Here is a 54,872-nt window from a genome sequence, read left to right as displayed (position 1 = left end):
CGCAGTGACGCCGGGATACGGCCCGAAATAGCGCCCGGGAATGGCACGCGGGCCGCGATGCAGCGCGATGCGCGGCCAGTCCTCACGGGTCAGCAGCACATGCGGATAGGTCTTGTCGTCGCGCAGCGAGACGTTGTAACGCGGCGACAGCGACTTGATCAGCTGGTTTTCCAGCAGCAGCGCTTCGGCTTCCGAACGCGTGACGGTCACGTCCATGCGCACGATCTGCGAGATCATCGACATGATCCGTGCATTCTTCGGGCTGCCGTTGAAATAGCTGCCAACACGGTTGCGCAGCGCACGCGCCTTGCCGACATACAGCAGGGTGTCGTCGGCAGCGTACATGCGGTACACACCGGGGGCGGTACTGAGCTGGGCCGCGAAGGCCTTGCCGTCGAAGGCCGGGGCGGGAACGTCGGTCATTCGCTGATCGGCACTTCGCTGAGCACGCCGCTTTCGGGGTCGAATCGCAGTATGGCGTGGGCATCGGTCTCGGCGATCCACACCGCACCGGCACCCACGGCCAGACCGGCCGGGCCATGCAGGCGGCGCGGCAGCGGCTGGGTCGTCAGTTCGCCACCGCCCAGGCGCAGCGTGCGCAGGCGGCCATTGCCGGTATCGGCAATCCACAGCAGCGGCGCATCCGGACTCAGCGCGATCGCCTGTGGGAACTGCAGGCTGGCCTGCGCGCGCGGGCCATCTTCATCACCGAAACGCCAGGGGCCCTGCCCGACCAGCGTCTGCACCAGATCCCCGCGCAGCTGCAGTGCACGGATCGAGGAGCCCAGCGCATCGGCCACGTACAGCACCTGCTGCACCACGGCCAGTGCGGTCGGCTGTGCGAACGCGGCCAGGTGGCCGCTGCCATCACGCTCGTCGATGGCACCGCTGCCGGCGCGCCACTGCAGGCTGCGCTGCCCGAGGTGGTAGCTCCAGATGCGGTTGTCGCCGGCCATGGCGATGTGCAGCTGGTTGTCGGCGATGGCCAGGCCGACCGGGTGGTCCAGCGAGACCTGCCGCGCCTGCGCTACCGGGCCCTCCGCCGGCGCACCGGGGCGGCCATTGCCGCACAGCGTGTCGACGATGCCGGTCAGCAGGTTGATGCGGCGCACGGCATGGTTGCCGGTATCGGCCACGTACAGCGCGTCGCGCTCCAGCACCAGCGCCTGCGGACGATGGAACGCCGCTTCGGCAAGGTTGCCGTCCATGAAATCGGCCGTCCCCAACCCGAACTGGCGCAGGATGCGCCCGCCATGGCTGCATTCGAGGATGCGGTGATGGCCACTGTCGGCGATGTACAGGCGTTCGGTGCTGACCGCCAGGCCCAGCGGAAAACGCAGGGCCTGCCGCGGCTCCGGATGCAGTTCGGTACCGCCACGCGGCGGCGCCGACGGCGCGCCGTGGCACAGCGCATTCAACGCACGCTCAAGGTCTCCCGGGGCACCCAGCCCGACCAGCCGTTGCTGTTCGCGCCCCTGCGCGTCCAGCAGCACCACGGTCGGCCACGATGTGATGCCGAAGCGACGCCAGCCATCCCAGTCGGCATCGAGCAGGACTGGCATTGACAGCCCTTGGCGCCGCAGCAGTTTCAGTGCGGCGCCGGCGTCACGCTCGAAATCGAAGCGCGGTACCTGCAACACCAGCGGCTGCAGCATGCCGGGGTGACGCGACAGCCACTGACCGAACTCGGCCAGGCGCTGCGCGCTCCAGGCAGACGCGGCGTTGACGAACAACAGCGCCACCGGCCGACCACGCAGTTCGGTCAGGGTGCAGGGGGCGGCATTGAGCCAGGTGGCGAACTCGGGCAGGTCCGGGACGGGCTGGACGTTCATGGCCCGATTATGCCGGAGTCGGCGTCATGCAACAGTCGTGCCACTGCACGTTTTGCAGCATTGTCGACCAGCGTCCAGACCTGTTCGAAGTGATCGCTGCCGCCGGTGTAGGGGTCTGGAATGGCCACCCGCCCCTCCCCGCCCGACCAGGGCAGGTACAGCGCCAGCCGCTCGCGCTGGGCAGGTGCAGCCAAGCGTCCCGCATCCCGCAGGTTCGCCTCGTCGGCGCACAGGATCCAGTCGAAGCGGTCGAAATCCACGGCCTGCAGCTGGCGCGCACGCAGGCCGCCGATGTCCACGCCATGCCCGGCCGCACAGGCAATCGCGCGCCGGTCCGGCGGCTCGCCGACATGCCAGTCGCCGGTGCCGGCCGAATCCACCTGCACCCGCCCCGCCAGCGGTGAAGCGTCCAGGCGTGCGCGGAGCGCACCTTCGGCCATCGGCGAACGGCAGATGTTGCCGAGGCAGACGACCAGCAGCCTCATTGCGCGACCAGCGTCTGCAGCAACGCTTCAGCGCGTTCCAGATCCTCGGGCGTGTCGATGCCGGGCGGGAACGGTTCCGGCGAGATCGCCACGCTGATCGGATGGCCCGCTTCCAGCACCCGCAGCTGCTCCAGCGATTCAACCTGCTCCAGCTGGCCCGGCGGCATCGCCGCGAACTGCTGCAGGAAACCGGCGCGGTAGCCGTAGATGCCGATGTGGCGCAGCCAGGCATGCCCTTCGGGCAGCGTGTCGCGGCTGCGCGCGAAACCATCGCGGTGCCAGGCGATCGGTGCGCGGCTGAAGTACATCGCCTCGTTGCGCACGTTGCGCACCAGCTTGACCACATTCGGGTCGAACAGCGTCTGCGCGTCCTCGACGGAGGTGGCCAGGGTCGACATGGGTGCGTTGCCACCGACCAGCGCTTCGGCCACCGCACGGATGCCGGCCGCAGGCGCGAACGGTTCGTCGCCCTGCAGGTTGACCACCACGGTGTCGTCGGCCCAGCCGGCAATGCGCGCACATTCGGCCAGGCGGTCGGTTCCGGACGCATGCGATGTGGCGGTCATCGCCACCTTCACCTCGGCCAGCCCGGACAGTGCGTCGGCAATGCGTTGATCGTCGGTAGCGACCCATACCTCGCCGGCGCCCGCCTGCAGCGCGCGGCGCGCCACGTGCAGCACCAGCGGCTCACCACCCAGCAGACGCAGCGGCTTGCCCGGCAGCCGCGAGGCGGCATAGCGGGCCGGGATGGCGACAACGAATTCAGTCATGGGGCGATACTCGGCAGGCTCGTTACAACGGGGATGCGGCCGGCGACGCGTGAATGCAAGCGTCGCCGCGCCACTCAGTTCGGTCGCAGCTTGTCCAGGCGGTCAGTCAGCGCCACCCAGAACGCGGCGGGCAGCTCGGCACGCAACGGCACCGCGTAATGCCAATCGTTGCCGAACGCGCGGCATTTCACCGCGTCCTTCTCGGTCATCAGCACCGGCAGCTGGCTGCCGAAGGACAGGTCCTGCGGCTGGTAGGCCTGGTGGTCGGCGAAGGCATGCGGCACCACGCCGATGCCACGCGCGCGCAGCATGTCGAAGAAGCGCTGTGGATGGGCGATGCCGGCCACCGCATGAACACGCTGGCCCTTGAAGTACGACAACGGGCGCGCGCGGCCACCGGCCAGCGGCTGCGCACTGTCGATGTGCAGGGCCATCGGCCACTGGCCGAAACCGCAGGCCTGGGCCGCGGTTTCCTCATCGGCCTGGCCCAGATTGACCACGCGGAAATCACATTCGCCGGCCCGGCTGACCGGCTCGCGCAGCGGTCCGGCCGGAATCATCCGGCCGTTGCCGTAGCGACGCTGGGCATCGACCACTTCGATCTCGATGTCGCGCGCCAGCCGGTAGTGCTGCAGGCCGTCATCGCAGACGATCACATCGCAACCGGCCTGGATCAGCGCCTTGCCCGCGGCAACCCGGTCAGCGTCCACGCGTACCGGCACGCCGGTCTTCCAGGCGATCAGCACCGGTTCGTCACCCCCCTTGGCAGTTGGCGTGTCGGCCTGCACCCACAGCGGCTTGTCGGCGTCTTCGCGGCCATAGCCACGGCTGGCGACGCCGGGCTTCCAGCCAGCCGCGCGCAGGCGCTCGACCAGGGCGATGGTCAGCGGCGTCTTGCCGGTGCCGCCGGCGGTGATGTTGCCAACCACGATGACCGGCACCGGCAGCGCGTAGCGCTTGCGCCAGCCACGCCGGTAGGCGCGGCGGCGCAGCGCGGTGACGCCGGCATACAGCGGTGCCAGCAGGCGCATCGCCCACGGAACCGGGCTGCCGTCGTACCAGTACGGCGGGGTCTGGGTACCCTTGCCAGCCATCAGTCCTGCCTTTCGCGGAACTGCATGCTGTGCAGATGCTGGTACAGGCCACCCATGGCAAGCAGCTCCTTGTGGGTACCCCGTTCGACGATGCGGCCGTGGTCCATCACCAGCACCAGGTCGGCATGCTCGATGGTCGACAGGCGGTGCGCGATGACCAGCGTGGTGCGTTCGGGCATCAGGCGCTGCAGCGCATCCTGCACCAGTCGCTCGGACTCGTTGTCCAGCGCAGCAGTGGCTTCGTCGAGGATCAGGATCGGCGCGTCACGCAGGATCGCGCGGGCGATCGCCAGGCGCTGGCGCTGGCCGCCGGACAGCAGCGCGCCGTTCTCGCCGACCGGGGTCTGCAGCTGCTGTGGCATGCGCGCGATGAACTCCCACGCATTGGCCGCTTCGGCCGCTGCACGGATCTGGTCTTCGCTCGCTTCCATGCCATAGGCGATGTTGGCGGCGATGGTGTCGTCGAACAGCATGACCTTCTGCCCGACCATCGCCACCTGGCGACGCAGGTCGGCCAACGGATAGTCATCCAGCGCGACGCCATCGAGGGTGATGACACCGCCGCTGGGCTCGTAGAAGCGCGGCACCAGCCGGATCAGACTGGTCTTGCCACTGCCGGAACGACCCACGATGGCGGTGACCGTGCCGGGCTTCGCCACGAAACTGATGTCGTCCAGGGCAATGCCGCTGTCCTCGCGGTAGCGCAGCATGACGTGGTCGAAGGCCAGCTCGCCGCGCACGCGCTGCACGTTGTTGCGGCCCTCGTCACGCTCGACCTGCATGTCGAGGATGCCGAACAGGCGCTCTGCGGCGGCCACGCCGCGCGAGATCGAGGTCTGCACGCTGGTCAGGCGGCGCAGCGAAGGAATGATGGCCATCATCGAGGTCATCAGGCCCATGAACTGGCCAGCGTTGAGGCGGCCGGCCAGCGCTTCGCGGGTCGATACCCAGACGATCACCGCCAGCGCCAGTGCGGCCAGGAACTGCACCACGCTGGACGCCGCCGCACGGGTGACTTCCACCTTCATGTTCAGCGACAGCATGCGGTTGGCCAGGCGCGAATAGCGCGAGATCTCATGCTGCTGGGTGCCATGCACCTTCACTTCCTGCTGCGCCGCCAGCGACTGTTCGGCGGTCTGCGCCATCGAACCCATGCCGTCCTGGATACCGCGGCTGATGCGGCGGTAGCGCTTGCCCACGTAGGACACGATCACGCCGATCAGCGGCACCACCACCAGCATGGCCACGGTGACCTTCACGCTCATCTGCAGCATTACCGCCAGCATGGCGATGATGGTCAGGGTGTCGGCCACCACGGTCTTGAGTGCATCGGCACTGGCCTGGGTGACCTGTTCGGTGTCGAAGTTCAGGCGGCTGACCATCACCGGCGTCGCTTCGGTATCGAAGTGCGAGGACGGCAGGTGCAGGTACTTGGCCAGCACCTGCTCACGCAGGTCGCGGACCACGCTGCGGCCGGTCTTGGCCAGCGCATAGTCGCTTACCCAGGTGGCGACGCTGCGCATCAGGAACAGGCCGAGGATGGTCAGCGGCAGGATCACCGCCATGCGCGGTTCCGGGTTGACGAAACCACGGTTGACCAGCGGTTCCATCAACTTGGTGAAGTGGTAGCCGGCCAGGGCTTCGACCACCATGGCGATGACTGCGGCCACCATGAACACCCAGTAGGCGCGGGTGTACCCCAGCAGACGTTTGTAGATCGGCCACACCGGCGCGTGATTGGAACTCATGGACGCACCTCGGGTGCTGTTGCAATGGCAATACGGCGGAAGCCGAGCTGACCCAGCGCGTCCTGCGCGGTCACCACGGCCTGGTAGGGAGTGCGCGCGTCGGCGCGCAGCAGCACGGTCTGCTCGCGATCGCTGCCGGCCACCGCGGCGATGGTCTGCTTGACCGACTCGACGTCGCTGCGCAGCACTTCCTGGTCATTGATGAAGTAACGGCCTTCGGCATTGATCAGTACGCTGAGCGAGCGTGGCGGCTCGTTGGTCTGCTGCTGGCTGGCGGTCGGCAGCTGCACCTGCAGCGTCGAACGCGCGTCGAAGGTGGTGGTGACCACGAAGAAGATGATCAGCACCAGGATGACGTCGATCAGCGGCACCAGGTCGATATGCGGCTCATCCTGGGATCGGTCGTTGCCGATACGCATCGATCAGGCCTTCGCCGTGGCGGCGCCGGCCTGGCGCGCGGCCGGGGCCGGGTTCATCACCCCGGGGCGGCCGTCGAGCGTATCCAGCAGGGCGCTGGCTTCCTGCTCCATCTCCACCACGTAGCCGTGGATGCGACCCTTGAAGTAGCGATGGAACATCAGCGCCGGGATCGCCACGATCATGCCGGTGGCCGTGCACACCAGCGCCTTGCCGATGCCGCCAGCCAGCTGGTTCACGTCGCCCACGCCGTGGTCGAGGATGCCCAGGAACATCTGGATCATGCCGATCACCGTGCCGAGCAGGCCCAGCAGCGGGCCGGCCGAGGCAATGGTGCCCAGTGCGTTCAGGAATCGCTCCATGCGGTGCACCAGGTGGCGGCCGGTGTCTTCGATGCGCTCGCGGATCTGGTCGCGCGGGCGGTTGCGGGCTTCCAGTGCGGCAGCCAGCAGCGCGCCCAGCGGCGAGTTCGCCCGCAGGGTCTGCAGGTGGGCCGGGTCGAGCTTGCCGCGAGCGGCCCAGTTGCGCACTTCCTGGCCGAGGCCCGGCGGCAGCACTTCAGTCCGCCGAAGGGACCAGAAACGCTCCAGGATGATCGCCAAAGCCAGTACGCCCAACAGCAGCAGCGGCACCATCGGCCAGCCACCGGCCTTGACCAGTTCCCACACGTTTCAACCCTCCGGCCCAACGGCCGCTTGTTCGATCGGCGATAGGATAGCAGCCGACCGCGCCCGCCCAGCGGCATCCCACCACCGGGATGCATGGATGCGCTGTTCACGCAGCTGCAGGCCTTGTGCGCCAAGCCATACGCGGATCGCCCCGGAATCGGCCGTGGCCAGCACTTCCGCGCCCTGCGCCTGCCAGCGCTGGACCACCTCCTGGCGCGGGTGGCCGAAGCGGTTCCGGTGCCCGGCCGAGACCACCGCCAGCCGCGGCGCTACCGCCGCAACCCACGGCGCACTGGAGCTGCCGCCGCTGCCATGGTGCGGCACCAGTACCACATCCGCTTTCAGCGCGTGCGGATACGCCTGCAGCAGCGCCCCCTCGGCCGGGCGACCAATGTCGCCGGGAAGCAGCACCACGCCGTGGCGGCTGGCAATGCGCAGCACGCAGCTGTCCTCGTTTTCGGCCTGCCGGCTGCCCGGCGCGGGGTGCAGGACCTGGAAATCGACCCCGTCCCACTGCCAGCGCGTCCCCTGCTGGCACGGAGCAGCACCGGCGATGGCGCTGCCGGGCGGCGCCAGCAGTTGCAGCCCGGCCAGCTGCCGACGCAGGCCGGGCAGGCTGCCGGTGTGATCCAGGTGGTCATGGCTGAGCATCGCCTGCTGCGGTGGCCCCTGGCCGAGCGCACGCAGCGCCGGAATCAGGATCCGCTCGTTGCCGTCACCACCGGTCGGCGGCCCAACGTCGTACCAGAGCGCGTGCCGGGCCGTGCGCACCAGCACCGCCGTGCCCTGGCCGACATCGTGCACCAGCAGCTCCAGCTCGCCCTCGGCAGGGGCATGCCGTGCCGGCCACAGCAGTGGCAGGCACAACAGCAGGCCAGCGAGGCCACCGCCGGCACCGCGCGGCAGCAGCCACCAGAACACGCCCAGCAAGGCCGCCGGCACCGCCCAGCGCGGCGCCTCGGCCAGCCACCACATCGCCTGCGGGTGCAGCGCCAACGGCCGCAGGGCCTCCCAGCTGACCTCGAACAGCCAGGCCGCGGCGCGCCAGGCCCAACGCCCCGCGCCGTCATGCAGCACGTGCAGGCCCGTACCGAGCAGCGACAGCGGAACAACCAGCATTGTCCACCACGGGATGATCGGCAGATTGACCAGAGGCCCCAGCCGCGCGGTCCCGCCGAACAAGGCAACGCACAGCGGCAGCAGACCGAGGCTGGCAACACCCTGCGCGGCAAGGAACCCGCGCAGCCCGCCACCGATGCCCTCCGGCCCCGTCCTCGGCAGGCACCAGAGCAGCCACAGCACGCCGCCGAAGCTCAGCCAGAATCCAGCCGAGAGCACCGACAGCGGCGCCGGCAACAGCATCACCATCGCGGCCAATGCCAGCCCCTGCCCTGCACCGACCGGGCGACGCCCGGCCCTGGCCAGTGCGACCAGCCCGATCATCAGCGCCGCGCGCACCGTCGGCAGTGCACCACCGGCCGCCACGGCATAGGTGGCTGCGGCCAGCGCCGCGCCCCATGCAGCGGCCTGCGGCCGTGGCCAGTACCGCCCCAGCAGCGGGCACAGCCACCACGACAGGCGGCACAGCAGCACGCCGAAGCCAGCGACCACGCCCACGTGGAAACCGGAAATGGCGACCAGATGGGTCAGGCCCAACGCGCGCAGGTGTTCCCAGTCGACATCGGACAGGCCACGGGTATCGCCCAGTGCCAACGCCTGCACGAACCGTGCGGCAGGATGCGCCACCTGCTCGGCGATCGCGGCACTGCTGCGTTCCCGCCAGGCCTGCAGGCCCTGTGCCGGCAGCCACTCCCGCGCGCTGGCCGGATCACGCACCGAGGCATTGCCGGAGATGCCCCGCAGCACGGCGTGGCGCTCGCCATCGAAGCCACCGGGATTGATCCGTGAACGCGGCGCCCGCACGCGCAACGACAGTTCCCAGTACGCCCCGGCGCGAACCGTATGGCGCCCAGCGTCCGGGCCACGTTGCGGAGGCCCGCGCCACGGATCGTTCCAGGTGACCTGCAGGCGCTTGCCACGCAGCGATGGCAGCGCCTCGGCATCTTCGACATGCAGCACGAAACGCGTGTAGCCGGGCCCCTGCTGCGGAAGGTCGGCAACCCGGCCGCGCACCTGCACATCCTGCGGCGGCGCGCCGGGCGCAAGTTGGCCGTGCAGGACCCAGTGCCCGTGCAGTGTTGCCCATGCCAGGCCGAGCAGGGTCGCGGCCCACGCACGGCCGCGCCAGCGCAGCAGCCAGCCGCTGGCGCCGGCAACTGCCATCGGCACACTCAGCCACAGCGGCAGCAACATCGGCATCTGCACGCAGGCCAGCGCCCCCAGGACCAGGCCTGCGGCGCAGCCAAGGCCGAACAGGGCCGGGGCGGAGCGATCGGGAACCATTCCCCCAGCCTGCCGCTGGAGGTGGCAGGCTGCCTATCGGGCCTTTCCCCGTGTGCCTGTCAGCGCCGTACGGTACCGCGGTGGAAATTGACTCTGAAGCTGGCGCCGCCACCAGCCGCTTCACCGACGCTGACCGAGCCACCGTGGTGCTGCACGATTTCCTTCACCAGGTGCAGGCCCAGGCCACTGCCGCTGCCGGCTGCACGCAGGCGGTGGAAGGGCTCGAAGATCGCTTCGCGGTCACCGACCGGAATGCCGGCGCCCTGGTCACTGACCTCCAGCAGGCCGCGTGCATCCAGGCGCACGCAGATGATGCCGCGGCCACCACCATGGACGATGGCGTTGTGCACCAGGTTGGCGATCACCCGCCCCAGCGCCAGGCTGTCGCCATGGATCCACACGGGCGACTCCGGCGCATCCACCTCGAAGCCATAACCGGCGCCGACCACCAGCGGCGCCAGATCGGCGGCCGCCTCGCGCACCAGCAACGCCAGGTCCAGCCGCTGCAGCGCGCCAACATTGCGATCGAGCCGCTGCAGGTCGAGCAGGTGCTCGGCCACGTTGCCGAGGCGGGCGACATCGGTCAGCAACTGCGATTTCAGTTCCCCCTGCGGCAGCTGCGACAGGCGCGCCTGCACCACCGCGATTGGTACGCGCAGCTCATGCGCGGCATCGGCGAGGAATTTGTCGCGTGCTGCATAGCCCTGCTGCACCTTGTCGATCGCATCGTTGAACGCTTCCACCAACGGTGCAACCTCGGTCGACACCAGCTGCGCATCCAGGCGCGCGCCCGGCTGGCCGATGTCCAGTTCCTTGGCCTGCTGCGCGGAGCGGCGCACGCCGCGCATCGCGCGATGGATCACCGTCGGCATCACCAGCAGCGTGACCACGATCAACGGCAGGAAGAACCACAGGCCGATCAGGCGCAGCACCATCAGCGCGCCATCCAGCAACCCACCCTTTGGAGCGCCACCGACCATCACCGTGATGCGCCGCCCCTCTTCGTTGCGGATCATCACCCGCGCCACATCCAGGTACGGCGGCACCAGCGAACCGAGCTCGGTCGCGCCCAGCGTCGGCAACCGCGCCAGCAGCGGCGCGTGGATGGCCGGAATCGTGCCGCGCTCCAGCCAGACACCCTTGTCGTCGACGGCCGCGAACCAGAGGTTGCCGCCTGCACTGGCATCGAGCTTTTCCCAGCGCGCCTGGTCCAGCACCAGCCGCCCCCCTTCGCTGTGCACCGCCTTGGCCACTGCCTCGGCCATGAACATGTCCATGCCCCAGGTGTCCTTGTCACCCCAGGTCAGGATCAACGCGACCACCGCGAACAGCGCGGTGAAGGCCTGTGCAAGGAACAGGCGCCAGGCCAGGCCCAGGGTGATGGAACGGATCGGACGTGCCATCTCAGGCCTCCGCCAGCAGGTAGCCGACGCCGCGGATCACATGGATCTCCACGCCGGCCCCGGCCTGTTGCAGTGCCTTGCGCAGCTTGGAGATATGCGCGTCGAGTGCGTTGGACTGGATCTCGTCATCGAAGCCGTACACCGCCGCCTCCAGTGCACTGCGGGTGACGGTCCGCCCCTGCCGCATCGCCAGCGCCTGCAGCACCAGCACCTGCCGGCGCGGCAGCGCCAGCAGCTGGCCATCGACCCGGGCCTGCAGCGATTCGAAATCGAACTCCAGCCGGCCCAGTCGCAGGCTCGGTGTCACCATCGCCGAAGGCCGTCGCGACACCGCGCGGATGCGCGCCATCAGTTCCTCGATCGCCACCGGCTTGACCAGATAGTCATCGGCGCCGACATCCAGGCCCTCGACCTTGTCCGACAGCGTGCCCTTGGCAGTCAGCATGATCACCGCCAGGTTCGGACGCAGCGCCCGCGCAACGGCAACGAAGCCAGCGCCATCGCCATCAGGCAACTGGCGGTCGAGCAGCATCAGCTGGTGCACGGGTTCACGCAGCGCGATGGCTGCTTCGGCCAGGCAACCAACCACATCGGCGACCACGCCCTGCCGCTCCAGTCCCGATTGCAGGGCACGGGACAGATCAGGATCGTCTTCGACCAGGAGGATGCGCATCGGGGGCTCGGCTACCGGAAACGGTGCCGATCATAGTGCCTGGCGCCCACTTTTTCCGCTTCGGCCTGCCGGATGCGCCGACGCAATGTTCTGACAATGTTGCCCCCCCATCATGCGCAGCCATACCCCCGCAAAGTCGTTGACCGATGCCGCCACTGCCCCCGACCCTGCTGCGCCCGCTGCTGTTCTCCGCTGCCTTCGGCCTGCCGGTGTTCGCGCAGGCCGCCGACCGCAACCCGGGCGTGCAGGCCGGCATCAGCGCTGGCGCAACCTCGGGCGCGTATGCGCACTACGACGTCAAGCCACTGGTGGTCCCGTCCATTGCCTGGCAGGGCCAGCGCTTCTTCGCCAGCCCCGGCTCGCTGGGCATGTACCTGTACAAGGGCCAGGGCCTGCGCCTTTCGGCGGCGGTCACGCCCTACACGCTGCGCTTCAAGACCGACGACGTGAACGATCCGCAGCTGCGCCGCCTGCACAGCCGGCAGATGTCGGCCATGGCCGGCATCAACGGCGAATACAGCGCCGACTGGGGCATCGTCGAAGCCGGGGTGATGCGTGAGATCACCGGCCACGGCGGAGGTTTCGAATCACGCCTGCACTACAGCTATCCGATCCAGGCCGGCCGCTTCACCTGGGTCCCCAAGGTCGGCGTGGTGCACTCCAGCGCACGCTTGCTGGATTACTACTACGGCATCAGCGATGAGGAAGCGTTGCGCTCCGGACTGGCCGCCTACCAGCCGGGCAGCACGACATCGCCAAGCCTGCAGATCGCCGTCAGCACGCCGCTGGGCACGAAATGGCGAGCGACCGGCGTGGTTGCCAACCAGTGGTTCGGCGATGCAGTGAAGGACAGCCCGATGGCACGACGCGGCACACAGTCGTCGGCCTTCATTTCCCTGATGCGCTCGTTCTGAACGAGCGCCCGCTACGGACAAGGACCCCCCATGGCCTCCGTCTCCCCCGTCTCCGAAGCACACGCGATCCTGCGAGCCCCCGATCTGGACAGCGCCGAGCGCGTCTACCTTGGCCTGATGCCCGACCTTGAGCACGTGAGCGCGCTTGCACGTCGCGCGCTCGGCCAGTCGCGCGTTGCCGACGCGGCCCGGGGATACGCGCTGTCGATGACGCTGGTCGGGCTGCGCCTGCAGGAACTGGAGATGGGCGAGGCCAGCGCGAAAGAGCATCGGCAGGCCACCCTGCGCAGCCTGCGCCAGGCCTTCAGCGCCTGAGCGCAGGCCATCCGCAGTGATGCTGCAGTGCCACGCTCCCGCTCAGCGGAACGTGGTCCATGCCAGCACAGCGGACAACAGGGCAACCCAGATCACCGCCTTGAACGTGCCTTCCAGCATGTTGCCGCCGAACAGCAGTTCAAAGAACGGATTGGGCTTGGAAACCGGCACATGATCGCTCATCGGTGAAAGATCCTGGTGATGGGTGGAGGGTATGCACGCATGCCTGCGCGGGCACCACTCTAGTACAGGTGCGCCGTCGGCGTATGTGCGGGGAACATCCGCTTAACACCCTGCGCGCCAATTCGGGTATGTTCGACCCAACGCTGCGTTCAAGGATGATCGATGCTCAAGCGCGTCCTGTTCCCTGTTGTCGCCCTGCTGCTGTCGGTGCTGGTCATCGCGCTCGGATGGCAGAACCGCCAGCTGCGGCAGATCAACGAGCAGATGGCCACGCAGCTGCAGGACATGCGCCTTGAAGCACATGGCCTGGAGCTGGGCAGTCGCCCGGATGCACTGGCGCTGCGCACCACGCAGCAGACCTTCGTCGATATCGGCGGTGCGCGCGACGTTCCGCAGATCCTCTATTTCTTCTCCACTGCGTGCCGCTACTGCCTGGCCTCGGTACCGCAGCTGCAACAGATCGCCGCAGCCCGCGGCAACAGCGAACTGGTCGGTGTTGGCCTGCCGCCATACGACCAGCTGGCGGACTACGCCGGCAAGCATGCACTGCGCTTCCCGATCGCCATCGACAACGAAGCCGCTGCGTCCACGCGCTATCGCGCCACTGTCACGCCGATGCTGATGGTGCTGGCCGCCGATGGACGCGTTGCCTACAAGCATGTCGGCCAGCTCGACGCCCAGGTCGTGCAGGCCGCCGTGGCGTCGCTCGCACCGAAGCCGGCGCTGCCCTGATCCCGCGTGCCGCGCATCTCTTCGCGGCGCCCTGTTACCGCATTCGCGCCACAACCGGCACTCCCGTGCCTTCGGCAACTGCAACTCCACAACGCCAACCAAGGAGATACACATGATCGGAAAGAAAGTGCTTTCGTCCGTCGCCGGTATCGTCGTTGTCGCGGCCATGGCCTTCGGCGCCAGCCAGGCCTTCGCCGTCTCGCCCAAGACCGGATATGCACCGGGCTGCGAACCGCACCCGCAGTGCCCGTTCGGCAACGCGGGCAAGCACGGCCAGCTGCTGTGCTGCGACCCGCTGTAACCGCATCGGTGCATGGGATCGGCATCGCTGACCTGCCTCACCCGCCGCGGAGCTGAGCCAGCGCCGCGGCCATGACCGGGCCACCCCGCAGTGGCCCACCACGCCGGGCCGCATTGAAGCGCGGCCCGGCACTTCCCGCCCCGGATTCATCCTTCCCGCAGCGACTTGGCGCGCGCTTTACCGGCTTTCGTCGCATACCGGTTTCACACCGCAGGGGGCAGTGCCACGCTGGACTCCCTTCTCCGGAGCACCGTGCCATGCCGATGCTTGCCCTGCTGCTGTTGTGCGCTGGCCTGTTCGGCCGCGATGCCGACGCCGGGGATGCCTCCCTGCGCAGCCAGATCCTGCAGGCCGACGCCGGGCATGCGGGCATGCCCCCGGCACATGAGCCGACGGCCCTGCAGTTGTACCGGTTGCGCCAGGACCGCGTGCTGCGCATGGGCAACCAGCGCCTGCCTGCAGGCGGCCAGCAGCATCAGGCCGGTTCAGCACGTTTCGCGCAGGTCTGGGAACGCGTGGACGGCCACTGGCGGCTGCAGCGCATGATCAGCATCGACGAATGGGTTGCCCAGCGCTGACTCGCGGGCAACGGCAACCCTCGCAAACGAAAAAGCCGGCCCAGGGCCGGCTTCCATCGTGATCCACCGCTGCACCGGCAATGCCGGGAGCCAGGTGGTGGGCGGTACAGGGTTCGAACCTGTGACCCCTACCATGTCAAGGTAGTGCTCTACCGCTGAGCTAACCGCCCATCTTGTTCCTGCCGCCCGAAAGCTGGCCTTGCTACGTAAAAACCCGGCGCCAGGGCCGGGCTCTTCAGTTCACGACAGCCCCCTTCCGGAGACTTCGTGGTGGGCGGTACAGGGTTCGAACCTGTGACCCCTACCATGTCAAGGTAGTGCTCTACCGCTGAGCTAACCGCCCGTTTCTGCTTCTGGACGTCCGCGATTGCGTCGGTGCAGGCCGCGTATATTACGGATGCCGGCCGTGAAGCGCAACACTTTTGTGAAGAAGATGCTGCACCGCCGCGTTCAGCCCAGACTCGCTTCCTTCAGCTGCCGGATCTGGTCACGCACGCGTGCGGCATCCTCGAATTCCAGGTCCTTGGCGTGCTGGTACATCTGCTGTTCCAGGGCCTTGAGACGGGCCGCCAGCTGGGCCGGGCCGAGCGAACGGTAATCGGCTCCGTCCTCGGCAACACCCACCCTGCCCTTGCCCTTGCCCTTCTTGGCCTCCTTCTCCGCGGCGTCCGAACGCGCACCTTCGAGAACGTCGACGATCGGGCGCGCCACCGAGCGCGGCACGATGCCATGTTCTTCGTTGTACTCGACCTGCTTGGCGCGGCGGCGGTCGGTCTCGTCGATCGCTGCCTGCATCGAGCGGGTCACCTTGTCCGCATATAGGATCGCCTTGCCGCGCACATTGCGGGCGGCGCGGCCGATGGTCTGGATCAGCGAGCCGGTGGAGCGCAGGAAGCCTTCCTTGTCGGCGTCGAGGATCGCCACCAGCGACACCTCGGGCATGTCCAGGCCCTCGCGCAGCAGGTTGATGCCCACCAGCACATCGAACTTGCCCAGGCGCAGGTCGCGGATGATCTCCACGCGCTCGACCGTGTCCACGTCCGAGTGCAGGTAACGGACGCGGATGCCGTGTTCGGTCAGGTATTCGGTGAGGTTCTCGGCCATGCGCTTGGTCAGCGTGGTGACCAGCACACGGTCACCCGCCTTGATGCGCGCGTTGGCCTCGCTCATCAGGTCGTCGACCTGGGTGCCCACCGGGCGGATCTCCACCACCGGATCGATCAGGCCTGTCGGGCGCACCACCAGCTCGGTGATCTCGTCGCCGGCCTCGCGGTATTCATACGGGCCCGGCGTGGCGGACACATAGATCGCGCGCGGGCAGCGCTCCTCCCACTCCTCGAAACGCAGCGGCCGGTTGTCCAGTGCCGACGGCAGGCGGAAGCCGAACTCGACCAGGGTCTCCTTGCGCGAGCGATCGCCCTTGAACATGGCACCGATCTGCGGAATGGTCACGTGCGATTCGTCGATGACCAGCAGCGCGTCCGGCGGCAGGTAGTCGAACAGCGTCGGTGGCGGCTCGCCGGCATTCTTGCCGGTCAGGTGCCGCGAGTAGTTCTCGATGCCGTTGCAGAACCCGACCTCGGCCATCATCTCGATGTCGAACTGGGTGCGCTGCGCCAGGCGCTGCGCCTCGACCAGCTTGTTTTCCGCATACAACTGCTCAAGCCGCTCCTTCAACTCCACCTTGATGGTTTCCACCGCGGCCAGCACGCGCTCGCGGGTAGTGGCGTAGTGGGTCTTGGGGTAGACGGTGAAACGCTGCATGTTGCGCATCGTCTCGCCGGTAAGCGGGTCGAACATGGTGATCTTCTCGACCTCGCCGTCGAACAGCTCGATGCGCAGCGCTTCGCTGTCCGACTCGGCCGGGAACACGTCGATCACTTCGCCACGCACGCGGAACGTGCCACGCTGCAGCTCGTACTCGTTGCGCGTGTACTGCAGCTGGGTCAGGTGATTGATCAGGTCGCGCTGGTCGATGCGCTCGCCCTTGGACAGGATCAGGCGCAGCGACAGATAGTCCTCCGGCGCACCCAGGCCATAGATCGCCGACACCGTGGCCACCACGATCGCATCCGGGCGCGACAGCAGGGTCTTGGTCGCGGCCAGCCGCATCTGTTCGATGTGCTCGTTGATCGAACTGTCCTTCTCGATGAAGGTGTCCGACGAAGGCACGTAGGCCTCCGGCTGGTAGTAGTCGTAGTAGCTGACGAAATACTCGACCGCGTTGTGCGGGAAGAACGCCTTGAACTCACCATACAGCTGCGCCGCCAGCGTCTTGTTCGGCGCCATGATCAGCGTCGGCTTCTGCACGTTCTGGATGACGTTGGCGATGGTGTAGGTCTTGCCCGAGCCGGTGACGCCCAGCAGGGTCTGCTTGGCGATGCCCGCTTCGAAGTTGCTGGTCAGCTTCGCGATGGCATCAGGCTGGTCGCCCGCCGGCGAATACGGCGAGACGAGTTCGAAACGGTCGCTCATGGTGTTGCCAGTTCCCGGGAAGGACAAGTATACGGGGCAAGGGGTGACGGCCGGCTGAGGGGTTTCCGGGCAGGCAGGCGCGGCGCGGCCTGATGGCGACGCAGCGGCCGGGGCGCGAGGCTTGAAACCATGCTCCGCATCCCCCGTCCCGATCGTTCGGCACCACGCGGCATGCATCTGGTCGAGATGCTGGTGGTGATCGCCGTCCTTGCCGTTCTGGTGGCCGTGGGTTGGCCCGCCCTGCACCCGCTGCTGCTGCGGCATCGCGCCGACGCCCTGCAGCTGGCCCTGCATGCCAGTCTTTCCAGCGCCCGGAGCGAGGCCCTGAAACGCCGCGAACTGATCGGGCTGTGCGCCAGCGAAGACGGTGAGCACTGCTCCCGCGACTGGAGTGCAGGGTGGATCATCTATCGCAGCGGCAGTCATCGGGGAACACCGGCATCCGCCGAGGACATCCTGACCCACCACCAGGGCCGGACCGACATCGCGATCGTCGCCCAGGCCAGCAGTGGGCGGCCGCTGCTGTTCTTCCAGCCCGATGGGCGCAGTCCCGGCGCCAATCTGACACTGCGCATCTGCGCAGGAAACCGGCTGCATGGCAGGTTGGTCATCAACAACGGCGGCCGCGTCCGCAGCGAGCGGGTCGACCGCACCCTCCCCTGCTGACGGGCCAAAAAGACAAAAGCCGCGATTTCTCGCGGCTTCTGCAGTATCTGGCGCCCGAAGTTGGACTCGAACCAACGACCCCCTGATTAACAGTCAAGTGCTCTAACCGGCTGAGCTATTCGGGCGGGGAGGCGCATTGTACTGGGCGTTCAGAGGAAGATCAACACCTGGTTTACCAGCAATCGGAAACCGTGCCGCTGGCGGTTTTGCGGTTGGCCTGGTCCACGCTCAGCGTCCCGCAGCTGTCCTTGGTCTGGTTGCCCTGGGGCGTCGCAGTCAGCGTGAACGAAGACGCCTTGCCATCGAACGTGATCGCGTAGCGTGTGGTCCCGCCCTCGCGCGGCGACACCTTGCTGGGCAGCGCGAAGCCCGAGTAGGTGTTGTTCACCGAGTAGTAGCGCTCGGCACGCTGTGCGTACTCCACCAGGTCCGCCTTGGCCACGCCCCGGTGTGACTGGCGGATGTACTGCTGGTACGACGGAACGACAATCGCGGCCAGGATGCCGAGCACGATCACCACGATCATCAGTTCGATGAGGGAGAAACCGTGCTGCTTGCCGGGACGACGCAGGGTGCTGGAAAGAGTGTTCAGGCTCATGGGAATGTCTTCGTTACTGGATCTGGCGCCAGGATTGGCGACCGCAGGGATAAGGCACGTACATCGTCGGAGCACCCGCCACGTTGACCGCCATCCAGCAGGCACGTCCACCTCGATCGGCACCCTTTGCCAGGCGCGGCATCACCGAGACATTGACGTCCTTCACCGGTGCAGTGCCGCCGGTATCGAGACTGACGCCGGCCGTGCCCGCGCCGTAGGGCGTACCGGTAATGGACCCGACGCGCGCCTGCTCCAGCGATGCCACACCCGAGATCGGATTGAGGCCGAACAGCCAGTTGCTCCCCTCCGTCGAACAGCCACGGCCACCGGCGGTGGGCATGTAGGTCGGCATGAACACCGTGCCCGACGCCACGGCAGGATTACCAACAAACCGTTCGCCCGCGCCGGGGAGTGCAATGCTCCACCCGCGCGCCGCCCCGGAGAAGGGCGTGGCCGTGACCGTGCGCAGCTTGTTGGTGGTGGTCACCGTATAGGCCAGCAGATTGGCGGGCACGATCGTGGCCTCCGGCTGGTCCTTGCTGGTGTCGTTGACACCGTACAGCGACTGCGCGGTGAGATCCTGCGGGTCATTGTCGAAGGAGAAGCTGCCGGTACCCAGCACCAGCATCACGCCACCACCGGGTCCGGTCACTGCGGTCATGCCGCCGGTGATCGGCTGGCGGTACACCTGGTTGTTGTTGTTGGTCTGGCGCGCGGTGGTGAACACCGGCGTGGTGACCGAGGTCGCCGTGCTTTCCAGGTCGAACTTCCACAGCGCGCCGCGCTGGTCGGCCGCATAGATCGTGTCCGCCAGGCCGTCGCGGCCACGTACGCGCCCCGTCCCACCGGCGCTGTCGGCGCGCCAACGGTCGACGGCCACGATGTTGCCCAAGCCATTGTCACCGGCAGGTGCGGTAGCCGCGGCCTCGGTAGCGCTGATCATGCGCACGGCGCCCGATCCCAGGTCGACCACGAACAGCACGGCCTTGCGGCTGGCGCTGTTGTATCCGTTGCCGAAGATCGCTTTCCACGCCACCCCGGTCCCTTCCTTCACCGGCACGATCACTGGCTTGCCAAGGACATGGCCGATGTTCGCCTTCACGGTGCTGTCGAGCCCCGGCGCCACGTCACTGATTTCCCACAGGCGGTTGCCGGTGCCGAAGCTGGACGGCGTGGTTACATCCAGCGCGAACACCGAGCGCCCACCGGCGCCCGCCGTACCGACCAGTGCCGTGGCCCAGTTGCCACCGATCTGTGCGTCCGCCACCGCGATCGGTCCATCCACGTAGTAGCGATGACGGAAGCGCTGGTCGGACTTGTTGGCCGCCACGTAGGGGTACAGAAGGTTGGCCATGTGGCCCAGCGCCGTGCCAGGAACGTAGGCGAAGGTCTCGCTGCCACCGGCACTGTCACTCACGCCGTTGCCGTTCATGCCACCGTCGAAGGCATGCAGCATGCCGTCGTTGGCACCGACATAGACCATGTAGCGGCCATTGTTGCGCTTGCGGGTCAGATACGTGGCATACGAGGTCGCCATCGCGGTGCTGATGCGCTGGTAGCCATAGTCGTCGCGGGGCGAACTGATCACCGGACTGGAATTGACGATGTCGCCCAGCACGGTGGTACGGGTGCGATAGATGCCCCCCGAGTTGCGTACTTCGCGTGACGCGTCGCCGCGCAGATAAGCCATGGCCGTGGCGATGTCGCCGCCAAGCTTTTCAGCCTCGGTGGCGGAACAGCGCGCAATACCCGGGTACTGTTTCTCATCCTTGTTGCAGAGGTCGGCGAAGGCGATGTTGGTGCTGCTGAAGTCAACTGCAGCATTGCCCTTGGTGGCGACGATGGTGCGCGAACGCTGCGCCCCCAGCTTCTCCGCCGCTTCCCACACCTGCGTGTACTCGGTCTGCTGCGTCTTGTCGTTGACCGCGAGCTTGGAGGCCTTCAGTCGGCTGAACCAATCGGTTTCCTCGTTGGCCACCTCGAACTGGGGCGTGACCGCCAGCGATCCGGTTCCGATACGCGCGCCGGTCAGGCCCTGGCTGCCCGAAGGCGCCGGCCCGGAGGTGACCGACGACAGCACCCGGCGCATGGCCGTGGTGATGTCTGCCGGAGTACGCGCGTTGATGTACTCACCGCGGGTATTGGTCGCGGCATGCCAGATGTCATCCACGGTGCTGGGGTTGTTGTCCTGACGTGGCGGCCAGTTGTTGTAGATGGCTGAACTGGTGTACGGATTCTGCTGCTTGTCCGGATCGAACAGGTTGCCACGCGCACCCAGGGTGATCCCGTAGAAGTTGATGTGCAGGTCCTTGTTGCAGTCCAGCGACTTGTCGGTACTGGTCGCGCACTGCTCCGGCACCGGCACATTGCCCTTGGGCATCGCGGTATCGGTGCGCAATGGGTTGACGTAGTAATACGCCGCGATATCGGCCATCGTATCCGAGTTGCTGTCCGAGAACGGGGCGCCCATTGCCTTGTCGATGTTGCCCGGGGCGGGCGCCAAGGATGTCGGCAGGCTGTTGCCATTGTTGCTGTAGCCATCGGTGAACAACATCACCGCGTTTTTCTGGCAGGAAAGCTTGATGGGGGCCGCTTCATCGGTCCGCATGAACTGCAGACCGGCCGCATTGACCGCATGCCGATTGGGCGTACCGCCATTGGCGGTCAGCGCAATCATGTCGCTGTACAGTTTCGCTTTCTGCGTGATCAGGCTCATGTCCTGAATCGCCAGACGCTTCGCATCATCGGACGAGCTGTTGTACTTCTGGAACTCGTTGATCTTGAAGTAGCCGACATACATGTCGTTGACGTTCATCGCATGCGTCATGCCCGCGATCATCGCGCGGTTTCGGTTGCCGTAGTAGGAGTACCAGTTGGCGAAATTCTGGAGCGCGGCGGCATCACCGGACGCGATGACATACTTCCACATGTCACACCCTGTGCCACATGCACCCGCAATCCTGGTACGCGTGACGCCGGCATATGCATTGGTCGCCCCCGGCAGCTGGGGCCGGGGATCAGCATCGCTGCTGTAGGGCATGAAGAACGTTGCCGGAACATACCTGAGGGATGCGTAATCCGCCGAAGTCCAGCTTCGGCCATTGCCATTGCTGTTTTCGGCGCCGAATGCATACGTTATGTTCCCCCTGCGATCCACGTTTCGGGTCACATTTGCATAGGCCTGGCCCTTGGGCGCAACCATGCCCTTCTGCATCCGCTGGACATCCCAGCTGGCTCTACCAAGGTAACTCTCAGCAAGCGACAGCGAATTACCCGTGTCACGCGGATCAATGAGGGTGGCTGTCGGACTGGCCTGCGGATAGGACACAACCTCTTCCTTGACGACGTTCAGCCAGGGCTCGTACTTGATGGTCGGATCGTAGTACGCCGGGTTGTAGGCGGCCGATCGCGCGAACCCGAATACGTCCAGCGCGGGAATGCCGCTGTTGTCGTTGATACGGGAACCCGGCAGCACATAGAAGTAGTCGCATTCGCCCGCGCCATAGATGGGATTTCCATAGCGATCGTAGTCACTGATGATGTCGTCAACGGTGTTCAGTACACCCTTGGATCTGAAGAAGCTCTGCCGGGCATAGTTCCAGCACGCCGTACCATCCTGCCCCGGGAACTGGGTCTGGAAGGTCATAGAACCCGAATCATCCACCGCCATGATGAACGACGGCGGCGCGGAGACCTTCAGGTTCATCGGGTGCTGCGACAACGTGCCCTGCGCCTGCGCGGCGAACAGGTTCATCGCAAGCCAGGTACCGCCAGCCACCGCCAGCAACAGCCCGGAGCCGGCCAGGATCTTGATCTTTCGGGTCGCCATGACCGGGTTCCTCAAAGCTTGAAAACAGTGTCGACAGCCGCCGAGGAGGTACCCTCGTTGCTGGTGGCGGCATCGCGATCGGAGCCGAACGCGGTGATCTGGTAGACGCGGGTGGGTTCTTCGCTTTCCGGCGTACCCATGCCCAGCGTCGATTCGCCCTGGATGCAGGCATCGATGCGGCGCACGCTGACCACCGGCGCCGCCGACAGCTTCTGCTCACCCACCCAGCGGGTGGGATCGAAGCCGTCATCGCAGATGCGCTTGATGGCGTCAGCCTTCAACGCGCCGCCATCGCCGGTATTGTTGTCGATCTGCTCGATCGACCGCTCCGCGTCACGGACCGCGCGCTCGCTGGCCTGGAACGCCACGTTGGCGGCCCGGTAATTGGAGGACATGCGCTCCTGCATGCTCGCCACCTGCATGCCGACCACGCCGATCAGCGACAGCAGGATCAACAGCATCAGGGCCACATACAGCACCGCGCCGCGCTGCTGCGCGCGCCCCTGGAATCGACGGGAGACGGAGGGCTTCATGGGTCAGTTCCCGAACAGTCGGTTGCGCAGTGCCACGGACACCTCGTAGGAGGCACGGTAACGATCGTCGTAGGTCGTGGGCGGATTGAAACCAACACCGAGCACCCCCAGCTGGGCCACCGCCGTATTGGCCTGCTCGGCCGCGGCCCGCTGCGGGCTGCGTACCAGCAGTCCGAGCTGCACCAGGCCAACCCGCCGCCACGCAGCGACAGCGGCGGCATCGGTACCGGTGCTGACCCCGCTGGCGGTCTTCTGGAAGGCGATTACCCCGGTTGGCGGCGCGGTACTGCTGATGGCCGTCTCGGTATCCTGGCCGTAGAGGAACTGCAGGCTCTCGATGCCCTCCACCAGCTCCTCACCGGTGGCGAACGTGTTGTCACCGGCGCCACGCGCACGGTACAGCGCCGGTTCGCCAGCGGTATTGGTGGCCACGTAGTACGCCATCGATTCCACCCGGTAGACCATGGTCACCGCGTTGTTGGCCGAGTAGGCCGAGAGATCGGCCTTGCTGGCCGTGATCGTGCTGCCGGCGATTTTTCCGGCGAACACATCCACCTTGCTGCAATCGGCCACGGCAAACGCCGAGGGCGTGGTGACGGCACCGGCCGACAGTCGGGCCGCCGCGTCACTGGCAATCGTGATGTCCGGCGAAGCACCGGAACCGATGGACAGCACCGGCGAGCCTTCCGGCGCCAGGTAACGCATCACGATGATGTCGCTGCCACCACGCGGTGCAGGCTTCAGATTGGTGATCGCCGACGGCGTGCTGCCGGCCGCCCCCCAGCTTGCGCCGAGGGTCAGCTTGTTGCCAGGCGCGGTTCCCTGCGCCTCGTAACCCTGGATCGGCACCGAGAAATCCATCGGGCTGCCATCACCTGGCTTCACGCCAGCGATGTTGACCTTGACACTGTCCTGGGCGCGCACCAGATGCGCCTGGTCGTTCACGCAGCCCATGTGCCCGGCCATCCGGATGTCGCGCTCGAGGAACTCCAGTGCGAATCGGGCGTTTTCCTGGGTGCGCGCGACACCTTCGGACAGCTGCGACGCCGCCCGCGAGGCCATGAAGATCTGGGTCACGCCCAGCATCAGCACCAGGCCGATGACCAGCGAGATCAGCAGTTCCACCAGCGAAAGGCCGGCTGCATGGCTGGCAGTGGAAGGCGCGCGCTTCATAGACGGGTAACCAGGGTGAACGTGGTGATGCTGTCGGGGTTGGCTGCATTCCAGCGCTCATCTCCCCAGCCGATGCCGACGGTGACCAAGCCGTCGTTGACGGTCACGTTGGCGCTGGCCTTCCCGCCCAGGACCTTGACGACCTGGCATTGCCAGCGCGCCACATTCGCCTTGGAGGCTGTCTGGTCGGCACTGTTGGGCCAGGTGCACGGGCCAGCAGGCGCGGTGACCGAGCCGGCGGTGAAGGAGGCCTTGGTGTATTCGCCACCATTGAGGGTTTCGCTGCGCTGTACGCGCATCAACTCGATCAGGTCGTAGGCCAGGCTGGTGGCCTGGGTACGCTGGCTGGCGCTCTGCACGAAGCGGACGTTCATGGTCTGCAGCAGCGCGAAGCCCAGCAGGCCGAACGCCAGCACCAGCAGCGCGATCAGCACCTCGATCAGGCTGAAGCCACGACTGCGGGCATGACCACCCAGGCCGGAACGACGACGTTTCATTTGCAGGTTCCTGCGGTGGAGCGGACCTGCCCTGAGAACAGCACGGTCAGGGTCCGCATGGGGTCACCGGCCTTGCAGCCTTGCGGCACCAGGCTCACGGTCTGGTCGGCGGACGCGCGGCGGCGCCCCTGGGAATCGAAGGCGATGACGGCCTGGCTGGGAACCTCGACCGCCAGGCTGCTGCTGCCCTTGGAGAAGCGCAGCACGCTTTCGCTGCCGCTGATGGAGCCATCGCCATCGGCGTCGCCCCAGGCAAGCATGCCCTTGCTCCACTCGCCGTCGCAGGACGTGCCGTTGCTGCTGCCGCAGACCCCGCCACCGTGGCGGTTGCGGATGGCCTCGCTGCGGGCGAGCGACAACAGACCGATCACCTCGTTGTTGGTGGTGGTCAGGCGGTTGGAGCGCATCGCGGTGCGGAAGCTGGGATAGGAGATGCTGGCCAGAATGACCAGGATGACCAGCGTGATCATCAACTCGACCAGCGTGAAGCCGTTTTGCCGGCGCATAGACATTGGACGCTCCCCAGCGTGTTGATGGCCACGATGGGCCATCGTCCTGCCACCGGCAAGCGGCGGCAGGATGAACGGTCAATCCAGGGCGACGGGCGTCAAAGCCTTGACGACCCGCCCCGCCCCACCCCGGCCGGCGCGATCCCCAACGCGCCGGCGCAGGCTCAGGCCAGCACCTGGTAGCAGGGCTGGTACTCACCGGAGATCTTCATCCGGCGCTGCTCGACGAAAGCGCGCAGCAGCCCGTCCAGGGCCTGCATCATGTCCGGGTCGCCATGGATCTGGAACGGCCCGAACGCTTCGATGCGGCGCATGCCGTCTTCCTTCACGTTGCCGGCGACAATGCCCGAGAACGCCCGGCGCAGGTCCGCCGCCAGCGCATGCGGCGCACGCCCGTGGTGCAGGTCCAGCGCCGCCATTGCCTCGTGGGTAGGCACGAACGGCTGCTGGTACTCCCACGGAATCTCGATCGACCAGTTGAAGAAGAACGAGTCCTTCTGCGCCAGGCGGTGCTCGCGCACGCGCTTGATGCCATTGGCCATCTTCTTCGCCACCGCGACCGGGTCGCCGATGATGATCTCGTAGCGCTCGGCGGCTTCGTCACCCAGGGTCAGGCGGATGAAGCGGTCGATCTGCTCGAAGTACGGCGCCGCCACGGTCGGTCCGGTCAGGATCAGCGGGAACGGCAGGTCCTTGTTCTCCTCGCGCAGCAGGATGCCGAGCAGGTACAGGATCTCCTCGGCGGTGCCAACGCCACCGGCGAACACGATGATGCCGTGGCCGATGCGGACGAAGGCCTCCAGGCGCTTCTCGATGTCCGGCATGATCACCAGGTGGTTGACGATCGGGTTCGGCGACTCGGCGGCGATGATGCCCGGCTCGGTCAGGCCGATGTAACGGGTGACCGTCCTGCGCTGCTTGGCATGGGCGATGGTGGCCCCCTTCATCGGGCCCTTCATCGCACCCGGGCCGCAGCCGGTGCAGATGTCCAGGCCACGCAGGCCGAGCTCATAGCCCACCTGCTTGGTGTACAGGTACTCGTCGCGAGAGATCGAGTGGCCGCCCCAGCAGACCACCAGGTTCGGGTCGCCCGGATTGAGGATGCGCGCGTTGCGCAGCAGGCCGAACACCGCATTGGTGATGCCTTCGGACGACTCCAGTTCGGCCGCGTAGGCCGGGCCCATCTCGATGGCCATGTAGGCCAGGTCACGCACCACCGCGAACAGCAGCTCGGCAACGCCGCGGATGATCTCGCCATCGACGAAGGCCATCGCCGGTGCGTTGACCAGGTCGATGCGCACGCCGCGATCCTGCTGCGCCACCTGGATGTCGAAATCGGGATAGAGATCGCGCGCCGCGCGCGGATCGTCAGAGGCGCTGCCACTGGTCAGCACGGCCAACGCACAGCGGCGCAGCAGCTCGTGCATGCCGCCGGCAGACGCATCGCGCAGGCGGGCTACTTCGGCCCGCGACAGCACATCCAGCCCACCGCGCGGGTAGATCCGCGCGTCCTGCACCGGCAGTGCGCGGGCTGATTTTTCGTTCGTGGTCATATCCAATTTTTCGCTTCCTTCAAGGTTTCCGACTGTACTGCCGCCCCCTTAAAAAGCAAAACGGCCGGGAAGCCCGACCGTTGGATGTGTGCTCCCTGCGTTCGCCTTTCCGGGACCGCATCGGCGGCGTTGGCACCGCGCACATTTCTGGATGCTACGCCGATGCAGAGTGGCCTGCAAGGACTTTCGCCTGAACGGAAAACGGCCGGGTTTCCCCGGCCGTTTTCACTTACTGCTTCAGGCTCTGATTGATCAGAACTTGTACTTCAGGGTCAGCTGCATCGACCAGCGCGACACGGCGGTGTTGCCCTTGTCGTTGTTGTTTTCCTGGATCGAGGAATTGTCGGTACGGCCGGTGAAGTTGTACAGGTACTTGCCGGTAGCCGGGTCGATACCCGAGTAGTTGGCAACGCGACGGGTGGCGTAGAAGCCGTAGTCGTCGATCAGGCCCCACTTCTTGTTCAGCAGGTTGCCGACATTCATGATGTCCAGGGCGACTTCACCCTTGTGACCCTTCACGAAGCCCGGGAATTCCTGGCTGATACGGACGTCGAAGCTGTTGACCCACTTGGCGCGGTGCGAGTTGGCCGGGACCACGCTGCCACGGTAGGCCTCGAGCTCCGGGTTCTGCGCCAGCCATTCGAAGAACTTCTTCTCCATGTCGGCACCACCGGTGAAGATCACGTCACCCGGGCCCTTCGGCACGTAGAACAGGTCGTTGGTACCGGCACCGTCACCATTCACGTCGTTGTAGTAGACGTAGCTGTACGGACGGCCCGAACGGCCTTCATAGAACAGGCCAACGCGGGTGGCATTGTCACCGAAGAAGTTGTGCTTCCACTCCAGGGTGCCGGTGATGCGGTCCTTGATCGCGTAGCGCGAGTTGTACGCAACGTTGTCGTTGGCGTTCAGGCTCAGCGTGTTGTTCCAGTTCGAGGTGTTCTGCGAGCTGGACAGCGGGCTCACTTCCTTGGACTGGGTGTAGGTGTAACCCAGCGACCAGCCCCAGTTCTCGGTCAGCGGCTTGGCCAGCGAGAAGGTAGCCTGCGAGCCACGACCCTTGTCGGTGTTGCGCAGCAGGATCACGTCGCCGATGTCACCCGGGCGGTTGACGCGGTCACCCGGGCAGGTCAGATCGGTCGCCGAGCAGGCGCGACCGTTCTTCTGGCCAGCCTGCATGCCGTTCGGGCCGGCATTGGCGCCGTTCATGCCGTAGTCGTTCCAGTACAGCGCGCGACCATCCTGACCGACCGAACGCTTGGCATTCGGGGACATCACGTCCAGGCGGTCGAAGTACAGACCATCCTTGACCTTGGTGAACAGCACTTCAGCCGACGCCACGATGCCGTACCACGGCAGCTCATGGTCGAACGCCAGGTTGGCCTTCCACACCGACGGCAGGCGGGTGCCCGGGGCGATCAGGTCGACGTTCTGGCGGGCCGAGGCCAGCGACGGGTTCGGGATGTACGGGTTGTCGGCGTCGAAGCTGAAGCCACCCGGGTTGCGGGTCAGGTTGTACTCGGAGTAGTTCAGGCCGGTGTTCTGGTAGGCACCTGCCAGCCACACGTTCGGTGCAGCACCGCCGAACAGGCCAACGCCACCGCGCAGCTGGGTCGGACGATCAGTGTCGAAGGTGTAGTTGAAGCCGACGCGCGGCTGGAACAGCTTCTTGTCGACCAGCTGGGTGTTGTTGAAGCCGTACAGCTGTTCGATGCGCGGGTTGTACAGGCGCTGGGTGCTGAAGTCCGGCATGTCGATACGGATACCGAACATCAGGCTCAGGTTGTAGTTGATCGCCCAGGTGTCCTGGATGAACAGGCCGGTGTTCTTCAGGTGGAACTTGGCCGGGATGTCGTCAACGCTGCCGCCGGCGCGCGGGACGCGCACCTGGTAGGCCGACGGGGTACCGGCTTCGAACGCAGCCAGGTCGGCGAATTCGTACGCGCCGTACAGGTTGCGGCCGTAGAAGTTCATCAGGTCGTTGTCGGTGTAATCGAAACCGAACTTGACGGTGTGGTCACCGATGTACCAGGTACCGGCACCGAAGGCGCTCAGTTCCTTCGACTCGACGATGTTGGTGTGGGTGTTCTGCTCGGTACCCAGGTACAGCGAGTTGTTGCCGAAGCGCACGCGGATCTGCGGCAGGTGCGAGGCAGCAACGCGGTTGGACGAGTAGTCCTTGTGCGAAACCTTGAACTCGGTCGAGAAGTTCTCGGACCAGTCACTGAACAGTTCACCCATCCAGGTTTCGTACTGGGTCGGCTGGGTGTACCAGAAGTCGCTCAGCGAGATGGCGCTGTTGTTGACCTGCGGGAAGCGGACGACGTCCTGCTTCATCTTGTTGTAGCGCAGGGCCGCGCGGTGGTTCTCGTTGATGTTCCAGTCGAGCTTGATCGCGTACTCTTCGATCGAGGTCTTGTTGTCCAGCGCACCGATGCCGCCGACCGGGTAGCCCAGATCAGACATGCGCTTCTGCACGCGGGCGATGTCGGCGTCGCTGATGCCGTTCGGCTTGTTGTACGGGGTTTCGCCGAGGCTCACGCCGCCGCCGCTACGCTCGTACTTTTCATAGTTGGTGAAGAAGAACAGCTTGTCCTTGACGATCGGGCCGCCCAGGGTCATGCCGTAGGTCTTCTCGTCCTTGAAGCCGTTGAAGTCCGTCGTGTCACCTTCCAGGCGCGTACGGATCATGTCCTTGTCGCGGTACGAGCCGTACACGGTGCCGTGGAACTCGTTGGTACCCGACTTGGTCACGGCGTTGATCACCGCACCGGTACCACCGGCGATGGTGGTGTCGTAGTTGGCCAGGTCGATGTTGATTTCCTGGATGGCGTCCATCGACACCGGCTGACGCTCGGTCGGCAGGTTGTTGGAGCCCAGGCCGAACGGATCGGAGGCGCTGATGCCGTCGATGCGGATGGCGTTGTAGCGGGTGTTCTGGCCACCGGCCGAGATCGCGCCGTCAGCCTTGCTGACCTGCGAGATGCGCGGGTCCAGGCGGATGTAGTCCTGGATGTTGCGGTTGGCCGACGGCAGCGCGTCCATCGTTTCGCGGGTCACGTTGCTGCCGGTGCCCATCTTGTTGGCACTGAACAGGTCCAGGCCGCCCGCGGTGGCGACAACGTTCACCGCGTCCAGGTTGGTCGCAGCCAGGTCACCGCCGAGGCTGGCGTTGACGGTGTTGACCTGGTTCAGGTTCAGGAAGACACCTTCTTCGGTCTTGGTACCTTCACCGGACTTGGTGATGGTGATGGTGTACGGACCACCCACGCGCAGACCGCGCGCGTTGTATCGACCCGACGCATCGGTGGTGGCACGCGAAACAGTGCCCGACTCGGTGTGGGTGATGGTGACTTCAGCGCCGGCGACAGGCTGGCCTGCGGCGGACATCACCTGGCCGCCGACACCGGCAGAGGTGCTCTGGGCGAAGGCGGGAGCGGCGGCGAGTGCGGCCACGAGACCAAGGGTAAGCTTGGACATCCGGAGTGGGTGGGTCATTTTTCGGTAGCCTCGATGCGAGTTGGCGATGGCGGAAAAAAAGCGCATCCAAACAGCCCTGCGGGTGGCTGGTCGGAGATTTATCTGGGGTTCCCTACCGCTTGGCTGAAGGCAGCCATAACGGTTAACACTAGATTAACACGCTACGCCATCAATGTGACGGTTGTGCGACAAACGGCACCGGATCGCAACGCAATCGTGACGGGTTCTTCACTCCGCCTTTCCCCGGGGCTCACTCGCCGGGAAATGCCCCGCTGGCATCGAGAATCTGGCCCCGCCAGGCGCTGCCAGCGCTGGACAGCAGAGCCACGGCCGCAGCGGCGGCCACCTCCGGGCCCTGCGCGGCCGGGTCCTGGTCAACCGAATAGGCCCGGGCGCGCAGCGCCGTGCGCAGGGGGCCCGGGTACAGGCCACTGACCCGCACCGGGCTGCGACCGAGTTCGTCGTGCAGACTGGTGATCAGCCCGCGCAGGCCATGCTGGGCCACGCCGTACCCCCCCCAATAGGCCTGCCCCACCCGTTCGGCGGCATCGACCGCAAACACCAGGGCCGCATCCTCGCGCTGCCGCAGCAGCGGCAGGCAGGCTTGGGCCAGCCACGCCGGAGCAGTCAGGGTGACATGCACCGCACGGGCGAAACTGGCGGGGTCGGCCAGTTCGAACGGGGTCAATCCGGGGAAATGGGCGGCACAGACCAGCAGTCCATCCAGCCGTCCCAGCTCGCGCTGCAGGGCCTGGGCCAGTTCGGCATAGTCGTCGGGGCCCGCACCCTCAAGATCCAGCGGATACAGCAGCGGTTCCGGGCCGACGGCCTGGACCTGGGCATAGACACGGTCCAGCCGGCGCGGCTTGCGGCCCAGCAGGACCACGGTCGCCCCGGCGGCGGCGGCGGCAACGGCTGCTGCACTGCCCAGCCCACCACCGGCGCCGGCAACCAGCACCACGCGATCCTGCAACGGGCGGCCATCGAGCGCCCCGTTGGCCGGTGACGTCGATGGCCAGGCACTCATCCCTGGGTCGCCTCTTCGACGATGCGCTTGAGCTCGCCGGCTTCAAACAGTTCCAGGACGATGTCGCAGCCGCCGATCAGCTCGCCGTTGATGAACAGCTGCGGGAAGGTCGGCAGGTTGGAGAACCGCGGCAGGTTGGCGCGGATCTCGGGTTCTTCCAGCACGTTGACGGTGCGCAGGGTGACCGCGCCGGCTGCCATCAACGCCTGTACGGCGCGGCTGGAGAAGCCGCACATCGGGTATTGCGGGGTGCCCTTCATGAACAGCACGAGCGGGTAACGATCGACCTCGGCCTGGATTTGCTGCATTACCGCCACAACCTCACTCCTTGCTTCGCCGGACAAACCGACCGCGGTGGTCGGCTAGACTGCCCACGGTAGCCGCCATTGTAAGCGGATGGAACCGGCTGCCGCCGCCCCTCTGGCCACGAACCTGTCCATGCCTGTCGAATTGCCTGCCCTGCCCTACCTTTCCGGCTCCCTGCAGCCGCACCTGTCCGCACAGACCCTGGAGCTGCACCACGGCCGCCACCATCGCGCCTATGTGGATGCAGTCAATGCCGGCATCCTCGGCACCGAGTGGGAAGAAGCGTCACTGGAGGAGATCGTCCGCCAGGCCCAGGGAAAGCTGTTCGATGCGGCCGCCCAGGCGTGGAACCACGGCTTCTACTGGCAGTGCCTGCGGCCCCGTGGCGGCGGCGAACCGCAGGGCCGCCTGGGCGAGCTGGTGAAGCGCCAGTTCGGCGACGTGCAGCGCCTGCGCGAGGAATTCAACCGCACCGCGCTGGGCCTGTTCGGCTCGGGCTGGGTGTGGCTGGTGCAGCATCCTGGCGGGCAGCTGGGCATCCAGGCCACCCGCAATGCCGGCACGCCGCTGACGGGTGAAAGCACGCCGCTGCTGTGCTGCGATGTCTGGGAACATGCCTACTACACCGACTACCAGAATGACCGCGCGCGCTATCTGGATGCGTTCTGGCAGCTGGTCAACTGGGAATTCGCCGAAAGCCAGCTGCGCTGAGGGGGCTCGGCCACGGGGTAGTGCCGGCCGCTGGCCGGCATCCCCATACGCGCACGGACATACCCGATCTGCCGGCCAGCGGCCGSCACTACCGGGAAACAGAACAGAGCTTCACGCGCTCTCGTGCGCGGCCACCGCGTCCATCACCCGCGCCGAATACACCAGCGCCGCACCGGCATTGAGCGACACCGCCACACCGAGCGCCTCGGCGATTTCCTCGCGGCTGGCGCCGTGCTTCAGCGCGGCATCCACGTGCACGGTGATGCAGCCGTCGCAGCGGGTGGTGACCGCCACCGCCAGCGCGATCAGCTCGCGCGTCTTCGCATCGAGGTGGTTGGTCTGGGCACCGGCATTGGCCAGCGTGGCGTAGCCCTTGACCGTGTCGGGCGAAAGCTTGCCGATCTCGCCGATGCGGCCCTTCAGTTCCTTGCGGTAGGCATTCCAGTCGAGCATGGTCGTGACTCCTGTGAAAGGAGCTCCACGCTACCACCGGCAATGCTGCGCCGATGGCTGCACCGGCGCTTCACAGCGTTGCAGCCATCGGCGCAGGGTAGTGCCGGCCGCTGGCCGGCACCCTTTGTTCAGCGGTTGCGCAGCGCGTGCACCGCCGGCGCCACCTGGGCCTGGCGATCCAGCTCCAGCCCTACCTGGTCCAGCGCATCGGCCAGCGCGGCGGCCTCATCATCGCGCAGCGTGGCGTGGCCGACCTTGCGGCCTTCGCGCGGCTCCTTGCCGTAGTCGTGCCAATGGCCGCTGGCCTGGGCCAGTACCGGTGCCGGGTCGGGCATCGCGCCCAGCCAGTTCAGCATGCAGGCGTGGCCGAGCATGCGGGTGCTGCCCAGCGGCAGGCCCAGCACGGCGCGCAGGTGGTTCTCGAACTGCGAGGTCTCGCTGCCTTCGATGGTCCAGTGGCCGGAGTTGTGCACGCGCGGCGCCATCTCGTTGGCCAGCAGTTCGCCATCACGGCAGAACAGCTCCAGCGCGAACACGCCGACGTACTGCAGGTGTTCGGCGACACGGCGGGCATAGCCGATCGCGGCCTGCTGCTCGGCATCGGACAGCACGGCCGGGGCCACGCTGGCCGACAGCACGCCGTCGACATGCCAGTTGCCGGTGACTGGCCAGGCCTCGAAGCTGCCATCGCGGCCACGCACGGCGACCACGCTGACCTCGCGCTGGAACGCCACGAAGCCTTCCAGGATCAGGCCGGTGCGGTCGACCTGCGCACCCAGTGCATCCCACGCGGCGTCGATGTCAGCCTCGCTGCGCAGGCGGAACTGGCCTTTGCCGTCGTAACCAAGGCGGCGGGTCTTGAGGATGCACGGCAGGCCGAACTCAGCCGCCTTCGCCGCCAGCTCGTCACGGCTGCGGATATCGGCGAAGGCCGGCAGCGGGATGCCCAGCTGCTGGAACAGGGTCTTCTCGCTCAACCGGTCCTGGGCTACCGCCAGCGCGGCCGGCGGTGGATAGACCGGCACGCGGTCGGCCAGGAACTGTGCGCTGTCAGCGGGCACGTTCTCGAAATCGAAGGTGACCACATCGACCTTGGCGGCGAACGCCGCCAGCGCCTGGCGGTCATCGAAGGCACCGACGGTGAGCGGCGCCAACGGGCCGCTGCAGGCGTCGACCGCCGGGTCGTACAGCTCGAAGCGCAGTCCCAGCGGTGCACCGGCCAGTACCATCATGCGGGCGAGCTGGCCGCCGCCCAGGATGCCGACGGTCAGGCTCATTGGCGCGGATCGTCGTGGGCCATCACGTCTTCGGTCTGGCGTGCACGGAAGGCATCGAGGGCCTGGCCGATCGCCGGCTGGTCGCTGGCCAGCATCGCAGCGGCGAACAGCGCGGCGTTGGACGCGCCGGCGTTGCCGATGGCGAAGGTGGCAACCGGAATGCCGGCCGGCATCTGCACGATCGACAGCAGCGAGTCCATGCCGTTGAGGGCCTTGGACTGCACCGGCACACCCAGCACCGGCACGGCGGTCTTGGCGGCGATCATGCCCGGCAGGTGCGCGGCCCCGCCGGCACCGGCGATGATCGCGCGCAGGCCCCGCGGGCCCGCCTGCTCGGCGTAACTGAACAACACATCCGGCGTCCGATGCGCGGACACCACCTTCACTTCGAACGGAACACCCAGGGCTTCAAGCTTCTGGGCGGCGTGCTGCATGGTTTCCCAGTCGGAACGGGAACCCATGACGATGCCGACAAGCGGCGCGATCGGGTTGGGGGTCATTGGCCGTCACCTGCCTTAAAGACGTATTCTAGCCATCTTCCACGCAAGACGAAGAACCATGGATCGCAAGCTGCTCGACCTGCTGGTGTCGCCGGACACCCGCCAGCCCCTGTCCCTGCTGGATGGCAAGGGCCTGGAAGCCCTCAACAAGGCCATTTCCGCCGGCGCGGTGAACAAGGCCGATGGCAACCCGCTGGCGCAGCCGCTGCGCGAAGCGCTGGTCACCCGCGACCGCAAGCAGGTGTTCCGCGTCGACGACGGCATCCCGGTGCTGCTGGCCGAGGAAGCCATTCCCACCGCCCAGATCACTGACTTCCCGGCCGCATGAGCGCGCTGCCGACGCCGGATGCGGCCGTTGTCGCCGCCGATGTCGCGCGTGCGCTGGCCGAGGACCTGGGCAGCGGCGACGTCACCGCCGCCCTGCTGCCCGACCAGGCCGACAGCGCTTACCTGCTGTGCAAGCAGGACGGAGTGATCGCCGGCCGCCCCTGGTTCGACGCCACCCACCGCGCGCTCGACCCGAACGTGCGCATCGAATGGCGTGTCTCCGAAGGTGACGCGGTCACTGCCGGCACCGTGCTGGCCCTGCTGCACGGGCGCAGCCGCAGCCTGGTCAGTGCCGAGCGCACGTCGCTGAACTTCCTGCAGACGCTGTCCGGCACCGCCACCACCACTGCCCGCTATGTGGCGGCCGTGGCCGGTACCGGCACGCGCATCCTCGACACCCGCAAGACCCTGCCCGGCCTGCGCCTGGCGCAGAAGTACGCAGTGCGCTGTGGCGGCGGCGAGAACCACCGCTTCGGCCTGTACGACACGGTGATGCTGAAGGAAAACCACATCCGTGCCGCCGGTTCGCTGGCCGCGGCCGTGGCTGCCGCACGCCGGCAATGGCCTGGGTTGCCGCTGGTGGTCGAGGTCGAGGATCTTGCGCAGCTGCGCCAGGCACTGGAAGCCGGCTGCGAGCGCATCCTGCTGGATGACTTCAGCCCCGACCTGCGCCGCGAGGCGGTGCGCATCACGGCGGGCCGCATCCCGCTGGAAGTCTCCGGCAGCGTCGGACTGGGTGGCCTGCGTTCGATCGCCGAAGACGGCGTGGACTGCATCTCCATCGGCGGACTGACCAAGCACGTGCAGGCCATCGATCTGTCGCTGAAGCTGGGCCCGCCGCCGGGCTGAGGCCTGCAGGACCTTGTAGAGCCGAGCCTGCGCTCGGCTGCCTCTCGATCTGCAGCGAGCCCCACACGCGCTCCAGACAATGAGCCGAGCATGGGCTCGGCTCTACAGGATCCGTTCGCCTTCACGGCTCGGCCACGGCGTCCTCTGCGACCCTGCGGTCATCCCCCACAGGAGCCGCGCATGCGCCGGATGCTCTTTCCTGCCTGCCTGCTGCTGGTCGCGGCCCCGCTGTCCGCGGCTGCCGCCGAGGCCTGCGATGTTCCGCCCCGCTTCGGCTTGAGCCCGTTGGCGGTGGCCATCCGCAATACCGCCTGCAACGAGCACCGGTTGTGGTTCCGCTCCTTCATCGATCGTGATGGGCGCGCCGCCAGCCTCAGCGTCACCGAGGCCGAAAGCGATCACCTGGCCGACAATGGACTGATCGCCTGGCAGCGCGTGGCCGGCTACTGGCGCAACAGCGGCACGCTCAACGCGATGGGCAGCATCGCGGGGGCCAGCAGCTGCCTGGCGCCGTTGGGCACGCGCTACACCGACAGTGACTGCCGGGCGTTCCTGATCGACAACCCGTGGTCGGCTGCCTTCATTTCCTGGGTGATGGTGCGTGCCGGTGTTCCAGGCTTCAACACCTCGCCACGCCACATCGACTACATCCGCGCGGCCTACCAGGGCGGCCCATCGGGCGTGCCTTACCGCTTGGTCGACCCCGCCACCGCCAAGCCCGCGCCCGGCGACCTGCTGTGCTTCCTGCGTGACCGCAGCACCACGCTCAGCTACAGCGGGCTGGTGCAGGCGCTGGGCAATGGCTCGGTGGGCCATTGGAAATCGCATTGCGAAGTGGTGGTGGCGGCCAACCTCGGCGGCGACCAGACGCTGTACCTGGTTGGCGGCAACGTGATGAACACGGTGGCGATGCGGTTGCTGCAGCTTGATCGTACCGGGCTGATCAAGCTGCCACCGGCGCGCGAACGCAACAGCACCGGCATTGACCCCAGCTGCACCCCGGGGCGCGAGGAAGAATGCAGTTTCAACCGCCAGGACTGGGCAGCGCTGCTGCAGTTGACCGCCACATCACCGCTGGTGATGCCCTCGCCCACTACGACGCCGATGCAGCCCGCCCCGGCACCGCAACCGGTCATCGTGCCCGCGCAGCCGGTGTCTGGCGAACCACAACCACAGCGGTGAATGCAGCGCTTGATCCAGCGCGCGTTCGCCGCCATCTTTGCCGGATCGACCTCTGACGGCTGACGCCATGCCCACCCTGCTGCTGTTGCTGATTGCCGGCGGAATCATCTACTTCTTCTGGAACGCCGCACGTTCGGCCGCCGAGCGCGCGGTCGAGCTGGGGCGCAATGCCTGCCGCGCTGCCGATGTGCAATGGCTGGACCAGGCGGTGCACGCTACCGGCCTGCGACTGTCGCGTGGCGAAGATGGACGGCTCGGTTTCGAGCGTACGTTCAAGTTCGAGTATTCCTACGATGGCATCGATCGCCATGTAGGCCGCATGGTGCTGCGCGGCGACCAGCTGATCTCGTTCACCGGCCCGGGGGCGGCGCGGATCAGCCAGATCCGGCCGGATGTGGAGGATGCCGAGGATGTGTAAGCGGTAGCGCCGGGCCGTGCCCGGCGAGTGCAGCGGCAGCAATGTGCCGACCAACGGTCGGCACCCACCATTACTTGACCACGCGCAGGTTCGGGCGGCCCTTGGGCGGCGGGCTGGCCGGCGGCGTATCGTCCGGCGGCGTACCTTCATCGTGCAGCAGCTCATCGCTGGTCGGCGCGGTGTCGTTGCCCGGAATATCGTCCGGCAGCGCCATGCCCTGCCCGGTCTCGCGGGCGTAGACGGCCAGCACGGCGCTGATCGGTACCTGCACCGGATAGCTGGTGCCGGAGAAGCGCGCCGAGAAGCTCACCATCTCGTTGTCGATCATCAGCCGTACGACGGCACGTTCGGCGATGTTGAGCACGACCCGGCCATCCTTCACCGCCGAAGGCGGGACCTGCACGCCGGGAACCCCGGCGTCGACCAGGATGTGCGGGGTCAGCTGGTTGTCGTTGATCCATTCCACCAGCGCCCGCAGCAGGTACGGGCGGTGGCTGGTCATGTGGAAGAAGTCTTCGGTCATGCGTGAAGTGTACGCGCCCGGCGCCCCGCCGGGGCGGATCGCCTGCACGCTGGTCGGCGTGCAGACGGATAACGCATGGCTGGGTCAGACCGGCAGATCGCGCAGTTTCTTTTCCTGATCGGTCAGGCTGCGGACGAAACCGGGGTGGCGGAAGATGCGGTTGCCGTAGTCCTCGATCGGCTTGCCGTCCTTCGGCAGCGGCACGTCCAGCGACTGCAGGCGCCAGATGATCGGCGCCATCGCGCAGTCGGCCAGGCTCATTTCCGGGTTGAGGAAGAACTTGCTGGCCTTGAACAGCGGCAGCGAGGCGGTCAGCAGCTCCTTCAGGCGCTTGCGGCCGGCCTCGGCCTGGGTCTTGTTGCCGAGCTGGATGGCCTGCACCTGCGGCACCCAGTCGTGCTCGATGCGCAGCATCGCCAGGCGGATGCGTGCACGCGAGAGCGGATCGACCGGCATCAGCGGCGGATGCGGATAACGTTCGTCCAGGTACTCGCTGACCACCGACGCGGCGTACAGCACCAGCTCGCGTTCGACCAGGGTCGGCACCGAATGGTACGGATTGAGGTCGATCAGGTCTTCAGGCGGGTTCTGCGGATCGACCGGAACGAAGTCGAACGTGACCCCCTTCGCCGCCAGGACCAGACGTACACGGTGGCACAGTACATCGTCGTTCGAGGAAAACAGCGTCAGTGTATTGCGCATGCGTACGCTCGCCGCCATCAAAGGCTCTCCCACGACAGGAGACCGCCTGCCGCATCGGCGCCGCCGGCACCGTGCCGGCGATCGACTCCTCCCCGAGTGTGCAACCGACCATCACAAAAGCCAATAGGCCCGTGCGATGGCCGACAGCATAATCAGTGAACGTCCTTCCAGTATTCCTTCTTCAACAGGTACAGCAGGAAGGTCAGCAGGGCCAGGAACAGGATCACCCACACGCCCAGCTGCTGGCGCTTGAGCGCGGCCGGTTCACCGGCATATTCGAGGAAGTTGGTGATGTCCCGCACGGCCTGGTCGTACTGCCCGGCATCGACCGAACCCGGCGTTTCGATCTTCAGGCCGGTCACCGGCGGGTCCATCCCCGGCGCTTCAGGCTTGCCATGCACGGCATGCTGCAGGCCCTGCATCTCCCACAGCGGGTTGGGCATGGACGCGTTGGCGAACAGCGCGTTGTTCCAGCCCAGCGGCCGGCTGCTGTCCAGGTAGAACGACTTGAGATAGGTGTAGACCCAGTCGCTGCCGCGCACCCGCGCGATCAGGCTGAGGTCCGGTGGCATCTTGCCGAACCACTTCTCGGCGTTCTCCTTGGGCATCGCCACCGGGATCGGGTCGCCGATCGCCGAGCCGGTGAAGTTGAGGTTGTTCATCACCTCTTCCTCGGTCAGGCCCAGGTCCTGCGCCATCCGCGAATAGCGCAGGTACTTCAGCGCATGGCAGCCGGAGCAGTAGTTCATGTACAGCTGCGCGCCGCGCTGCAGCGAGGCGCGGTCACCCAGGTCGTTGCCGGCCTGCAGCAGCTTGGTGCCACCCTCGGCGGCGGAGGCCAGGAAACTGCCCAGCATCAGGGCGGCCGTCAGGGCCAGCCGGACCATCCAGCGATCAGTCATGGGTGGTCACCCTCTCCGGTACCGGCTTGGTCTTGTCCAACCGTGTCCATAGCGGCATGGTGATGAAGAACGCGAAGTACAGGAAGGTCAGCACCCGCCCGATGTAGGTCTCGTGCACGTCGGTGCCCGGACCGGAGCCGATCACGCCCAGCCACACGAAGCACACCGCCAGCACGCCCAGCATCACCTTCGAGATCCAGCCGCGGTAGCGCACCGACTTCACCCGCGCCTTGTCCAGCCACGGCACCAGGAACAGGATCGCGATGGCCGAGAACATCACCAGCACGCCACCGAGCTTGTTCGGCACCACCCGCAACATGGCGTAGTACGGCGTGTAGTACCAGACCGGCTTGATGTGCTCCGGGGTCACCAGGCGGTTGGCCTCGGTGAAGTTGTCGTGCTCCAGGAACAGGCCGCCGAAACCGGGCGCGAAGAAGATGATGAAGGCGGCGATGATCAGCAGGAAGCCGGCGCCGACGCCATCCTTGAGCGTGTAGTACGGGTGGAACGGAATGCCGTCGGCCGGCGCGTTCGGCGACCAGCGGTTGCCCTTCGGCCCCTTCTTGATCTCCACGCCATCGGGGTTGTTCGAACCCACTTCATGCAGCGCGCCCAGGTGCAGTACCACCAGCAGCAACAGCACCAGCGGCAGTGCGATGACATGCAGCGCGAAGAAGCGGTTGAGCGTGGCGTCACTGGGCAGGTAGTCGCCCATGATCCATTCGGTCAGGCCATTGCCGATGACCGGTATCGCGCCGAACAGCGAGATGATCACCTTGGCGCCCCAGAACGACATCTGTCCCCACGGCAGCACATAGCCCATGAAGGCTTCGGCCATCAGCACCAGGTAGATCAGCATGCCGAGGATCCACACCAGCTCGCGCGGCTTCTGGTAACTGCCGTACAGCAGGCCGCGGAACATGTGCAGGTAGACCACGATGAAGAACAGCGAGGCCCCGGTGGAATGCATGTAGCGGATCAGCCAGCCCCACTCCACGTCCCGCATGATGTATTCGATGGAACCGAACGCCTCGGCGGCGTTGGTCTTGTAGTGCATCGTCAGGAAGATGCCGGTGACGATCTGGTTGACCAGCACCAGCAGCGCCAGCGAACCGAAGTAGTACCAGATGTTGAAGTTCTTCGGCGCGTAGTACTCGCTGACATGCTTGCGGTACACCGGCATCAGGCCGGGGGCGCGGGCGTTGACCCAGTCGGCCACGCCGCTGGCGGTACGGGCGAGGATATTGGCCATCAGGCAGCCCCCTGCGGATCGACACCGATGATGATGGTGTTGTCGTCCTGGTAATGGTGCGCGGGCACCTTCAGGTTGATCGGCGCCGGCACGTCCTTGAAGACGCGTCCGGACATGTCGAAGCGCGACTTGTGGCAGGGGCAGAAGTAGCCACCCTTCCACTGCGGGTCATAGGGTTCGGGCCGGATCTCGGCGACCATTTCCGGCGAGCAGCCCAGGTGCGTGCACAGTCCGACCAGCACGGAGATGTCCGGCTTGATCGAGCGCAGCTCGGGGTTCTGCTTCAGCACGTAGTCCGGCTGCTGGTCCTTCTCGCCGGACTCGGGGTCCTTGAGACGGCCATCCAGCCCATGCAGCGCATCGAGGATGGCCTTGGACCGCTTGACGATCCAGATCGGCTGGCCACGCCATTCCACGATCAGGCGTTGGCCTTCCTGCAGGGCGCTGATGTCGGCCACCACCGGTGCGCCGGCAAGCTTGGCGCGGGCACTGGGGTTCCAGGATTTGATGAAAGGAACTGCGGTGAATCCGACGCCGACGGCGCCCACCACGGCTGTGGTGGCAGAAAGAAAACGCCGACGTCCGGTGTTGACTGGATCGTGTACCCCATCGTTGGCCATCCGGCACTCCGATATTGATTAGGTAGCTTTAAGGCTGCCAGCGGATCCGGTGGGGGCCAGAGCCGCATTGAATCATGGGCGAGTGTAGCGGAACCGTCGCGCGCCACACAACGCTCTTTGCAATGAGTGCCGACTGACAGTCGGCACCTACCAGTTCAAGGGCGTGCCGACTGGCAGTCGGCGCCTACCATTTAAAAGCGTGCCGACCAACAGTCGGCACCTACTGCTTGCTCAATTCCGTGCGGTAGCGGTCGGCCAGCTGGCCGACGCGGCGCACGTAGTACTGGGTTTCACTGTAGGGCGGCACGCCACCGTGGCGGTCGACCGCGCCCTCGCCTGCGTTGTAGCCGGCCGCGGCCAGGGTCAGGTCGCCATTGAAGCGCTTCAGCAACCACGCAAGATACTGCACGCCGCCGCGGATGTTCTGCCCGGCGTCGTAGGAATCGCTTACGCCGAACCGCGCGGCGGTCGGCGGCATCAGCTGCATCAGGCCCTGTGCACCGGCACGGCTGAGCGCGGTCGGGTTGTAGGCCGACTCGGCATGGATGATCGCGCGCACCACCGCCTCCTCCACGCCGAACTCGCGCGCAGCCGAAGTGATCTCGGCCTGGAAGGCCGAGGTGTTCAGCCGCACCGTGCCGAAGTCCACGCGCGGATTGACCCCGCAGGCGTAGCAGCGCTCGATGAAGCTGTAGCGGATGGTCCGCACCGGGCCAAGATTGGCCACCTGGGTTGGGCGCGCACTGGTGTAGTGCCGCACGCCGTCCTTCATGAAGGAATAGACCTGGCCACTGACCATGCGCCCGGCCCGCGWGGCCGTCGGCGCCGCGACGGGGGCTGCCGCAGCCGGCGTCGGTGCGGCCTGGGGCGGCGCCGCGGTGCTGGCCGCCACGGCGACCGGGTTGCGTTCGATGCTGGCGACAGTGGTCGGCGCAGGCTTCGGCGCAGCCACCACCGGGCGCGGTGCGGGGCGGGTGTCACGGCTGTAGCTGATGGTGCTGCAGCGCGCGCCGGCCACCCGCTTGCTGACATAACTGGTGACGCCGTCAGCGCCCTGGCACTTGTACAGGGTTCCAGCGCTGGCCGGCGCAGCGGTCAGCGCAGCGATGATGATCGCCGTTGTCCCCAGTATCCCCTTCATGGCGGCGAGTGTCCCAGCTTCGCCGGGGCTTGCCAAGCGATGTGGCTCAGCCTGTGACCGGCGGCACAGCCAGCAGCTGGCCGAGGCCCGCCAGGCGCTGCGCCAGTTCGTCTCGCAGGCCCGGCGGGGTGGTCCAGAGCGCCACAGGTATGCGGTCCAGGCTGAGAATCTGCGCCAGCATCATGCCGCGGCTCTCGGCGCCCATGCGCAGCAGGCAGTGGTCGGGGCCATCCGCTTCCAGTACTCCACACCACGGCGGGATGCGGCCTTCCAGTTCGGAATGGCTGCCGGCCAGGCGGAGGATGGCCTGCAGCGCGAACGGCGCCTGGCTGACGGCCTGCCGCACCATCACGTCCGGGGGCGCTGGCGTGCGACGATGCAGGCCCGGCTCGGTGCATTCGCGCACCGCGCCCATCCGGTCCACGCGCAGGGTGCGCCAGTCCTGGCGTCCCAGGTCCCAGGCCAGCAGGTACCAGCGCCGGCCATAGTTGACCAGGTGCTGGGCCTCGACCTGGCGCTGGGTGACCGCGTCCTGCGCGCTGCGGTACTCGAAGGCCAGCCGCGACGCCTGCCGGCAGTGCTGTGCCAGCCGCCCCAGCAGGCGCGCGTCGGTGGCGGGCAGATCCGACAGGGTGGCGGTGGCGGCATGCACCTCGCCGGCCTGCTGGCGACGGCGGGTGGGCACCAGCGGATCCAGCTTGGACAGCAGGCCACGCGCGGTGTCGTCGATGCCGGCAACGGTGGCCGAGGCCGCGCGCAGGGCGATGGCCAGGGTGGTCGCTTCTTCTTCGTCCAGCAGCATCGGCAGTACCGGTGCACCCGCCCCCAGCTGGTAACCGCCCCCTACCCCGGCCGACGCCTGCACCGGATAGCCCAGTTCGCGCAGTCGCTCGATATCGCGGCGGATGCTGCGCCGGTCCACACCCATGCGCTCGGCCAGCTCGGCCCCCGACCACTGGCGGCGGGCCTGCAGCAGGGCGATCAGGCGCAGCAGTCGGTGGGCGGTGTGGCGCATGAAGGATCGAGGACAGAAGTCGTCCGCAATAGTGCCCCAGGATGGCCTCCAGTTCACCACCCATCGCAAGGAGCAATGCCATGACCTCACGCCAGATCACCCTGTACCACGCCCGTTCACGCTCGAGCGGCGCCGTGGCCCTGCTCGAAGCGCTGGGCGCCGACTACCACATGCAGGTGCTGGACCTGAAGGCCGGCGCCAACCTGGCCCCGGCCTACCTGGCCATCAACCCGATGGGCAAGGTGCCGGCCATCGTCCACAACGGCGCGCTGGTGACCGAGCAGGTGGCGATCTATCTGTACCTGGCCGACCTGTACCCGGAAGCGGGGCTGGCACCGCCGATCGGCGACGCCCTGCGCGGCCCCTACCTGCGCTGGATGGCCTTCTACGGCGCCTGCTTCGAGCCGGCGATGATCGACAAGGCGATGCACCGCGAGCCGCCGCCGCGCCTGATGTCGCCGTACAACGACGCCGAGACCGTGCTGCAGGTGATCGAGGCCCAGCTGGCGCAGGGACCGTACCTGCTGGGCGAGACGATGAGCGCCGCCGACGTGCTGTGGGGCAATGCGCTGGCCTGGACCACGGCCTTCGGCCTGGTGCAGCCTGCTCCGGCCACGGCTGACTACATTGCACGGATAAGCGCGATGACCGCCTTCGACCGTTCGCGGCAGATCGATGCGGAGCTGGCGGCGGCGTAAGCAGCGCCCCCTTGTAGAGCCGAGCCCACGCTCGGCTTGGGTTTCAGTAGAGCCAGGCCATGCCTGGCTGCCATCCAGGTGATGGAGGAGCAGCCGAGCCGAGCGTAGGCTCGGCTCTACACGGGCGCGGCGGCTGGCGCGGGATGCGGGTAGAATTGCCCGCTTTCCCGCCACCCGAATGGATTAAGCGCCATGACCGGGACGCCAGACGTCTTTCCGCCCGCCACGCCGGGCGGTACCCCGCTCGTTGCCCTGCCCGCCGGTCCGCGCAAGCCCGACCAGGTGAAAGGCAAGCTGTACATCAAGACCCACGGTTGCCAGATGAACGAGTACGACTCGGCCAAGATGGCCGACGTGCTTGCCGCCAGCGATGGCCTGGAACTTACCGACAGCCCGGACGACGCCGACGTCATCCTGGTCAACACCTGCTCCATCCGCGAAAAAGCGCAGGAGAAGGTGTTCAGCCAGCTGGGCGTGTGGAAGGGCCTGAAGAACAAGGGCCGCGAGGTCATCATCGGCGTGGGCGGCTGCGTCGCCTCGCAGGAAGGCGAAGCGATCATCAAGCGCGCGCCGTTCGTGGACCTGGTGTTCGGCCCGCAGACCCTGCACCGCCTGCCGGAACTGATCCGTGCACGTCGCGAGCAGAAGCGCCCGCAGGTGGACATCAGCTTCCCCGAGATCGAGAAGTTCGACCGCCTGCCCGAGCCGCGCGCCGAAGGCGCCTCGGCGTTCGTGTCGATCATGGAAGGGTGTTCCAAGTACTGCTCGTTCTGCGTGGTGCCCTACACCCGCGGCACCGAAGTCAGCCGTCCGTTCGAGGACGTGGTGGTGGAAGTGGCGCAGCTGGCCGCGCAGGGCGTGCGCGAGATCAACCTGCTTGGCCAGAACGTCAACGCCTATCGCGGCCCGTATGGCGACGGCGAATTCGCCGACCTCGGCCTGCTGATCCGCACCATCGCCGAGATCGACGGCGTCGGCCGCATCCGCTTCACCACCTCGCACCCGCTGGAGTTCAGCGATTCGCTGATCGATGCGTTCCGCGACGTGCCGCAGCTGGCCAACTTCCTGCACCTGCCGGTGCAGGCCGGCAGCGACCGCGTGCTGTCGGCGATGAAGCGCGGCTACACCGCGCTGGAATTCAAGTCGAAGATCCGCAAGCTGCGCGCGGTGCGCCCGGACATCTCGATCAGCTCGGACTTCATCGTTGGCTTCCCCGGCGAGACCGATGCCGATTTCGAGAAGACCATGAAGCTGATCGAGGACATCGGCTTCGACCACAGCTTCTCCTTCATCTATTCGCGCCGCCCGGGCACCCCGGCGGCCGACCTGGAGGACACGATCAGCGATGCGGAGAAGCACGCGCGCCTGTCGCGCCTGCAGGAACGCATCAATGCGCACGCCGCCGGCATCTCCGAGAAGATGGTCGGCACCGTGCAGACCGTGCTGGTGGAAGGCCCCTCGCGCAAGAACCCGAACGAGCTGACCGGCAAGACCGAGAACATGCGTTCGGTGAATTTCCCGGCGCCGGCGCGCCTGATCGGCCAGTTCGTAGACGTGGTGATCACCGAAGCGCTGACCAATTCGCTGCGCGCGCGGGTGGTGGCGGAATAAGGTTTGCCGGCCAGCGGCCGGCACTATCGAATGGCATTTCCTAATCCAGGCGCTTGCGGAAGCGCAGGATCGCCAGCGTCATCATCACCACGATGAAGGCCAGCAGTGCCAGTGCATCGTGCCATAGCTCCCACAGCGAGGCGCCGCGCAGCATGATGCCGCGCACCAGGCGCAGGAAGTGGGTCAGCGGCAGTACTTCGGCCAGCCACTGCACCGGCCGCGGCATTCCGGCGAACGGGAACATGAAGCCCGACAGCAGGATCGACGGCAGGAACAGGAACAGCGTCATCTGCATGGCCTGGAACTGCGAGCGCGCGCGCGTGGAGATCAACAGGCCCAGTGCCAGGTTGGCCAGCACCAGCAGTACCGCGGCCAGGTAGATATCGAGCAGGCTGCCGCGGATCGGCACCTGGAACAGCCAGGTGCCCAGCACCAGCACCAGCGTGGTCTGCAGCAGGCCGATGGCTGCGTAGGGCAGCACCTTGCCCACCATCAGTTCGCTGCGCGACACCGGCGTGGCGATCAGCAGTTCCATGTTGCCGCGCTCGCGTTCGCGCACCACCGCCACTGCCGTGAACATCACCAGGGTCATGGTCAGGATCACCCCGATCAGGCCCGGCACGATGTTCACCGCCGAGCGCCGCTGGGGGTTGTAGAAGCTGGTCACGCTGACCTGGCCACTGGCGATGCTGCCTTCGCGCAGCGGCCGCGTGTTGCTGGTCGGGCGCGTATCCAGCGGCACCTGGGCCAGCTGTATCGCCGCGCTCTGCACCACGGTGTCACTGCCATCGACCAGCACCTGTACCGCCTCGCGTCCATCGAAACGGCGACGCTCGAAATCGGCAGGCACCACGATGCCAACGCTGACCTCGCCACGACGCAGCGCCTGCATCAGCTGGTCAGGCGCATAGGCTTCACTGCGCGGCGTGATCACCCCCGTGGCGACCATGTCCTGCACCAGCGCGCGCGAGGCCGCACTGTTGGCCTGGTCGGCGATACCGGCATCGAGGTGGCGCAGGTTGAGGTTGATCGCATAGCCGAACAGCAGCAGCTGCATCACCGGAATGCCGACGATCATCGCCAGCGTGATGCGGTCGCGGCGCAGCTGGCGCAGCTCCTTGAGCATGATCGCCCACAGCCGGCGCAGGTTCATGCCGCCGGCTCCCTGCCACGGCCACGGGTGGCGGCTACGAACACGTCTTCCAGGTTCGGGGCCACCGCGTCGATGCGGGCCTGCGGATCGGCAGCGGCCAACGCATGCTGCAACGTGGCCATGTCAGCCGCGTCTTCACTGCACAGTACGCGCAGCTGCGTGCCGATCTGCGCCACGCTCAGCACGCCAGGCAGTTCGGCCAGCGCGCGGCTGGCCTGGCGCGGCTGCGAGGACGTCACCTGCAACGTGCGCCCTTGCAGCCGGGCACACAGTTCGGCCGGCGTGCCATCGGCCACCAGCGCGCCACGATCAAGAATCGCCAGCCGGTGGCAGCGCTCGGCCTCATCCATGTAGTGGGTCGAGACCAGCACGGTGGTGCCCGCATCGGCCAGTTCGAACAGGGCCTCCCAGAAATCGCGGCGCGATTCCGGATCGACCGCGCTGGTCGGCTCGTCCAGGAACAGCAGCTCCGGGGCGTGCACGACGGCACCGGCCAACGCCAGGCGTTGCTTCTGCCCACCACTGAGCGTGCCCGCCAGCTGCGGCTGCCGATCCTGCAGCCGGTACTGCTGCAGCAGTGCATCGACGCGCTGCCGCGCCTGTGCGCGGGGCAGGTCCTGGATGGCGGCGAGGAACTCCAGGTTCTCGCGCACCGAGAGGTCTTCGTACAACGAGAAGCGCTGGGTCATGTAGCCGATGCGCCGGCGCAGCGCCTCGGCCTGTTCCGGCACGGCCAGGCCGAGCACCTCGATCTGGCCGGCGCTCGGTTCCAGCAGACCGCACAGCATGCGGATGGTGGTCGACTTGCCCGACCCGTTCGGGCCCAGGAAGCCATATACCTGTCCGCGCGGCACGGTCAGGTCGACGTTGTCCACGGCCAGCAGGTCGCCAAAGCGGCGGGTCAGGCCCTGCGCATGCACCGCAATGTCGTTGCCGGTGTTCAGAAGCGCACCTGCACCGGCATTCCGGCCGGCAGCTTCTGCATGTCGGCGACGTCGTCCACTTCAATCTCGGCGAGGTAGCTCAGGCGTGCGACGTCGTCACCGGTCAGTGCGTAGTACGGGGTAAATGAAGGCTCGCTGCGGATCGAGCGCACATGCCCCTTCAACGCAGTGCCTTGCCCTTCCAGATGCACCTGCGCGGCCTGCCCGACCTTGACCTGCAACCGCAATGGCTGCGGCAGGTAGACGCGCGCATAGGGGCGCTCTCCAACCAGCATCACCGCCAGCGGCGCCCCGATCGGCGCCTGGTCACCCTGCCGGTAGGGCAAGGCGTCGACCACACCGTCGCGCGGTGCGCGCAACTGCAGCTTCTGCAGGTTGACGCCCTGCACCACCTGCTGCGCCTGCGCGGCGTCAGCCGCGGCCTGGCCCTGGGCGATGTCCTGCGCCCGGCTGCCATGCACCAGCTCCAGCCAGGCCTGTTCGGCGGCACGCACGCTGGCTTCGGCATTGCCAGCCGCAGCCCGTGCGCGGTCCAGCTCGGCGGCGGCGATCAGGCGCTGGCGTGCCAGCGGTTGCACCCGGCGGTAGTAGGCACTGGCTTCGGCAGACTGCGCCCGTAACGCGGCCAGCTGTGCCTGGGCCTGTGCGATCTGTTCCTGGCGCGGCCCGATCTTCAGCTCTTCCAGCTGTGCCTGCGCCCGCACCGTGTCGGCCTGGGCGGCGGCAAACTGCGCATCGCCGCGCGCTGGGTCGAGCTGCATCAGCATGGCACCGGCCTTGACCTGTTGGCCCTCGCGCACATCCACCGTAGCGATCACCTCGGCCGCCGGCGCCGGCACCGTGATCCGGTCCCACTCCAGTGTCCCCAGTGCAACCGGAGGTGTCTGGCCACAGCCTGCCAGCAGGGCAAGGCCTGTCAGTCCGATCCCACGTGTCCAGCTACCGGTGTCCATGCCATCCCCTCCTGCGACGGCGCCACGGTGCCATGCGCCCCGTGCACCCACAATGATTGCAATCAGCCATGGTGGTTTTTTCACCGCCGGCTGCCGCGCCTTTCAGCGCAGGGCTCGGCGCCACCTATCCACAGCTTGGTTCAGCATCATTCCACAGCCGGTGTGGAAAACCGGCAGGAGGTGGCCGTGTTGGGTGCCTGGCAGCGGAACATGCGCCGCCGTCACATGGGCCGGCCGGCCGTGACGGTTTTTTCACCACCACCTCATGGGCCTTGTGGCACAAGCACTGCGAGGGCCTATCCACAGGTTTTCGCGCACCCCGTCCACACCGGGTGTGGAAAACCGCGTATCGGCCCGCTGCTGGCCGCGCGCCCCATGCGCGCGCTACCCTTGTGTCCCCTGAATACACTGCGGTGGAAGGCGTCCGCCCCACCCGAAGCAATGAAAAGCATCCAGCATCGAGACTTCACCCTGTCGCCGGAAGACAACGAACGGCTGGCCAACCTGTGTGGCCCGTTCGACGGCCATCTGCGGCAGATCGAACTGAAACTCGGCGTGGAAATCGCCAACCGAGGCTTCGTGTTCCGCATCAGCGGGCCGAACGAGGCCATCGTCGAGGCGCAGAAGCTGGTCGAGGCCCTGTACGCCGAGACCACCGAGACCACGTTCGACAACCACGCCATCCACCTGCGCCTGGCGCAGGCCAATGTCGAGCAGATCGCCGAGCGCTCCTACGAAGCACAGGAGGTGGCGATCAAGGTCAAGCGCGGCACGGTACGCGGGCGCGGTGCCAACCAGGCCCGCTACCTGCACCAGATCGCTACCCACGACATCAACTTCGGCATCGGGCCGGCCGGCACCGGCAAGACCTTCCTGGCCGTGGCCAGCGCGGTCGAAGCACTGAACGAATCGCGGGTGCAGCGGCTGATCCTGGTCCGCCCCGCGGTGGAAGCCGGCGAGAAGCTGGGCTTCCTGCCCGGCGACCTGAGCCAGAAGGTCGATCCCTACCTGCGACCGCTGTACGACGCCCTGTACGAGATGATGGGCGTGGAGAAGGTGGTCAAGCTGCTGGAAAGGAACGTCATCGAGATCGCGCCGCTGGCCTATATGCGCGGGCGCACGCTGAACGATGCGTTCGTGATCCTGGACGAAGCACAGAACACCACCATCGAGCAGATGAAGATGTTCCTGACCCGCCTGGGCTACGGCTCCACTGCGGTGGTCACCGGTGACCTGACCCAGACCGACCTGCCCAAGCACGTGAAGTCGGGCCTGCGCGATGCCATCGATGTGCTGCGCGACGTGGAGGGTGTCAGCTTCACCTTCTTCGAATCCCGCGACGTGGTCCGCCACCCGCTGGTCGCGCGCATCGTCAGCGCCTATGACCGCCGCGACCTGCATCAGATCCAACCTGGAGCAACTCCATGACTCGTGGTCCCGTGCGACTGGACGTCGCCGTCAGTTATGCCCTGCCGCGTGCCGGCCTGCCGGCGGCAGTAAGCTTCCGCAAGTGGGTGGCCGCCGCGCTGAAGGGCCGCATCCGCGAGGCCGACCTGGCCATCCGCGTGGTCGACTCCAAGGAAGGCCAGTCGTTGAACCGCCACTACCGTGGCAAGGACTACGCCACCAATGTACTGAGCTTTCCCGCCGAAGTGCCCGAAGGCCTGCCCAAGGGCGTCAAGTTCCCGCTGCTGGGCGATCTGGTGATCTGTGCACCGGTCGTGGCCCGTGAGGCGGACGAACAGGGCAAGGCGCTCAACGCCCACTACGCGCACCTGACCGTGCACGGCGTGCTGCACCTGCTCGGCTGGGACCACGAGGACGACAAGGAAGCCGAGGCGATGGAACAGCTCGAACGTGACATCCTGGCCGAGCTCGGCATCGCCGATCCCTACGCCGGCGAGCGCTGAGCGGGCGGCGGACGGTTGCCGCGATCACAGGAGGAACACGGATGACCCCGGAAGCAAGCCCGGACCCGTTCATGATCGGCGTCGCTGTAATCGCCGCTCTGTTGTTGCTAGGCGCCTACGCCGTGCGCTGGATCAGCGCCCGCGACCCCAGCGGCAGGCATTGGCTGCTGCGCAGCCTGGGTGTGCTGTCGCCGGCCTGCCTGCTGACCGGCGCGGCGATCGGCTTGATCGGCCCGCATCTCAACGGCGAACGGGAACCGGCCCATCTCCCCGAGCTGTGGGGGGCGTCGATGATCCTGGTACTGCTGGGCGCACTGACCCTGCCAGTGCTGTGGCGGATGCTGCTGCATCGACGCCTGGGCCGGCCAGTCAACGCGTTGCCGTTCTTCCATGCCAGCCGTAGCTCGCTGCTGGTCCTGTTCGTGCTGGCCCTGATCTACCTGAAAGCAAGCGGGAAGGCGATGGAGGAGCTGATGCCCTGGCTGACCCGGCCGGGCCTGTGGCCGGCGGGGGTGCGTGCCGCGTTGCACGTGATGCAGATCGTCATGGTGTCGGTCGTGCTCACCCTGTCACTGATGGTCGTGCGATCCCTGATGATCGCATTCGCCCGCCGTCTCGTCGCCCCGTTCAGGCGTACGCCGGAGCTATGATGGCGGCCCTCCGCCTGCGGAAACCGCTCGTGTCACTGCGCTGCTGCCTGCCCCTGCTGTGTGCCCTTGCGGCCCAGCCTGCCTTCGCCTCCAGTCTGGATCTCCCGGCCCTGATCGAATGCCGCCAGGGCGTGGCCGAGCAGGCCGCGCTGGCGCCGTTGCTGTCCGACCCGCTGAAGGCCGTGGCCCAGGGCCTGCAGCCGCTGCCGCAGGGCAACCAGTTCATGAGCGAGTACCGGTTGGCCCAGCCGATCAGCGTGTTCGGCATCAGCACCGAGCGGGTGGCGGTGGCCGGCGCCAGCGTCATGGCCGTCCTCGACCAGGCCGACCCACGGCCGCTGGCCAAGCGCCTGGAGCTGGAGACGGGCTACGACCAGGACGGCAAGTTCATGGCCGGCCGCGAGGTGGTCAGCCGCGATGTGACCGACGCGAGGACCGGCGAGGCCCAGATCGAGTCGATCATCCTCAGCGTCTCCACCGTGGCCTCCCACCCCGGCAAGACCCTGGCCGGCTGCACCTACAGCCTGGATCTGCCCGAGGAAGCGGCAGCCCCGGGCTCCGCTGCCCCGGCCACCGGCAGTCACTGACAGGCCGCCACATCCTGCTAGACTTGGGCCAACGCCCGGCCTGCCGGGTGCCTTTTTTCCAGAGATGTCAGAAGACGACAGTAGTAGCTCCCCTGCGGAGCACAGTGAAAAGAAGCGCGGCTGGCTTGAACGCCTGACCTCCGCCTTCTCCGGCGAACCCCATACCCGCGACGAGCTGGTCGCTGTCCTGCACACCGCGCAGGAAGAGGGTCTGATCGCCGCCGATACCCTGAAGATGATGGAAGGCGCCATTTCGGTGGCCGAGCTGACCGTGGGCGACGTGATGATCTCGCGTTCGCAGATGGTCTCGCTGCCGGTCGAAGCGCCCTTCCTGGAACTGATGAAGCAGGTGGTCGAATCCGGCCATTCGCGCTTCCCGGTGCACGGCGAGAACAAGGACGACATCCTCGGCATCCTGCTGGCCAAGGACCTGCTGCGCGGCGTGGTTGCCGACAACGGTCCGGCCAACGTGCGTGAGCTGCTGCGCCCGGCGGTGCTGATCCCGGAGGCGAAGAAGCTCAACGTGCTGCTGAAGGAGTTCCGCCTGTCGCGCAACCACATGGCCATCGTGGTGGACGAGTACGGCGGTGTCGCCGGCCTGGTCACCATCGAGGACGTGCTGGAACAGATCGTCGGCGAGATCGACGACGAGCACGACGAGGCCGAGGATCCTTCCGCGCAGATCGCGATCCAGTCCGACGGCCAGTACGTGGTCGACGCACTGACCCCGATCGGCGACTTCAACGAACGCTTCGGTGCCACCTTCTCCGACGAGGACTACGACACCATCGGCGGCCTGGTCACCGAGGCCGTGGGCCACCTGCCGGAAGTCGGTGACGAACTGGCGCTGGACCGCTTCATGTTCCGCGTGGCCCGCGCCGATGCGCGCCGGGTGCAGGCCTTCCACGTGACCGTGCTGCCGCCGGACGCGCAGGACGACGCTTGAAGCGCCGCGGCCTGATCCTGACGCTGTGGCTGGCACTGTGCGTGCTGGCCATGGCCCTGCCGCTGGCCGCGTTCGCGCAGCCGGCGGCGGCCACGCCTGCTGCGCCCATCGCAAGCGCCGAGTCCCCTGCGCCTCGCATCGGTGTGGTCACCATGCAACCAGGCACGGTGTTCTTCGAGCGATTCGGCCATGACGCCATCGTCGTGGTCGATCCGCTCAGCGGTGAAGCGACCTCGTACAACTTCGGCTACTTTGATCCGTCCGAAGACGATTTCATCAGCCGCTTCGCACGCGGCGACATGATGTATTACCTGGTGGCGCTGCCGCTGCAGCAGGATCTGTCCTACTACGACGAGACCGGCCGTGGCGCCAGCGTGCAGTGGCTGGACCTGCGCCCGGACCAGGCACGCGCGCTGGCGGCCGACCTGGCCGAGCGGGCCAAGCCGGAAAACGCGCGTTACCACTACGACTACTACACCGCCAACTGCGCCACGATGGTGCGCGACACCGTGGACAAGGCACTGGGTGGTGGCCTGCAGTCGCAGCTGGCCGGTCGCTCGCGCGGCAACACCTACCGCAGCGAATCGGTGCGCCTGGCCTCGCCGGCCCCTTGGATGTGGCTGGGCTTCGACGTCGGCCTGGGGCCGTTCGCCGACCAGCCACTGTCGCGCTGGCAGGAGGCGTTCGTGCCGATGCGCCTGGCCGATGCCCTGCGCCAGGCGCGCAACAGCGATGGCCGGCCGCTGGTGCAGTCCGAACAGGAACTGCTGCCGCACCGCATCGCCCCGGAGCCGAAGGAGTTCGCGCGCCGCTGGTGGCCGTGGCTGCTGTGCGGCCTGGTGATCGCCGCCGGCGTGCTGGCGCTGCGCCGCCGTCCGCGCCTGCTGGCCGGTCTTGCCCTGCCGTTCTGGCTGCTGTGTGCCCTGTTCGGCGGCGTTCTGGTGTTCCTGTGGGGCTTCAGCATCCACTACGCCGCGTGGGCCAACCGCAACCTGCTGCTGCTTTCGCCGCTGGCCGTGCTGCTGCTGCCGGGTGCGATCGCGCTGCTGCGCCGGCGCGTGCCGGGCCGCATGTTCAGGGGGGTGCTGTGGCTGCTGGCAGTACAGGCCGTGGCCGCGCTGGTGCTGCACTGGCTGAGCCTGCAGGCACAGTACAACGTGCAGTGGATCGTGCTGCTGCTGCCGGTCCACGTCGCCCTGGCGTGGGTGCTGGCGCGTCGTCCTCACTTGTCCGAAACACGGCCCTGACGCACGATGGCGGGCATGTCATTGCCCGCCTCCGCTTCCGCCCCCGCTTCGGCCAACCCTACCTGCGTCATCAACTGCGTCCACTACGATGACGAGGGCAAGCGCCACGACATCAGCCTGGACGCCATCAGCGATGTCATTGCCAGCGGCAACGGCTTCGTCTGGGTCGGGCTGTACGACCCCAACGAAGACGTGCTGCTGAAACTGCAGGAAGAATTCTGCCTGCACGACCTGGCCATCGAGGATGCGCGCAATGCGCACCAGCGGCCCAAGGTCGAGACCTACGGCAATTCGCTGTTCGTGGTGGTGACCACCGCGCAGATGGTCGACGAACGCATCCAGTATGGCGAAACCCATGCCTTCCTCGGCCCGCGCTTCCTGGTGACGGTGCGCCACGGTGCCTCGTTGTCCTACGCCCCGGTGCGCGCACGCGTGGAGCGCGAGCCGCAGCTGCTGAAGATGGGCCCGTCGTACTGCCTGTACGCGGTGACCGACTTCGTGGTCGACAACTACCTGCCCATCGTGCACCGCTTCCGCGACACCCTGGACCTGCTGGAAAAGGACATCTTCGCCGACACCTACAAGCGCAGCACGGTGGTACGGCTGTACGAGCTCAAGCGCGAACTGAACAAGATGCGCATGGCGGTGGCACCGCTGCAGGATGTGCTGGCCCAGATCCGCCGCTACCAGGGCGATCTGATTCCCGACGAAGTGAAGCTGTACGTGCGTGATGTGCATGACCATGCGGTGCGCATCAGCGATGTGATCGACACCCTGCGCGAGATGCTGGGCACCGCGCTGAGCGTGAACCTGTCGCTGGTGACACTGGCGCAGGGCGAGACGGTCAAGCGCCTGGGTGCCTGGGCCGCGCTGCTGGCCGCGCCGACGCTGATCACCAGCTGGTACGGCATGAACTTCAGCCACATGCCGGAACTGAGTGAGCCGTGGTCGTACCCCCTGATGATCGTTGGCGTGGGCGGCGTGTGCGTGGGCTTGTACCGGTTGTTCAAGCGCGCGAAGTGGTTGTGAGGGGTATCGACCCACGGTCGATACCCACCGGCCCCCGGTAGGCCACGACCGTTGGTCGTGGCACATGACCCGCCTTGGGTAGTGCCGGCCGCTGGCCGGCAACCAGGCAA

At 66.9% G+C, this 54,872-nt stretch carries 56 protein-coding genes and 3 tRNA genes (1 of these 59 running past the window's edge); 20 read left to right on the top strand and 39 right to left on the bottom strand.

The features are described 5' to 3' along the window. The 11 genes from uvrC to D7T59_RS14750 all read right to left on the bottom strand — a co-directional run. On the bottom strand, positions 1-423 hold the beginning of the coding sequence (uvrC, locus tag D7T59_RS14800; RefSeq protein WP_164136074.1) for an excinuclease ABC subunit UvrC. Its footprint begins 1,422 nt before the window's first position; 423 of the gene's 1,845 nt are visible here — the first part of the coding sequence; it begins with the start codon at positions 421-423; its stop codon lies beyond the left edge, outside the window. Then, entirely contained in the window at positions 420-1,832 is a 1,413-nt protein-coding gene (locus D7T59_RS14795; protein WP_164136075.1) for a hypothetical protein, read from the bottom strand. The genes uvrC and D7T59_RS14795 overlap by 4 nt, the downstream gene beginning before the upstream one ends. Then, positions 1,829-2,317 (bottom strand): low molecular weight protein-tyrosine-phosphatase, encoded by a 489-nt coding sequence (locus D7T59_RS14790; RefSeq protein ID WP_180851559.1) that lies wholly within the window; start codon positions 2,315-2,317, stop codon positions 1,829-1,831. The genes D7T59_RS14795 and D7T59_RS14790 overlap by 4 nt, the downstream gene beginning before the upstream one ends. Continuing rightward, on the bottom strand, positions 2,314-3,087 hold the full coding sequence (gene kdsB / locus D7T59_RS14785) for a 3-deoxy-manno-octulosonate cytidylyltransferase (protein ID WP_180851558.1): 774 nt from the start codon (positions 3,085-3,087) through the stop codon (positions 2,314-2,316). The genes D7T59_RS14790 and kdsB overlap by 4 nt, the downstream gene beginning before the upstream one ends. Positions 3,088-3,161: 74 nt before the next feature. Further along, the gene (gene lpxK, locus D7T59_RS14780; RefSeq protein WP_164136078.1) at positions 3,162-4,181 is read right to left on the bottom strand and encodes a tetraacyldisaccharide 4'-kinase; all 1,020 of its coding nucleotides are present in this window, start codon (positions 4,179-4,181) and stop codon (positions 3,162-3,164) included. After that, positions 4,181-5,929: a lipid A export permease/ATP-binding protein MsbA gene (msbA, locus tag D7T59_RS14775; RefSeq protein WP_164136079.1), complete on the bottom strand. Its 1,749-nt coding sequence runs from the start codon at positions 5,927-5,929 to the stop codon at positions 4,181-4,183. Before msbA ends, lpxK begins: the two co-directional genes overlap by 1 nt. Then, complete coding sequence (locus D7T59_RS14770; RefSeq protein WP_004152323.1) at positions 5,926-6,348, bottom strand: ExbD/TolR family protein; 423 nt, start codon at positions 6,346-6,348, stop codon at positions 5,926-5,928. The genes msbA and D7T59_RS14770 overlap by 4 nt, the downstream gene beginning before the upstream one ends. Positions 6,349-6,351: 3 nt before the next feature. Then, the gene (locus D7T59_RS14765; protein WP_049432517.1) at positions 6,352-7,014 is read right to left on the bottom strand and encodes a MotA/TolQ/ExbB proton channel family protein; all 663 of its coding nucleotides are present in this window, start codon (positions 7,012-7,014) and stop codon (positions 6,352-6,354) included. Positions 7,015-7,017: 3 nt separating this feature from the next. Continuing rightward, the gene (locus D7T59_RS14760; RefSeq protein ID WP_180851557.1) at positions 7,018-9,417 is read right to left on the bottom strand and encodes a DNA internalization-related competence protein ComEC/Rec2; all 2,400 of its coding nucleotides are present in this window, start codon (positions 9,415-9,417) and stop codon (positions 7,018-7,020) included. Positions 9,418-9,476: 59 nt separating this feature from the next. After that, positions 9,477-10,820: a sensor histidine kinase gene (locus tag D7T59_RS14755; protein WP_180851556.1), complete on the bottom strand. Its 1,344-nt coding sequence runs from the start codon at positions 10,818-10,820 to the stop codon at positions 9,477-9,479. A gap of 1 nt (position 10,821) precedes the next feature. Then, positions 10,822-11,493, bottom strand: a complete 672-nt coding sequence (locus D7T59_RS14750; RefSeq protein WP_180851555.1) for a response regulator transcription factor — start codon at positions 11,491-11,493, stop codon at positions 10,822-10,824. 146 nt (positions 11,494-11,639) lie between these two features. Here D7T59_RS14750 and D7T59_RS14745 point away from each other — a divergent pair, with 146 nt between their 5' ends. Both D7T59_RS14745 and D7T59_RS14740 read left to right on the top strand, forming a co-directional pair. Beyond that, the gene (locus D7T59_RS14745; protein ID WP_180851554.1) at positions 11,640-12,407 is read left to right on the top strand and encodes a MipA/OmpV family protein; all 768 of its coding nucleotides are present in this window, start codon (positions 11,640-11,642) and stop codon (positions 12,405-12,407) included. Positions 12,408-12,437: 30 nt separating this feature from the next. Further along, a complete protein-coding gene (locus D7T59_RS14740) occupies positions 12,438-12,722 on the top strand; it encodes a hypothetical protein (RefSeq protein WP_164136082.1) in 285 nt (94 codons plus the stop codon). A 42-nt stretch (positions 12,723-12,764) separates the two neighbouring features. Here the strand turns inward: D7T59_RS14740 and D7T59_RS14735 are convergent, their stop codons facing one another. Beyond that, positions 12,765-12,905, bottom strand: a complete 141-nt coding sequence (locus tag D7T59_RS14735) for a hypothetical protein (RefSeq protein WP_173364575.1) — start codon at positions 12,903-12,905, stop codon at positions 12,765-12,767. A 162-nt stretch (positions 12,906-13,067) separates the two neighbouring features. Here D7T59_RS14735 and D7T59_RS14730 point away from each other — a divergent pair, with 162 nt between their 5' ends. The 3 genes from D7T59_RS14730 (at position 13,068) to D7T59_RS14720 (ending at position 14,516) form a co-directional block, all read left to right on the top strand. Next, positions 13,068-13,637 carry a TlpA family protein disulfide reductase gene (locus D7T59_RS14730; RefSeq protein ID WP_106549004.1) on the top strand — a complete coding sequence of 190 codons (570 nt, stop codon included), beginning with the start codon at positions 13,068-13,070 and terminating at the stop codon, positions 13,635-13,637. Positions 13,638-13,749: 112 nt separating this feature from the next. Continuing rightward, positions 13,750-13,938 carry a hypothetical protein gene (locus D7T59_RS14725; protein ID WP_005408865.1) on the top strand — a complete coding sequence of 63 codons (189 nt, stop codon included), beginning with the start codon at positions 13,750-13,752 and terminating at the stop codon, positions 13,936-13,938. A 257-nt stretch (positions 13,939-14,195) separates the two neighbouring features. Further along, positions 14,196-14,516, top strand: a complete 321-nt coding sequence (locus tag D7T59_RS14720; protein ID WP_180851553.1) for a hypothetical protein — start codon at positions 14,196-14,198, stop codon at positions 14,514-14,516. 95 nt (positions 14,517-14,611) lie between these two features. Here D7T59_RS14720 and D7T59_RS14715 read toward each other — a convergent pair. The 3 genes from D7T59_RS14715 to uvrB form a co-directional block, all read right to left on the bottom strand. Further along, positions 14,612-14,686: transfer RNA gene (locus D7T59_RS14715), tRNA-Val, on the bottom strand. A gap of 98 nt (positions 14,687-14,784) precedes the next feature. Next, a tRNA-Val gene (locus D7T59_RS14710) sits at positions 14,785-14,859 on the bottom strand. Between the two features lie 107 nt (positions 14,860-14,966). Continuing rightward, a complete protein-coding gene (gene uvrB, locus D7T59_RS14705) occupies positions 14,967-16,991 on the bottom strand; it encodes an excinuclease ABC subunit UvrB (RefSeq protein ID WP_164136084.1) in 2,025 nt (674 codons plus the stop codon). A gap of 129 nt (positions 16,992-17,120) precedes the next feature. Here uvrB and D7T59_RS14700 point away from each other — a divergent pair, with 129 nt between their 5' ends. After that, a complete protein-coding gene (locus tag D7T59_RS14700) occupies positions 17,121-17,657 on the top strand; it encodes a GspH/FimT family protein (RefSeq protein WP_258014525.1) in 537 nt (178 codons plus the stop codon). A gap of 48 nt (positions 17,658-17,705) precedes the next feature. Here the strand turns inward: D7T59_RS14700 and D7T59_RS14695 are convergent. The 11 genes from D7T59_RS14695 to grxD all read right to left on the bottom strand — a co-directional run bounded on the left by D7T59_RS14695 (position 17,706) and on the right by grxD (position 31,173). Continuing rightward, positions 17,706-17,782 (bottom strand) — tRNA-Asn (locus D7T59_RS14695). Positions 17,783-17,829: 47 nt separating this feature from the next. Continuing rightward, positions 17,830-18,255, bottom strand: coding sequence for a type IV pilin protein (locus D7T59_RS14690; RefSeq protein ID WP_062607567.1), 426 nt, complete (start codon positions 18,253-18,255; stop codon positions 17,830-17,832). Between the two features lie 13 nt (positions 18,256-18,268). Then, on the bottom strand, positions 18,269-22,084 hold the full coding sequence (locus tag D7T59_RS14685) for a pilus assembly protein (RefSeq protein ID WP_180851552.1): 3,816 nt from the start codon (positions 22,082-22,084) through the stop codon (positions 18,269-18,271). Between the two features lie 11 nt (positions 22,085-22,095). Then, positions 22,096-22,617, bottom strand: coding sequence for a pilus assembly PilX family protein (locus D7T59_RS14680; RefSeq protein ID WP_164136088.1), 522 nt, complete (start codon positions 22,615-22,617; stop codon positions 22,096-22,098). A gap of 3 nt (positions 22,618-22,620) precedes the next feature. Continuing rightward, on the bottom strand, positions 22,621-23,790 hold the full coding sequence (locus D7T59_RS14675) for a PilW family protein (RefSeq protein WP_164136089.1): 1,170 nt from the start codon (positions 23,788-23,790) through the stop codon (positions 22,621-22,623). Beyond that, the gene (pilV, locus tag D7T59_RS14670) at positions 23,787-24,287 is read right to left on the bottom strand and encodes a type IV pilus modification protein PilV (protein WP_180851551.1); all 501 of its coding nucleotides are present in this window, start codon (positions 24,285-24,287) and stop codon (positions 23,787-23,789) included. The genes D7T59_RS14675 and pilV overlap by 4 nt, the downstream gene beginning before the upstream one ends. Next, a complete protein-coding gene (locus D7T59_RS14665) occupies positions 24,284-24,799 on the bottom strand; it encodes a GspH/FimT family pseudopilin (RefSeq protein ID WP_164136124.1) in 516 nt (171 codons plus the stop codon). Before D7T59_RS14665 ends, pilV begins: the two co-directional genes overlap by 4 nt. A gap of 161 nt (positions 24,800-24,960) precedes the next feature. Continuing rightward, positions 24,961-26,349: a nucleotide 5'-monophosphate nucleosidase PpnN gene (gene ppnN, locus D7T59_RS14660; protein WP_164136091.1), complete on the bottom strand. Its 1,389-nt coding sequence runs from the start codon at positions 26,347-26,349 to the stop codon at positions 24,961-24,963. Positions 26,350-26,601: 252 nt separating this feature from the next. Next, positions 26,602-29,847, bottom strand: coding sequence for a TonB-dependent receptor (locus D7T59_RS14655; protein ID WP_142807648.1), 3,246 nt, complete (start codon positions 29,845-29,847; stop codon positions 26,602-26,604). A 232-nt stretch (positions 29,848-30,079) separates the two neighbouring features. Next, entirely contained in the window at positions 30,080-30,856 is a 777-nt protein-coding gene (locus tag D7T59_RS14650; protein ID WP_164136093.1) for an SDR family NAD(P)-dependent oxidoreductase, read from the bottom strand. Continuing rightward, the gene (grxD, locus tag D7T59_RS14645; protein ID WP_005408852.1) at positions 30,853-31,173 is read right to left on the bottom strand and encodes a Grx4 family monothiol glutaredoxin; all 321 of its coding nucleotides are present in this window, start codon (positions 31,171-31,173) and stop codon (positions 30,853-30,855) included. Before grxD ends, D7T59_RS14650 begins: the two co-directional genes overlap by 4 nt. A gap of 121 nt (positions 31,174-31,294) precedes the next feature. Here grxD and D7T59_RS14640 point away from each other — a divergent pair, with 121 nt between their 5' ends. Then, positions 31,295-31,873 (top strand): superoxide dismutase, encoded by a 579-nt coding sequence (locus D7T59_RS14640; protein WP_099552721.1) that lies wholly within the window; start codon positions 31,295-31,297, stop codon positions 31,871-31,873. A gap of 111 nt (positions 31,874-31,984) precedes the next feature. Here the strand turns inward: D7T59_RS14640 and D7T59_RS14635 are convergent, their stop codons facing one another. From D7T59_RS14635 to purE, 3 genes are all read right to left on the bottom strand, one after another. Next, positions 31,985-32,326, bottom strand: a complete 342-nt coding sequence (locus D7T59_RS14635; protein ID WP_004152082.1) for a carboxymuconolactone decarboxylase family protein — start codon at positions 32,324-32,326, stop codon at positions 31,985-31,987. Positions 32,327-32,454: 128 nt separating this feature from the next. Then, positions 32,455-33,603 (bottom strand): 5-(carboxyamino)imidazole ribonucleotide synthase, encoded by a 1,149-nt coding sequence (locus D7T59_RS14630; RefSeq protein WP_180851550.1) that lies wholly within the window; start codon positions 33,601-33,603, stop codon positions 32,455-32,457. Then, positions 33,600-34,103, bottom strand: coding sequence for a 5-(carboxyamino)imidazole ribonucleotide mutase (gene purE, locus D7T59_RS14625; protein WP_005412808.1), 504 nt, complete (start codon positions 34,101-34,103; stop codon positions 33,600-33,602). Before purE ends, D7T59_RS14630 begins: the two co-directional genes overlap by 4 nt. 58 nt (positions 34,104-34,161) lie before the next feature. Here purE and D7T59_RS14620 point away from each other — a divergent pair, with 58 nt between their 5' ends. From D7T59_RS14620 to D7T59_RS14605, 4 genes are all read left to right on the top strand, one after another. Further along, positions 34,162-34,431 (top strand): Trm112 family protein, encoded by a 270-nt coding sequence (locus tag D7T59_RS14620; protein ID WP_049432560.1) that lies wholly within the window; start codon positions 34,162-34,164, stop codon positions 34,429-34,431. Continuing rightward, the gene (gene nadC, locus D7T59_RS14615) at positions 34,428-35,279 is read left to right on the top strand and encodes a carboxylating nicotinate-nucleotide diphosphorylase (protein WP_180851549.1); all 852 of its coding nucleotides are present in this window, start codon (positions 34,428-34,430) and stop codon (positions 35,277-35,279) included. Before D7T59_RS14620 ends, nadC begins: the two co-directional genes overlap by 4 nt. 180 nt (positions 35,280-35,459) lie before the next feature. Continuing rightward, a complete protein-coding gene (locus D7T59_RS14610; protein WP_180851548.1) occupies positions 35,460-36,461 on the top strand; it encodes a DUF2272 domain-containing protein in 1,002 nt (333 codons plus the stop codon). A gap of 67 nt (positions 36,462-36,528) precedes the next feature. Further along, positions 36,529-36,879, top strand: coding sequence for a DUF3301 domain-containing protein (locus D7T59_RS14605; protein WP_005415950.1), 351 nt, complete (start codon positions 36,529-36,531; stop codon positions 36,877-36,879). Between the two features lie 70 nt (positions 36,880-36,949). Here the strand turns inward: D7T59_RS14605 and D7T59_RS14600 are convergent, their stop codons facing one another. The 7 genes from D7T59_RS14600 to D7T59_RS14570 form a co-directional block, all read right to left on the bottom strand. Next, positions 36,950-37,402, bottom strand: coding sequence for a ClpXP protease specificity-enhancing factor (locus tag D7T59_RS14600; RefSeq protein WP_049432553.1), 453 nt, complete (start codon positions 37,400-37,402; stop codon positions 36,950-36,952). Positions 37,403-37,486: 84 nt separating this feature from the next. Next, positions 37,487-38,122, bottom strand: coding sequence for a glutathione S-transferase N-terminal domain-containing protein (locus tag D7T59_RS14595; protein ID WP_164136096.1), 636 nt, complete (start codon positions 38,120-38,122; stop codon positions 37,487-37,489). 134 nt (positions 38,123-38,256) lie between these two features. Then, the gene (locus D7T59_RS14590; protein ID WP_111112425.1) at positions 38,257-39,006 is read right to left on the bottom strand and encodes a cytochrome c1; all 750 of its coding nucleotides are present in this window, start codon (positions 39,004-39,006) and stop codon (positions 38,257-38,259) included. Beyond that, positions 38,999-40,258, bottom strand: coding sequence for a cytochrome b (locus D7T59_RS14585; protein WP_008266017.1), 1,260 nt, complete (start codon positions 40,256-40,258; stop codon positions 38,999-39,001). Before D7T59_RS14585 ends, D7T59_RS14590 begins: the two co-directional genes overlap by 8 nt. Continuing rightward, complete coding sequence (gene petA / locus D7T59_RS14580; protein WP_004151998.1) at positions 40,258-40,878, bottom strand: ubiquinol-cytochrome c reductase iron-sulfur subunit; 621 nt, start codon at positions 40,876-40,878, stop codon at positions 40,258-40,260. Before petA ends, D7T59_RS14585 begins: the two co-directional genes overlap by 1 nt. Positions 40,879-41,098: 220 nt before the next feature. After that, on the bottom strand, positions 41,099-42,019 hold the full coding sequence (locus tag D7T59_RS14575; protein ID WP_180851547.1) for a lytic transglycosylase domain-containing protein: 921 nt from the start codon (positions 42,017-42,019) through the stop codon (positions 41,099-41,101). Between the two features lie 46 nt (positions 42,020-42,065). Beyond that, complete coding sequence (locus tag D7T59_RS14570) at positions 42,066-43,034, bottom strand: helix-turn-helix transcriptional regulator (RefSeq protein ID WP_180851546.1); 969 nt, start codon at positions 43,032-43,034, stop codon at positions 42,066-42,068. An 80-nt stretch (positions 43,035-43,114) separates the two neighbouring features. Here D7T59_RS14570 and D7T59_RS14565 point away from each other — a divergent pair, with 80 nt between their 5' ends. Further along, positions 43,115-43,732, top strand: coding sequence for a glutathione S-transferase family protein (locus tag D7T59_RS14565; protein ID WP_180851545.1), 618 nt, complete (start codon positions 43,115-43,117; stop codon positions 43,730-43,732). Positions 43,733-43,924: 192 nt separating this feature from the next. Then, positions 43,925-45,343 (top strand): tRNA (N6-isopentenyl adenosine(37)-C2)-methylthiotransferase MiaB, encoded by a 1,419-nt coding sequence (gene miaB, locus D7T59_RS14560; RefSeq protein ID WP_049399909.1) that lies wholly within the window; start codon positions 43,925-43,927, stop codon positions 45,341-45,343. A 40-nt stretch (positions 45,344-45,383) separates the two neighbouring features. On the opposite strand, the gene D7T59_RS14555 is transcribed toward miaB, so the two are convergent. The 3 genes from D7T59_RS14555 to D7T59_RS14545 are packed head-to-tail and all read right to left on the bottom strand — an operon-like array spanning position 45,384 to position 48,393. After that, positions 45,384-46,496 (bottom strand): ABC transporter permease, encoded by a 1,113-nt coding sequence (locus tag D7T59_RS14555; protein WP_164136102.1) that lies wholly within the window; start codon positions 46,494-46,496, stop codon positions 45,384-45,386. Beyond that, positions 46,493-47,416 carry an ATP-binding cassette domain-containing protein gene (locus tag D7T59_RS14550; protein WP_180851544.1) on the bottom strand — a complete coding sequence of 308 codons (924 nt, stop codon included), beginning with the start codon at positions 47,414-47,416 and terminating at the stop codon, positions 46,493-46,495. Before D7T59_RS14550 ends, D7T59_RS14555 begins: the two co-directional genes overlap by 4 nt. Positions 47,417-47,436: 20 nt before the next feature. After that, positions 47,437-48,393 carry an HlyD family secretion protein gene (locus D7T59_RS14545; RefSeq protein WP_180851543.1) on the bottom strand — a complete coding sequence of 319 codons (957 nt, stop codon included), beginning with the start codon at positions 48,391-48,393 and terminating at the stop codon, positions 47,437-47,439. Between the two features lie 441 nt (positions 48,394-48,834). Between D7T59_RS14545 and D7T59_RS14540 the strand changes: the two genes are divergently transcribed. The 7 genes from D7T59_RS14540 (at position 48,835) to D7T59_RS14510 (ending at position 54,762) form a co-directional block, all read left to right on the top strand. After that, complete coding sequence (locus D7T59_RS14540; protein ID WP_180851542.1) at positions 48,835-49,821, top strand: PhoH family protein; 987 nt, start codon at positions 48,835-48,837, stop codon at positions 49,819-49,821. Further along, on the top strand, positions 49,818-50,303 hold the full coding sequence (gene ybeY / locus D7T59_RS14535) for an rRNA maturation RNase YbeY (RefSeq protein ID WP_164136105.1): 486 nt from the start codon (positions 49,818-49,820) through the stop codon (positions 50,301-50,303). The genes D7T59_RS14540 and ybeY overlap by 4 nt, the downstream gene beginning before the upstream one ends. A 41-nt stretch (positions 50,304-50,344) precedes the next feature. Next, positions 50,345-50,953 (top strand): hypothetical protein, encoded by a 609-nt coding sequence (locus tag D7T59_RS14530; protein ID WP_180851541.1) that lies wholly within the window; start codon positions 50,345-50,347, stop codon positions 50,951-50,953. After that, a complete protein-coding gene (locus D7T59_RS14525; protein WP_180851540.1) occupies positions 50,953-51,540 on the top strand; it encodes a hypothetical protein in 588 nt (195 codons plus the stop codon). The genes D7T59_RS14530 and D7T59_RS14525 overlap by 1 nt, the downstream gene beginning before the upstream one ends. 64 nt (positions 51,541-51,604) lie before the next feature. Next, a complete protein-coding gene (locus tag D7T59_RS14520; RefSeq protein ID WP_005408827.1) occupies positions 51,605-52,486 on the top strand; it encodes an HlyC/CorC family transporter in 882 nt (293 codons plus the stop codon). Further along, the gene (locus D7T59_RS14515) at positions 52,483-53,733 is read left to right on the top strand and encodes a lipoprotein N-acyltransferase Lnb domain-containing protein (RefSeq protein ID WP_180851539.1); all 1,251 of its coding nucleotides are present in this window, start codon (positions 52,483-52,485) and stop codon (positions 53,731-53,733) included. Before D7T59_RS14520 ends, D7T59_RS14515 begins: the two co-directional genes overlap by 4 nt. Before the next feature lie 6 nt (positions 53,734-53,739). Continuing rightward, on the top strand, positions 53,740-54,762 hold the full coding sequence (locus D7T59_RS14510; RefSeq protein ID WP_049431296.1) for a magnesium and cobalt transport protein CorA: 1,023 nt from the start codon (positions 53,740-53,742) through the stop codon (positions 54,760-54,762). Positions 54,763-54,872: the final 110 nt, after the last annotated feature.

It is taken from the genome of Stenotrophomonas maltophilia (genome assembly GCF_013464915.1).
In the GTDB taxonomy this organism is placed as follows: domain Bacteria; phylum Pseudomonadota; class Gammaproteobacteria; order Xanthomonadales; family Xanthomonadaceae; genus Stenotrophomonas; species Stenotrophomonas maltophilia_AT.
Note: the sequence above shows the minus strand (reverse complement) of the source record. Positions and strands in the feature narration are given on the sequence as shown.

Excerpts from the sequence above, each read along its gene's own strand:
- D7T59_RS14740 (WP_164136082.1), top strand. The coding sequence starts at position 12,438 with ATGGCCTCCGTCTCCCCCGTCTCCGAAGCACACGCGATCCTGCGAGCC.
- D7T59_RS14725 (WP_005408865.1), top strand. The coding sequence starts at position 13,750 with ATGATCGGAAAGAAAGTGCTTTCGTCCGTCGCCGGTATCGTCGTTGTC.
- D7T59_RS14700 (WP_258014525.1), top strand. The coding sequence starts at position 17,121 with ATGCTCCGCATCCCCCGTCCCGATCGTTCGGCACCACGCGGCATGCAT.
- petA (WP_004151998.1), bottom strand. The coding sequence starts at position 40,878 with ATGGCCAACGATGGGGTACACGATCCAGTCAACACCGGACGTCGGCGT.
- D7T59_RS14510 (WP_049431296.1), top strand. The coding sequence starts at position 53,740 with ATGGCGGGCATGTCATTGCCCGCCTCCGCTTCCGCCCCCGCTTCGGCC.
- D7T59_RS14795 (WP_164136075.1), bottom strand. The coding sequence starts at position 1,832 with ATGAACGTCCAGCCCGTCCCGGACCTGCCCGAGTTCGCCACCTGGCTC.
- miaB (WP_049399909.1), top strand. The coding sequence starts at position 43,925 with ATGACCGGGACGCCAGACGTCTTTCCGCCCGCCACGCCGGGCGGTACC.
- msbA (WP_164136079.1), bottom strand. The coding sequence starts at position 5,929 with ATGAGTTCCAATCACGCGCCGGTGTGGCCGATCTACAAACGTCTGCTG.
- D7T59_RS14595 (WP_164136096.1), bottom strand. The coding sequence starts at position 38,122 with ATGGCGGCGAGCGTACGCATGCGCAATACACTGACGCTGTTTTCCTCG.
- D7T59_RS14570 (WP_180851546.1), bottom strand. The coding sequence starts at position 43,034 with ATGCGCCACACCGCCCACCGACTGCTGCGCCTGATCGCCCTGCTGCAG.
- D7T59_RS14760 (WP_180851557.1), bottom strand. The coding sequence starts at position 9,417 with ATGGTTCCCGATCGCTCCGCCCCGGCCCTGTTCGGCCTTGGCTGCGCC.
- D7T59_RS14525 (WP_180851540.1), top strand. The coding sequence starts at position 50,953 with ATGGCGGCCCTCCGCCTGCGGAAACCGCTCGTGTCACTGCGCTGCTGC.
- ybeY (WP_164136105.1), top strand. The coding sequence starts at position 49,818 with ATGACTCGTGGTCCCGTGCGACTGGACGTCGCCGTCAGTTATGCCCTG.
- D7T59_RS14770 (WP_004152323.1), bottom strand. The coding sequence starts at position 6,348 with ATGCGTATCGGCAACGACCGATCCCAGGATGAGCCGCATATCGACCTG.
- uvrB (WP_164136084.1), bottom strand. The coding sequence starts at position 16,991 with ATGAGCGACCGTTTCGAACTCGTCTCGCCGTATTCGCCGGCGGGCGAC.
- D7T59_RS14590 (WP_111112425.1), bottom strand. The coding sequence starts at position 39,006 with ATGACTGATCGCTGGATGGTCCGGCTGGCCCTGACGGCCGCCCTGATG.
- D7T59_RS14530 (WP_180851541.1), top strand. The coding sequence starts at position 50,345 with ATGACCCCGGAAGCAAGCCCGGACCCGTTCATGATCGGCGTCGCTGTA.
- D7T59_RS14690 (WP_062607567.1), bottom strand. The coding sequence starts at position 18,255 with ATGAGCCTGAACACTCTTTCCAGCACCCTGCGTCGTCCCGGCAAGCAG.
- D7T59_RS14605 (WP_005415950.1), top strand. The coding sequence starts at position 36,529 with ATGCCCACCCTGCTGCTGTTGCTGATTGCCGGCGGAATCATCTACTTC.
- D7T59_RS14735 (WP_173364575.1), bottom strand. The coding sequence starts at position 12,905 with ATGAGCGATCATGTGCCGGTTTCCAAGCCCAATCCGTTCTTTGAACTG.
- nadC (WP_180851549.1), top strand. The coding sequence starts at position 34,428 with ATGAGCGCGCTGCCGACGCCGGATGCGGCCGTTGTCGCCGCCGATGTC.
- D7T59_RS14730 (WP_106549004.1), top strand. The coding sequence starts at position 13,068 with ATGCTCAAGCGCGTCCTGTTCCCTGTTGTCGCCCTGCTGCTGTCGGTG.
- D7T59_RS14600 (WP_049432553.1), bottom strand. The coding sequence starts at position 37,402 with ATGACCGAAGACTTCTTCCACATGACCAGCCACCGCCCGTACCTGCTG.
- D7T59_RS14680 (WP_164136088.1), bottom strand. The coding sequence starts at position 22,617 with ATGAAGCCCTCCGTCTCCCGTCGATTCCAGGGGCGCGCGCAGCAGCGC.
- D7T59_RS14610 (WP_180851548.1), top strand. The coding sequence starts at position 35,460 with ATGCGCCGGATGCTCTTTCCTGCCTGCCTGCTGCTGGTCGCGGCCCCG.
- D7T59_RS14520 (WP_005408827.1), top strand. The coding sequence starts at position 51,605 with ATGTCAGAAGACGACAGTAGTAGCTCCCCTGCGGAGCACAGTGAAAAG.
- D7T59_RS14750 (WP_180851555.1), bottom strand. The coding sequence starts at position 11,493 with ATGCGCATCCTCCTGGTCGAAGACGATCCTGATCTGTCCCGTGCCCTG.
- D7T59_RS14745 (WP_180851554.1), top strand. The coding sequence starts at position 11,640 with ATGCCGCCACTGCCCCCGACCCTGCTGCGCCCGCTGCTGTTCTCCGCT.
- purE (WP_005412808.1), bottom strand. The coding sequence starts at position 34,103 with ATGACCCCCAACCCGATCGCGCCGCTTGTCGGCATCGTCATGGGTTCC.
- D7T59_RS14620 (WP_049432560.1), top strand. The coding sequence starts at position 34,162 with ATGGATCGCAAGCTGCTCGACCTGCTGGTGTCGCCGGACACCCGCCAG.
- lpxK (WP_164136078.1), bottom strand. The coding sequence starts at position 4,181 with ATGGCTGGCAAGGGTACCCAGACCCCGCCGTACTGGTACGACGGCAGC.
- D7T59_RS14755 (WP_180851556.1), bottom strand. The coding sequence starts at position 10,820 with ATGGCACGTCCGATCCGTTCCATCACCCTGGGCCTGGCCTGGCGCCTG.
- kdsB (WP_180851558.1), bottom strand. The coding sequence starts at position 3,087 with ATGACTGAATTCGTTGTCGCCATCCCGGCCCGCTATGCCGCCTCGCGG.
- D7T59_RS14665 (WP_164136124.1), bottom strand. The coding sequence starts at position 24,799 with ATGTCTATGCGCCGGCAAAACGGCTTCACGCTGGTCGAGTTGATGATC.
- D7T59_RS14585 (WP_008266017.1), bottom strand. The coding sequence starts at position 40,258 with ATGGCCAATATCCTCGCCCGTACCGCCAGCGGCGTGGCCGACTGGGTC.
- D7T59_RS14655 (WP_142807648.1), bottom strand. The coding sequence starts at position 29,847 with ATGACCCACCCACTCCGGATGTCCAAGCTTACCCTTGGTCTCGTGGCC.
- D7T59_RS14565 (WP_180851545.1), top strand. The coding sequence starts at position 43,115 with ATGACCTCACGCCAGATCACCCTGTACCACGCCCGTTCACGCTCGAGC.
- D7T59_RS14650 (WP_164136093.1), bottom strand. The coding sequence starts at position 30,856 with ATGAGTGCCTGGCCATCGACGTCACCGGCCAACGGGGCGCTCGATGGC.
- D7T59_RS14640 (WP_099552721.1), top strand. The coding sequence starts at position 31,295 with ATGCCTGTCGAATTGCCTGCCCTGCCCTACCTTTCCGGCTCCCTGCAG.
- pilV (WP_180851551.1), bottom strand. The coding sequence starts at position 24,287 with ATGAAACGTCGTCGTTCCGGCCTGGGTGGTCATGCCCGCAGTCGTGGC.
- D7T59_RS14685 (WP_180851552.1), bottom strand. The coding sequence starts at position 22,084 with ATGGCGACCCGAAAGATCAAGATCCTGGCCGGCTCCGGGCTGTTGCTG.
- D7T59_RS14540 (WP_180851542.1), top strand. The coding sequence starts at position 48,835 with ATGAAAAGCATCCAGCATCGAGACTTCACCCTGTCGCCGGAAGACAAC.
- D7T59_RS14635 (WP_004152082.1), bottom strand. The coding sequence starts at position 32,326 with ATGCTCGACTGGAATGCCTACCGCAAGGAACTGAAGGGCCGCATCGGC.
- D7T59_RS14545 (WP_180851543.1), bottom strand. The coding sequence starts at position 48,393 with ATGGACACCGGTAGCTGGACACGTGGGATCGGACTGACAGGCCTTGCC.
- D7T59_RS14630 (WP_180851550.1), bottom strand. The coding sequence starts at position 33,603 with ATGAGCCTGACCGTCGGCATCCTGGGCGGCGGCCAGCTCGCCCGCATG.
- ppnN (WP_164136091.1), bottom strand. The coding sequence starts at position 26,349 with ATGACCACGAACGAAAAATCAGCCCGCGCACTGCCGGTGCAGGACGCG.
- D7T59_RS14790 (WP_180851559.1), bottom strand. The coding sequence starts at position 2,317 with ATGAGGCTGCTGGTCGTCTGCCTCGGCAACATCTGCCGTTCGCCGATG.
- D7T59_RS14675 (WP_164136089.1), bottom strand. The coding sequence starts at position 23,790 with ATGAAGCGCGCGCCTTCCACTGCCAGCCATGCAGCCGGCCTTTCGCTG.
- D7T59_RS14555 (WP_164136102.1), bottom strand. The coding sequence starts at position 46,496 with ATGAACCTGCGCCGGCTGTGGGCGATCATGCTCAAGGAGCTGCGCCAG.
- D7T59_RS14720 (WP_180851553.1), top strand. The coding sequence starts at position 14,196 with ATGCCGATGCTTGCCCTGCTGCTGTTGTGCGCTGGCCTGTTCGGCCGC.